The sequence below is a fragment of the Mesonia oceanica genome (genome assembly GCF_902499555.1).
Taxonomy (GTDB): Bacteria; Bacteroidota; Bacteroidia; order Flavobacteriales; family Flavobacteriaceae; genus Mesonia; species Mesonia oceanica.
This window is the reverse complement of record NZ_CABVMM010000008.1, coordinates 115,344-173,014: the sequence shown is the minus strand read 5'-3', so window position 1 is coordinate 173,014 and position 57,671 is coordinate 115,344. Positions and strand designations below refer to the sequence as shown.

Annotated in this window: 51 protein-coding genes and 1 tRNA gene (2 of these 52 cut by a window edge); 27 read left to right on the top strand and 25 right to left on the bottom strand. The window is 34.1% G+C overall.

Annotated features, from left to right (window positions below; genetic code table 11):
• From FVB9532_RS11280 to FVB9532_RS11260, 5 genes are all read left to right on the top strand, one after another.
• On the top strand, nt 1-1,520 hold the 3' portion of the coding sequence (locus tag FVB9532_RS11280; protein ID WP_150545279.1) for a SusC/RagA family TonB-linked outer membrane protein. It extends 1,411 nt beyond the left edge of the window; the window shows 1,520 of its 2,931 coding nt (coding positions 1,412-2,931); the start codon falls outside the window, past its left edge; it ends in the stop codon at nt 1,518-1,520.
• Between the two features lie 9 nt (nt 1,521-1,529).
• Nucleotides 1,530-3,152 (top strand): RagB/SusD family nutrient uptake outer membrane protein, encoded by a 1,623-nt coding sequence (locus FVB9532_RS11275; protein ID WP_150545278.1) that lies wholly within the window; start codon nt 1,530-1,532, stop codon nt 3,150-3,152.
• A gap of 11 nt (nt 3,153-3,163) precedes the next feature.
• The gene (locus FVB9532_RS11270; protein WP_150545277.1) at nt 3,164-4,231 is read left to right on the top strand and encodes a SusF/SusE family carbohydrate-binding protein; all 1,068 of its coding nucleotides are present in this window, start codon (nt 3,164-3,166) and stop codon (nt 4,229-4,231) included.
• 124 nt (nt 4,232-4,355) lie between these two features.
• On the top strand, nt 4,356-7,163 hold the full coding sequence (locus FVB9532_RS11265) for an alpha-amylase family glycosyl hydrolase (protein ID WP_150545276.1): 2,808 nt from the start codon (nt 4,356-4,358) through the stop codon (nt 7,161-7,163).
• Between the two features lie 92 nt (nt 7,164-7,255).
• On the top strand, nt 7,256-8,620 hold the full coding sequence (locus tag FVB9532_RS11260; protein ID WP_150545275.1) for an alpha-amylase: 1,365 nt from the start codon (nt 7,256-7,258) through the stop codon (nt 8,618-8,620).
• 106 nt (nt 8,621-8,726) lie between these two features.
• On the opposite strand, the gene FVB9532_RS11255 is transcribed toward FVB9532_RS11260, so the two are convergent.
• Both FVB9532_RS11255 and FVB9532_RS11250 read right to left on the bottom strand, forming a co-directional pair.
• Nucleotides 8,727-10,565, bottom strand: coding sequence for a DUF885 domain-containing protein (locus FVB9532_RS11255; protein ID WP_150545274.1), 1,839 nt, complete (start codon nt 10,563-10,565; stop codon nt 8,727-8,729).
• A 6-nt stretch (nt 10,566-10,571) separates the two neighbouring features.
• On the bottom strand, nt 10,572-12,428 hold the full coding sequence (locus tag FVB9532_RS11250; RefSeq protein WP_150545273.1) for a CocE/NonD family hydrolase: 1,857 nt from the start codon (nt 12,426-12,428) through the stop codon (nt 10,572-10,574).
• 179 nt (nt 12,429-12,607) lie between these two features.
• On the opposite strand from FVB9532_RS11250, the gene FVB9532_RS11245 reads away from it, so the two are divergent.
• Genes FVB9532_RS11245 through FVB9532_RS11235 form a run of 3 tightly spaced genes read left to right on the top strand, consistent with a single transcriptional unit; the run spans nt 12,608 to nt 15,090 of the window.
• Nucleotides 12,608-13,195 (top strand): penicillin-binding protein activator LpoB, encoded by a 588-nt coding sequence (locus FVB9532_RS11245; protein WP_150545272.1) that lies wholly within the window; start codon nt 12,608-12,610, stop codon nt 13,193-13,195.
• A 12-nt stretch (nt 13,196-13,207) separates the two neighbouring features.
• Entirely contained in the window at nt 13,208-14,695 is a 1,488-nt protein-coding gene (locus FVB9532_RS11240; protein WP_150545271.1) for a COG3014 family protein, read from the top strand.
• Between the two features lie 2 nt (nt 14,696-14,697).
• Nucleotides 14,698-15,090 (top strand): hypothetical protein, encoded by a 393-nt coding sequence (locus FVB9532_RS11235; RefSeq protein WP_150545270.1) that lies wholly within the window; start codon nt 14,698-14,700, stop codon nt 15,088-15,090.
• A gap of 2 nt (nt 15,091-15,092) precedes the next feature.
• On the opposite strand, the gene FVB9532_RS11230 is transcribed toward FVB9532_RS11235, so the two are convergent.
• From FVB9532_RS11230 to FVB9532_RS11195, 8 genes are all read right to left on the bottom strand, one after another.
• Nucleotides 15,093-17,144 (bottom strand): protein-disulfide reductase DsbD family protein, encoded by a 2,052-nt coding sequence (locus FVB9532_RS11230; RefSeq protein ID WP_150545269.1) that lies wholly within the window; start codon nt 17,142-17,144, stop codon nt 15,093-15,095.
• Complete coding sequence (gene tilS / locus FVB9532_RS11225) at nt 17,134-18,450, bottom strand: tRNA lysidine(34) synthetase TilS (protein ID WP_150545268.1); 1,317 nt, start codon at nt 18,448-18,450, stop codon at nt 17,134-17,136. Before tilS ends, FVB9532_RS11230 begins: the two co-directional genes overlap by 11 nt.
• A 56-nt stretch (nt 18,451-18,506) precedes the next feature.
• Nucleotides 18,507-18,806 (bottom strand): type II toxin-antitoxin system RelE/ParE family toxin, encoded by a 300-nt coding sequence (locus tag FVB9532_RS11220; protein WP_150545267.1) that lies wholly within the window; start codon nt 18,804-18,806, stop codon nt 18,507-18,509.
• Nucleotides 18,788-19,045 (bottom strand): hypothetical protein, encoded by a 258-nt coding sequence (locus FVB9532_RS11215; RefSeq protein ID WP_228482300.1) that lies wholly within the window; start codon nt 19,043-19,045, stop codon nt 18,788-18,790. Before FVB9532_RS11215 ends, FVB9532_RS11220 begins: the two co-directional genes overlap by 19 nt.
• 11 nt (nt 19,046-19,056) lie before the next feature.
• Nucleotides 19,057-20,358 (bottom strand): aminodeoxychorismate synthase component I, encoded by a 1,302-nt coding sequence (pabB, locus tag FVB9532_RS11210; RefSeq protein WP_150545266.1) that lies wholly within the window; start codon nt 20,356-20,358, stop codon nt 19,057-19,059.
• A gap of 148 nt (nt 20,359-20,506) precedes the next feature.
• A complete protein-coding gene (locus tag FVB9532_RS11205) occupies nt 20,507-21,049 on the bottom strand; it encodes an NADPH-dependent FMN reductase (protein WP_150545265.1) in 543 nt (180 codons plus the stop codon).
• A gap of 73 nt (nt 21,050-21,122) precedes the next feature.
• Nucleotides 21,123-22,523, bottom strand: a complete 1,401-nt coding sequence (lpdA, locus tag FVB9532_RS11200; protein ID WP_150545264.1) for a dihydrolipoyl dehydrogenase — start codon at nt 22,521-22,523, stop codon at nt 21,123-21,125.
• Nucleotides 22,524-22,613: 90 nt separating this feature from the next.
• Nucleotides 22,614-23,075, bottom strand: a complete 462-nt coding sequence (locus FVB9532_RS11195) for an Lrp/AsnC family transcriptional regulator (protein WP_150545263.1) — start codon at nt 23,073-23,075, stop codon at nt 22,614-22,616.
• A gap of 159 nt (nt 23,076-23,234) precedes the next feature.
• Here FVB9532_RS11195 and FVB9532_RS11190 point away from each other — a divergent pair, with 159 nt between their 5' ends.
• Complete coding sequence (locus FVB9532_RS11190; protein WP_150545262.1) at nt 23,235-24,434, top strand: aminotransferase class I/II-fold pyridoxal phosphate-dependent enzyme; 1,200 nt, start codon at nt 23,235-23,237, stop codon at nt 24,432-24,434.
• A gap of 35 nt (nt 24,435-24,469) precedes the next feature.
• On the opposite strand, the gene FVB9532_RS11185 is transcribed toward FVB9532_RS11190, so the two are convergent.
• On the bottom strand, nt 24,470-26,149 hold the full coding sequence (locus tag FVB9532_RS11185) for a phage tail-like protein (protein ID WP_150545261.1): 1,680 nt from the start codon (nt 26,147-26,149) through the stop codon (nt 24,470-24,472).
• 514 nt (nt 26,150-26,663) lie between these two features.
• Between FVB9532_RS11185 and FVB9532_RS11180 the strand changes: the two genes are divergently transcribed.
• From FVB9532_RS11180 to FVB9532_RS11155, 6 genes are all read left to right on the top strand, one after another.
• Nucleotides 26,664-27,218, top strand: a complete 555-nt coding sequence (locus FVB9532_RS11180) for a TetR/AcrR family transcriptional regulator (protein ID WP_150545260.1) — start codon at nt 26,664-26,666, stop codon at nt 27,216-27,218.
• 49 nt (nt 27,219-27,267) lie between these two features.
• Complete coding sequence (locus FVB9532_RS11175) at nt 27,268-28,173, top strand: NAD(P)/FAD-dependent oxidoreductase (RefSeq protein WP_150545259.1); 906 nt, start codon at nt 27,268-27,270, stop codon at nt 28,171-28,173.
• Between the two features lie 276 nt (nt 28,174-28,449).
• Nucleotides 28,450-29,214: a type I methionyl aminopeptidase gene (map, locus tag FVB9532_RS11170; RefSeq protein ID WP_150545258.1), complete on the top strand. Its 765-nt coding sequence runs from the start codon at nt 28,450-28,452 to the stop codon at nt 29,212-29,214.
• A gap of 242 nt (nt 29,215-29,456) precedes the next feature.
• Nucleotides 29,457-30,077, top strand: a complete 621-nt coding sequence (locus FVB9532_RS11165; RefSeq protein WP_150545257.1) for a porin family protein — start codon at nt 29,457-29,459, stop codon at nt 30,075-30,077.
• 142 nt (nt 30,078-30,219) lie between these two features.
• On the top strand, nt 30,220-31,449 hold the full coding sequence (locus FVB9532_RS11160) for an RNA methylase (protein WP_150545256.1): 1,230 nt from the start codon (nt 30,220-30,222) through the stop codon (nt 31,447-31,449).
• Nucleotides 31,450-31,661: 212 nt separating this feature from the next.
• Nucleotides 31,662-32,663, top strand: a complete 1,002-nt coding sequence (locus FVB9532_RS11155; protein WP_150545255.1) for an SAM-dependent methyltransferase — start codon at nt 31,662-31,664, stop codon at nt 32,661-32,663.
• A gap of 207 nt (nt 32,664-32,870) precedes the next feature.
• On the opposite strand, the gene FVB9532_RS19495 is transcribed toward FVB9532_RS11155, so the two are convergent.
• On the bottom strand, nt 32,871-33,029 hold the full coding sequence (locus FVB9532_RS19495) for a hypothetical protein (protein ID WP_194716539.1): 159 nt from the start codon (nt 33,027-33,029) through the stop codon (nt 32,871-32,873).
• 441 nt (nt 33,030-33,470) lie between these two features.
• Between FVB9532_RS19495 and FVB9532_RS11150 the strand changes: the two genes are divergently transcribed.
• A complete protein-coding gene (locus tag FVB9532_RS11150) occupies nt 33,471-33,899 on the top strand; it encodes an FKBP-type peptidyl-prolyl cis-trans isomerase (RefSeq protein WP_150545254.1) in 429 nt (142 codons plus the stop codon).
• A 163-nt stretch (nt 33,900-34,062) separates the two neighbouring features.
• Nucleotides 34,063-34,929, top strand: a complete 867-nt coding sequence (locus FVB9532_RS11145; RefSeq protein ID WP_150545253.1) for a sigma-70 family RNA polymerase sigma factor — start codon at nt 34,063-34,065, stop codon at nt 34,927-34,929.
• A 56-nt stretch (nt 34,930-34,985) separates the two neighbouring features.
• On the opposite strand, the gene FVB9532_RS11140 is transcribed toward FVB9532_RS11145, so the two are convergent.
• Both FVB9532_RS11140 and FVB9532_RS11135 read right to left on the bottom strand, forming a co-directional pair.
• Nucleotides 34,986-35,936 carry an aldo/keto reductase gene (locus FVB9532_RS11140; protein WP_150545252.1) on the bottom strand — a complete coding sequence of 317 codons (951 nt, stop codon included), beginning with the start codon at nt 35,934-35,936 and terminating at the stop codon, nt 34,986-34,988.
• Nucleotides 35,937-35,945: 9 nt separating this feature from the next.
• Nucleotides 35,946-36,671, bottom strand: a complete 726-nt coding sequence (locus FVB9532_RS11135) for an SDR family oxidoreductase (RefSeq protein WP_150545251.1) — start codon at nt 36,669-36,671, stop codon at nt 35,946-35,948.
• A 183-nt stretch (nt 36,672-36,854) separates the two neighbouring features.
• Here FVB9532_RS11135 and FVB9532_RS11130 point away from each other — a divergent pair, with 183 nt between their 5' ends.
• Nucleotides 36,855-37,625: a DUF1206 domain-containing protein gene (locus tag FVB9532_RS11130; RefSeq protein ID WP_150545250.1), complete on the top strand. Its 771-nt coding sequence runs from the start codon at nt 36,855-36,857 to the stop codon at nt 37,623-37,625.
• Between the two features lie 13 nt (nt 37,626-37,638).
• A complete protein-coding gene (locus tag FVB9532_RS11125; RefSeq protein ID WP_150545249.1) occupies nt 37,639-39,945 on the top strand; it encodes a transglycosylase domain-containing protein in 2,307 nt (768 codons plus the stop codon).
• Between the two features lie 375 nt (nt 39,946-40,320).
• Here FVB9532_RS11125 and FVB9532_RS11120 read toward each other — a convergent pair whose 3' ends face one another.
• Nucleotides 40,321-41,232 (bottom strand): YjiK family protein, encoded by a 912-nt coding sequence (locus FVB9532_RS11120; RefSeq protein ID WP_150545248.1) that lies wholly within the window; start codon nt 41,230-41,232, stop codon nt 40,321-40,323.
• A complete protein-coding gene (locus FVB9532_RS11115; RefSeq protein ID WP_150545247.1) occupies nt 41,216-43,462 on the bottom strand; it encodes an FUSC family protein in 2,247 nt (748 codons plus the stop codon). The genes FVB9532_RS11120 and FVB9532_RS11115 overlap by 17 nt, the downstream gene beginning before the upstream one ends.
• 142 nt (nt 43,463-43,604) lie before the next feature.
• Here FVB9532_RS11115 and FVB9532_RS11110 point away from each other — a divergent pair, with 142 nt between their 5' ends.
• Together FVB9532_RS11110 and FVB9532_RS11105 are read left to right on the top strand one after the other, a co-directional pair.
• Nucleotides 43,605-44,885 (top strand): mechanosensitive ion channel family protein, encoded by a 1,281-nt coding sequence (locus FVB9532_RS11110; RefSeq protein ID WP_150545246.1) that lies wholly within the window; start codon nt 43,605-43,607, stop codon nt 44,883-44,885.
• A gap of 66 nt (nt 44,886-44,951) precedes the next feature.
• Nucleotides 44,952-45,569, top strand: a complete 618-nt coding sequence (locus tag FVB9532_RS11105; protein ID WP_150545245.1) for a YqaA family protein — start codon at nt 44,952-44,954, stop codon at nt 45,567-45,569.
• A gap of 79 nt (nt 45,570-45,648) precedes the next feature.
• On the opposite strand, the gene murA is transcribed toward FVB9532_RS11105, so the two are convergent.
• From murA to FVB9532_RS11090, 3 genes are all read right to left on the bottom strand, one after another.
• A complete protein-coding gene (gene murA, locus FVB9532_RS11100; protein WP_150545244.1) occupies nt 45,649-46,959 on the bottom strand; it encodes a UDP-N-acetylglucosamine 1-carboxyvinyltransferase in 1,311 nt (436 codons plus the stop codon).
• Nucleotides 46,960-46,987: 28 nt separating this feature from the next.
• Nucleotides 46,988-47,623, bottom strand: a complete 636-nt coding sequence (locus FVB9532_RS11095) for a DUF4290 domain-containing protein (protein WP_150545243.1) — start codon at nt 47,621-47,623, stop codon at nt 46,988-46,990.
• A gap of 103 nt (nt 47,624-47,726) precedes the next feature.
• Complete coding sequence (locus FVB9532_RS11090; protein ID WP_150545242.1) at nt 47,727-48,020, bottom strand: DUF493 family protein; 294 nt, start codon at nt 48,018-48,020, stop codon at nt 47,727-47,729.
• Between the two features lie 79 nt (nt 48,021-48,099).
• Here FVB9532_RS11090 and FVB9532_RS11085 point away from each other — a divergent pair, with 79 nt between their 5' ends.
• The 5 genes from FVB9532_RS11085 (at nt 48,100) to FVB9532_RS11065 (ending at nt 52,640) form a co-directional block, all read left to right on the top strand.
• A complete protein-coding gene (locus FVB9532_RS11085; protein ID WP_150545241.1) occupies nt 48,100-48,639 on the top strand; it encodes an AAA family ATPase in 540 nt (179 codons plus the stop codon).
• Nucleotides 48,640-48,643: 4 nt separating this feature from the next.
• Nucleotides 48,644-50,539: a RecQ family ATP-dependent DNA helicase gene (locus FVB9532_RS11080; RefSeq protein WP_150545240.1), complete on the top strand. Its 1,896-nt coding sequence runs from the start codon at nt 48,644-48,646 to the stop codon at nt 50,537-50,539.
• Nucleotides 50,536-51,483: a methionyl-tRNA formyltransferase gene (fmt, locus tag FVB9532_RS11075; protein WP_150545239.1), complete on the top strand. Its 948-nt coding sequence runs from the start codon at nt 50,536-50,538 to the stop codon at nt 51,481-51,483. Before FVB9532_RS11080 ends, fmt begins: the two co-directional genes overlap by 4 nt.
• Before the next feature lie 185 nt (nt 51,484-51,668).
• Nucleotides 51,669-51,941: an HU family DNA-binding protein gene (locus FVB9532_RS11070; RefSeq protein WP_150545238.1), complete on the top strand. Its 273-nt coding sequence runs from the start codon at nt 51,669-51,671 to the stop codon at nt 51,939-51,941.
• Nucleotides 51,942-52,079: 138 nt separating this feature from the next.
• Nucleotides 52,080-52,640 (top strand): YqgE/AlgH family protein, encoded by a 561-nt coding sequence (locus FVB9532_RS11065; RefSeq protein WP_150545237.1) that lies wholly within the window; start codon nt 52,080-52,082, stop codon nt 52,638-52,640.
• Here the strand turns inward: FVB9532_RS11065 and FVB9532_RS11060 are convergent.
• Both FVB9532_RS11060 and FVB9532_RS11055 read right to left on the bottom strand, forming a co-directional pair.
• Nucleotides 52,637-53,482 (bottom strand): aminotransferase class IV, encoded by an 846-nt coding sequence (locus FVB9532_RS11060; protein ID WP_150545236.1) that lies wholly within the window; start codon nt 53,480-53,482, stop codon nt 52,637-52,639. The two genes, FVB9532_RS11065 and FVB9532_RS11060, sit on opposite strands and share 4 nt — an antisense overlap.
• 57 nt (nt 53,483-53,539) lie before the next feature.
• Nucleotides 53,540-53,935 carry an START-like domain-containing protein gene (locus FVB9532_RS11055; RefSeq protein ID WP_150545235.1) on the bottom strand — a complete coding sequence of 132 codons (396 nt, stop codon included), beginning with the start codon at nt 53,933-53,935 and terminating at the stop codon, nt 53,540-53,542.
• A 127-nt stretch (nt 53,936-54,062) separates the two neighbouring features.
• Here FVB9532_RS11055 and FVB9532_RS11050 point away from each other — a divergent pair.
• Nucleotides 54,063-54,136: transfer RNA gene (locus FVB9532_RS11050), tRNA-Met, on the top strand.
• A 632-nt stretch (nt 54,137-54,768) separates the two neighbouring features.
• Here FVB9532_RS11050 and FVB9532_RS11045 read toward each other — a convergent pair.
• The 4 genes in view from FVB9532_RS11045 to FVB9532_RS11030 are tightly spaced (at most 25 nt apart) and all read right to left on the bottom strand, a layout consistent with a single transcriptional unit that may run on beyond the window.
• A complete protein-coding gene (locus tag FVB9532_RS11045; protein WP_150545234.1) occupies nt 54,769-55,533 on the bottom strand; it encodes a LytR/AlgR family response regulator transcription factor in 765 nt (254 codons plus the stop codon).
• Entirely contained in the window at nt 55,508-56,512 is a 1,005-nt protein-coding gene (locus FVB9532_RS11040; protein WP_150545233.1) for a sensor histidine kinase, read from the bottom strand. The genes FVB9532_RS11045 and FVB9532_RS11040 overlap by 26 nt, the downstream gene beginning before the upstream one ends.
• A gap of 25 nt (nt 56,513-56,537) precedes the next feature.
• Nucleotides 56,538-57,422, bottom strand: a complete 885-nt coding sequence (locus FVB9532_RS11035) for a DUF6268 family outer membrane beta-barrel protein (RefSeq protein WP_150545232.1) — start codon at nt 57,420-57,422, stop codon at nt 56,538-56,540.
• Nucleotides 57,419-57,671, bottom strand: partial view of an ABC transporter ATP-binding protein gene (locus FVB9532_RS11030; protein WP_150545231.1) — the end only. Its footprint extends 422 nt past the window's final position; the window shows 253 of its 675 coding nt (coding positions 423-675); its start codon lies off the right edge, out of view; it ends in the stop codon at nt 57,419-57,421. The genes FVB9532_RS11035 and FVB9532_RS11030 overlap by 4 nt, the downstream gene beginning before the upstream one ends.

Sequence of the window (57,671 nt, the reverse complement as noted above, 5' to 3'; positions counted from 1 at the left end):
CCACACAATTAGATTGGGATGGTTCATATTCTAATTATCAAAACGAATCAACCAACAAATTATTTGATGCGTATTTAACTTATGATAAAGATATTAAAGATCATTCTATTACTGCTGTAATAGGCCATTCCTACCAAAGTTTCTATAATGATAATTATAGTTACGATAGTGAAGCTGAACAAGAAGGAAACGAATATGAATTTATCGATAAATATGAGCACGTATTGCTATCTTACTTTGGTAGAATCAATTATAATTTTGATGATCGTTACTTAGTCACGGCTTCTTTAAGAGCAGATGCTTCATCAAGATTAAATCCAAATGACCGATGGGGTTATTTCCCTTCTGCTGCTCTAGCGTGGAATATTAATAACGAAGATTTCTTCAAATCTAAAACCATCAACCAATTAAAGTTGAGAGTAGGTTTTGGTGAAATTGGTAATGTAAATGGATTGGATAATTATTTATTTCTAACTCGATATACGCGCAGTAGAACCAATGCTAATTATCAATTTGGATACAATAACAACAATAATCCTAATTTCATACAAACTTATCGACCAGAAGCAATAAATAAAAACTTGAGATGGGAAATTGGCCGAACTTTTAATATTGGTATGGACTATGCTCTATTTGACAGCAGAATTTCTGGGTCTGTAAATGCATATATGAATAAAACAAAGGACTTAATCTCTTTTGTAACCGTTTCTCCTTTCACAAACTTCTCAAATGGTATTAATGCGAATATTGGCGATATGGAAAACAGAGGTATCGAATTTGAAATTAATGCAACTCCTATTCAAACAGAAGATTTTACTTGGCGGATTGGTTATAATATAGCGCTTAACGACAATGAAATTACCAATCTTCCCGACGCTGTACAAACTGGAGGTATCAATGGTGGTACAGGTAATAATATTCAATTGCATAAAGAAGGGCATTCGCCTAGTACATATTGGGTTTTTAAGCAAATCTATGATGAAAATGGAAGGCCAGTCGAAGGAGCTTATGTAGATAGAAATGGAGATAACATCATTAATGACGACGATAAATATTTAGCGGAAGATCCTTACGCAAATATCACTATGGGATTAAATACCAACTTAAACTATAAAAATTGGGATTTAGCTATAGTATCCAGAGTAAGTTTAGGAAACTATAATTACAACAATATGGCTTCTGCTAAATCTTATAGAATTAGAGCCACCGAAAATGGTATTCTAACCAACCTACATGCAGACACGTATAATTCGAGATTTCAAAACTTAACCGATGGTAATTTACAAAGTGATTACTATATTCAAGACGCTTCTTTCTTTAAATTAGATAACATTACACTTGGATATACCATTCGTAATATATTTAATAAAGACAGTAATTTAAGGATTTTTGGTTCTGCACAAAATGTATTAACTGTAACCGAGTATGATGGACTAGATCCTGAAATAGGTGGAGGTATTGATAATAACTTCTACCCTAGACCACGATTATATAGTATTGGAGTTAATTTAAACTTTTAAAAAAGAATTATGAAAATAAATTTTATAAACAAGCTTTTCTTCATTGTACCGGCAATGATATTAATATCTTGCCATGACGATTTGGATGTAGATCCAACTATAGACCCAGATAGTTTTACTGAAGAAAATGTTTTTGCCAACGCAACAGAAGCTAAAAGTGCATTAGCAAAGCTTTATGCTAGTTTAGCTTTAACAGGACAAGAAGGTCCTGCAGGACAACCGGATATCTCAGGAATTGATGAAGGTACTTCTCAATATTCCAGAATGTTGTTTAGTTTAAATGAATTAACAACCGACAACGCCGTTGTAGGTTGGGGAGATCCTGGTTTACCAGATCTTCACGCAATGAGCTGGGGAGCAAGTAACGATTTTACGACCGCTATGTACAATCGTTTAGCTCAAGAGGTTTCGTTTTGTAATTCATTTATTACAAATGCGGCTAACTTAGATAGTCCAGAAGTAGATGCTTATATCGCAGAAGCTAGATTCCTTAGAGCATTCGCTTACTATAACCTAATAGATTTATATGCAGATGTTCCCTTGACTACTGTAGTTTCTACTTCTTTACCAGAACAAAGTTCAAGAGAAGAAATCTTTGCTTTTATAGAAAGTGAATTATTAGAAATTCAAGATTCCCTAAAAGAAAGTGGAGCTAATGAATATGGTCGTGTAGATCGTGTAGCGGCTTGGGCTTTATTATCTAAGTTATACTTGAATGCAGAAGTTTGGGTAGGTGAAGATCGTTATACAGATTCAGTCACTTATTCTAAATTGGCTATTAATTCAACATATTCTATTAATGACAATGATGCTAATGGTGATGGTTCTGCTTACGATGAACTTTTCAAAGCCGATAACAATACTAATGGAGCACAAAACGAATTTATTTTCGCTATCAACTTCGACGGTAACAGTTCTAGAACTTATGGAGGTACTACTTTCTTAGTTCACGCTTCTAGAGGAGGCTCTATGGATGCTGCTGCTGCGGGAATTAATGGTGGTTGGGAAGGTTTAAGAACCACCAAAGCATTAGTGAATAAGTTTGATTATGCCGTTACAAATACCGAAGACGGTGATCCTATTGAATGGGCAGATGGTAGAGCTATGTTTTATACCGATGGGCAAAGTTTAGAAATAAACACTATTGCTAACACCTTTACCGATGGTTATGCCGTTACAAAATTCACCAATGTAGATTCACAAGGGAATCCTGGTGTAGATGAAGGAGGAGATTTTGTAGATACCGATTTACCGCTAATTCGTTTAGCTGAAATTTATCTTAACTATACAGAAGCTGTCTTAAGAGGGGGAAGCGGTGGTGACCTTCAAACAGCGACAACTTATATCAACGAGTTAAGAGCAAGAGCATTTGGTAATAATAACGGAAACATTTCTAGTAGCGATCTAGATTTAGATTTCATTATTAATGAAAGAGCCCGAGAATTATACTGGGAAGGTCAACGAAGAACAGACTTAATCCGTTTTGGTGACTTTACCTCAGGAAGTTATTTATGGCCGTTTAAAGGTGGTGCGCAAGCAGGAACTTCAGTTTCTGAGTTTAGGAACTTATTTCCGTTACCAAGTAACAATATTTTAATCAATACTAATTTAACTCAAAACCCAGGATACTAAAACATATAATCATGAAAAAGTTAATAAACATATTCGCTTTATGCTTTATCGCATTAAGTTTTATCGCTTGTCAAGAAGATGATGAATTCACGTTTATCGCAAGCCCAGAGCAAACAGCAGATTTTACCTTTACAAATTCTTTAGCAGAAAACTATAGCTTAAGTCCTTTAGTTGCCAATAACCCTGCAGAACGATTTGTTTGGAATGAAGCCAACTTTGATGTACAAACCCCTATAAGTTATCAACTAGAAAGTTCTACAACAGAAAACGGCACTTTTAGTGAAGTTCCTGGTATTGGTAGTATCTCTGTAACTAATCAAGCTGTAACTATTGGTAATATGATAACCTTAGCTAACGAAGCAGGTTTAGATAACGACCCAGATACTGAAGCTCCAAATACTGGTACACTTTACTTTAGAGTTAGAGCCTATGTTGGTAGTGATGCAGCCAATGTAGTAGAACAGTTTTCTGATGTAGTAGGCTTAAATATTGAATTAATTGAAAATACTGTAGAAGAAGTAGATTTAAGTACCACTTGGGGGGTTGTTGGTGATGCTACTATATATGGTTGGGATGCTCCTGATGTACCCATGTGGAAAACAGATTTATCAGGTGTAGATGATCAAAAATATGTGGCTTACACTACCCTAACAGATGGTGAAATTAAATTCAGGGAAAATGAAGATTGGGGTAATAATTATGGTGGTTCTGATGGTAATCTCGTAGCAGGAGGAGATAATATTGCCGTTACTGCGGGAACCTATAAAATTAATATAGACTTAAATGAGCTAACCTATAGTATGGAAGAATATTCTTGGGGTATCGTCGGAGACGCGACTCCTAATGGATGGGATGGTCCCGATGTTCAACTTTATTACAATGGTGAAAATAACACTTGGATGGCTGAAAACGTTACCTTAACCGATGGCGAAATCAAATTTAGATTAAATAATGATTGGGGAACCAATTTTGGAGGTAGTGAAGGTAACTTGGCAAATGGTGGTGACAACATTGCTGTTACAGCAGGAACTTATACCATTATCGTAGATTTCGAGAATGGAACTTATACTATTGAGTAAATCTTTTTAGAATTAGTTTTTTAAGAATTATTTTCAACTAAAAATACATGTTAAGCCCTGAATACAACTCATATATCTATGGTTTAAGTATTCAGGGCTTTTTTTTAAAATAAAATTATTAAAAATGAAAAACAAAATACTTTGGCTTGCTTTGCTATTGTTCACAAGTATAGCTTTCGCTCAGCAACAAAATGCTACGTTTACACTAACCCCTGAACAGTTTAATCCAGATGATCAGGTAACCATTACCGTTTCTAATATCGATTTATCACAATGGGGTGTTTCAGATTTATACCTGTGGACTTGGTTTTACGATCTTAACGATGAAAACTCTCAAGATTCACCCACCAATGGAAGTTGGGGAAACTCTGATGAAGCCCAGAAATTTACCGATAATGGTAACGGTACTTACTCATTTACTTTTATCCCACAAGATCTTTATGGCACTTCTAATATCGGAAGTATTGGAATGTTAGCCAAAGCGAAAGATGGTAGTGGCGACAAAAAAACACAAGATCATTATGTTGAAGTTGGTGTTTTTCAATTTAATTTAAACAATCCAACAAATCAAGTAACTATTTTAGATAGTGGAAACACATTAACAATAGAAGCTTCAACAACGGTAAATGCCAATTTTGAATTATTGGCAAATGGAAATAGTGTAGATATTCAAAACAATATTCAAAATTATACCTACAACTATACTCTAAACCAAGATACTAACTTTGAATTAATCGCTACAGAGACAGCTTCTTCTAATAGTCTTTCTGCAACTTTTCAAGGAATTGTTACTCCAAATCCAACGCAAATGGCCGTTCCTGCAGGAATGGAAGATGGGATTAACTTCGATCCAAATAACCCGAACACAGCTACTTTAGTGCTTTATGCACCCAACAAAGATTTTGTTCACGTTATTGGTAATTTCAATAATTGGAACATCAACAGTGATTATTTAATGAATTACGATGCTGCTCAAGAAAAATATTGGATTACCTTAAATAATTTAGACCAAACCGGAGATGATGTTTTATTTCAATATTTAATAGATGGTGAGATTAATGTAGCAGACCCCTATTCTACTTTAATTTTATCCCCATATGACGATCCATTTATTTCGCCAGATACATTTGATAATATTCCGGCTTATCCTACAGGAATGACAACCGAAGCTATTTCATGGATTAGAAGAAATGCTCCTTCCTATACTTGGGAAAACACAGGTTTTACACCACCGGCAAAAGAAGATTTGGTGATCTACGAAATTTTAATCCGTGATTTTGATGACGTTCAAAACTTCGATGCTGTAAAAAACAGGTTAGATTATCTAGAAGGCTTAGGAGTAAACGCCATCGAACTAATGCCAGTTTCAGAATTTGATGGGAACCTAAGTTGGGGGTATAATCCTGCATTTCATATGGCTTTAGATAAATATTACGGAAGTCCTGAAATGCTTAAAGAATTTATAGATGAATGCCATGCACGTGATATTGCAGTAATTCTTGATGTGGTTTATAATCACGCAACAGGTCAAAACCCACTTTATAGAATGTATAACGATTGTAATGGTTGTACCGGAGGTATCGTTGCTGCAGATTCTCCATATTTTAATGTTTCCGCAACACATACCTATAGTGTTTTTAACGACTTTAATCATCAGTCTATCGCTACACAAAATTATGTGAATAAAACCTTAGAATATTGGATTGAAGAATTTCACATTGATGGTTACCGTTGGGATTTAACAAAAGGATTTACCCAAAACTGTAGTGGTAATGAAACTTGTACCAATAGTTATCAAGCCGATCGTGTACAAGTTTTAAAAGATTATGCCGATACCCAATGGGCAGCAGATTCAGACTTTTATATTGTTTTTGAACACTTAGGAAGTGGTTCTTCTAGAAATGAAGAAATAGAATGGGCCAATTATCGTCTAGATGAAGGAAAAGGAATTATGTTCTGGAACAAGCTGAATTATAACTATAATGAGGCAACCATGGGCTGGAACGCTAACTCAAATTTCTCTGACATTTCTTATGAAAATATCGGAATTCCAACACCTAGAAACGTAGGTTATATGGAAAGCCATGATGAAGAACGCTTGATGTTTAAAAACTTAGCTTACGGAAATTCTAGTGGTTCTTATGATGTTACCAATCTTTCTACCGCTTTAGATCGCATGGAAACTGCAGGCGCTTTTTTCTTTACCGTTCCAGGTCCTAAAATGATCTGGCAATTTGGAGAATTAGGTTACGATACCAGTATCTTCGCTTGTTCAGACGGCACCATTCCAAACGACGACAGTTGCAAACTTTCTGAAAAACCAGATGGTTGGGACTTCTTAAACGAAACCGATCGTACCGATTTATACGATGCCTATGCACAAATGATTGCCTTGAAAAAAGGAAATGAAATCTTTGCAACCGGAAGTATTGAAATGAATGTTGACAACAGTAACGGATTAAAATCCATTCACTTAGAAAATCCCAATGCCACCGGAAATGAAATAAAATATGTAACCATTATTGGTAATTTTGGAGTTACTACACAAAGTATTGATCCAGCATTTCAAGAAACAGGAACTTGGTATAATTTAATGAATAATAATACTTACCAAGTAAGCGATGTAAACGCTACTATTGCTTTAGCTCCTGGTGAATATTTTATCTACGGAAATGAAGAAGCTAATTTAAATAATGAAGTTTTTAAAACTTCTACCATTAGCCTCTACCCTAACCCAACTAGCGAAAACATCTATTTATCTGAACAAGTAGATAGCATAAAAATTTATGACCTTACCGGAAAGCAAATTCTGGTAAAAGAAAACATTCGCCCTAACCAAGCGATTAATGTTTCAAGTTTCACTAAAGGAATTTACCTTCTTCAATTAGAACAAAATGGAGATAGAATTCAGAAGAAATTAATAGTGAACTAAGTCTAAAAATATTAACCAATAAAAGGAGAAGTTACTGAAAAAGCTTCTCCTTTTAATTTACTCTCCTTTTTAATTTTTAAAACTTAATGATTATGAAAAAATTGAACAAATTTTTATTAATGGGACTACTTGCTCTTTATGCAAGTTGTACTACTGATGATTTTGATAGTTCATCAGCAGAAAAAAATAATCAAACCCAAGCAACAAGTTTATCATTAACCACAAGCACAGGTTCTAAAGTAATGATGCAAGCTTTCTATTGGGACGTTCCTGCCGGTGGTACTTGGTGGAACACTGTATCTACCAAAGTACAAGACTGGAGTAATGCCGGTATAGATGCGATTTGGTTACCACCCGTTTCAAAAGCTCAAAATGGTCCTTTTTCTATGGGATATGACCCGTTCGATTACTTTGATTTTGGAGAATATAATCAAATGGGATCTGTAGAAACAAGATTTGGATCAAGACAAGAATTGGAATCACTCATTCAAAATGCCCACAACCAAAACTTAGCTGTGATTGCCGATATTGTCATTAATCATAACAGTGGTGGTGATCAAGAAAGTAATGTTTATACAGGAACAGATACTTATACAGACTTTAATCCTGCTTCAGGAATGTTCTACAGATCGGCAACAGATTTTCATCCTAATGATACCCATTCTAACGATAGTGGAGCGTTTGGAGGTTATCCAGATTTATGCCACGACAAAAGTTATGTACAAGACTGGTTATGGAAACAATCTAATTCAGTAGCTAAATATTACAAAAATACCTTAGGAGTTGATGGCTGGCGTTTTGACTATGTAAAAGGCTATGAACCTTGGGTGGTCAATGCCTGGGTAAATGAAGTTGGAGGTTTTGCCGTTGGCGAGTATTGGGATTCGAATGTCGATCTTTTAGAAAATTGGACAAACAATGCGCAAGCATCGGCTTTTGATTTTGCTTGTTATTACCGAATGAAAGATGCTTTTGACGGGAATGACCTTACTCGTTTACAAGACGATATGTTATGGAAACGAAATCCTATGAGGGCAGTAACTTTTGTTAGTAATCACGATACCAATGAAATTTACAATGGTAAAATGTTGGCTTATGCCTATATTTTGACCCACGAGGGCTATCCTTGTATATTTTATCAAGATTACGAACAATGGCTTGATAAAAACCAGTTAAACAATTTAATCTGGATCCATAATAACAAAGCAAGTGGTACTACTAATATTCTGCATGCAGATCAAGATGAATATATTGCTCGTAGAAACGGTAATCCCGGTTTAATAGTTTACCTCAATAATAGTGATAATTGGCAAGAACGTTGGGTATCTACCAATTGGTACAATAGTCAAATTAAAGATTTTACAGGAAAATCAAACTGGGAACCTTATACACAAGCTGATGGTTGGGTAAAACTTCAAGCCCCACCACATTCTTACAGTATTTGGTCTACCAAATAAGAATTGAAAAAATTAGTGATCACCTAAATTCACTATATTATCAAACCAAAAAGGAGAAGTTAGATAGATAACTTCTCCTTTTTTCTTTATAAATGATTTGAAAATATTAAGCTGCAGAAGCTTTCTTGCTTTCAATATAGTCGTTAACCAAATCTTCCAAAACATCCAACGGCACTACACCATTGGTTAAAATTACATCGTGAAATTCACGAACATCAAAATCTTCACCTAAAGCTTTTTTTGCTTTGGCACGTAAACTTAAAATCTTGATCATTCCTATCTTATAAGAAGTAGCTTGTCCTGGCAGCACAATATGACGATCAACCATTTTAATACAATCACTTTCAGCATTTGGTGTATTATCTTTATAGTACTGAATCGCTTGTTCGCGTGTCCATTTTTTAGCGTGAATCCCGGTATCAACCACCAATCTACATGCACGCCATAATTCAGCGGTTAATCTTCCAAAATCTGAATACGGATCTTTGTAATAGCCAATCTCTTTTGGTAATAACTCGCTATATAATCCCCAACCTTCAATGTAAGCTCCGTAGAACAAATGTTTTCTAAACTCAGGTAAACTATCTAATTCCTGAGCAATGGCAATTTGCATATGATGTCCGGGAATCCCTTCATGATAAGCCAAGGCTTCCATTTGATATTTAGAAACTGCTTTCATATCATATAGGTTCACATAATAAATTCCGGGTCGTGAACCGTCTAAAGCAGGACGTTCATAAAAAGCAATTCCTGCACTTTTCTCCCGAAAAGCTTCTACGGGTTTTACTTTTAATTTAGCTTTAGGCAGCGTAAGAAAAAGTTCATCTAGCCTAGAGCGCATTTCATCAATAATCGCTTTTGCCTTTTGGAGATAGGCTGCTTTTCCTTTTTCATTCTGCTCATAGTAAAACCTTGGATCTTCTTTCATAAACTTAAAGAAATCCTGTAATGAGCCCTCAAAGCCCACCTCTTTCATAATCGATTTCATTTCTTGGTGAATCCGATCTACATCCTTCAAACCTATTTTATGAATCTCTTCTGCAGAAAGATGCGTGGTTGTATATCTATTTAATTGATTTTGATAATATTCTTTGCCTTTTGGAAACTTCCAAACGCCATTGTCTGTAGTCGCCCGTTGTGCTTCATCTTGTAGGGTTTCAATCATTTTTTGATACGCTGGCTTCACATGGTCCACTAAAGCTTTCTTGGCTTTTTTAATCAACTCTTTCTTTTGCTGCTTGGTGATTTGAAGTTGGTTTACTTTATCTGAAAAATCTTGAAGCAACACACTATTTTCTTTAGAATCACTAAAAGGCTTGCCTGTAAGAACATTTTTTGAATCTTCTATTGTTTTGACGAATACAAATTTTGGAGGCAATATTCCGTTTTTTTCACGGATTTGCATGGTCTTGATCACATCTTCAAAAACCTTTTGTATTCCTTGCAAACGTTTCACATAAGCTTCTGCATCGGCTACAGAATCAATTCGATGTTGATTGATTAAAAATGCCGGAATGGAAGTATGAATTCCACTCATTTGATTAATGGGATAGTTATAAAACCGAAATTTATAATCTTCTACTTCATTCTCAAGTTTTTTTCGCATCAAACGATAGCTTAACCTATCAGATTTTGAAAGAGCATTTACATTAATACTATCTTTTAGGTAAGCTAACCTAGCTTTTGAACGTTCTAAATCTTTTGGATATTTGGTATGTGAAAAATCATCCCATTTCCCATAATCGGTTTTTAAACCAATTTGGGTTTGCATCATTGGAGAATTGGATAAATCTTCTTGATAAGTTTTATCAAAAAAAGCTTGTAATTGCTTTGATTCATGTTCTATTTCAGAAACATCCATTTCACTCTTTTTAGTTTTTTCTTTACAAGAAACGAGCAGGCCTAAAAAGACAACGATTGCTATTGTAGGGAAATTTATTTTCATTTTTTCTTATTTTTCCAATACCATAAATTCTATGGAAGAATCACCATAAACGGTATGGGTTTGTTTTTTGTAATCGGCTTTTTCAGCTTTAAAAATATTCGGCACAAAGGTTTGCGGATTCAAATTAATTAAAGGAAACCAAGTACTTTGCACTTGCACTTGAATTTTATGTCCTTTTTTAAAAGTATGATAAATCCCTTGTAAAATAAAGTCTATATCGGTTTTTTGGTTGGGAACGCTAGCTTCGGCTTTTTCAAAGCCGTTTCTAAATCTTGCCGGCATAACTTCACTACGTACCATCATATGGTAATTAGACATTTTTAAATGATCTTGCATTTCTTCTGTTCCTTCAGCATCACTCGGATAAACATCGATCACTTTCACTATCCAATCGGCATCAGTTCCGCTAGTGGCAACCTTTAATTTTGCTTCTATTTCTCCAACCATCGTGAGGTCTTCTTTTAAAACTTCCGTTTCAAAAACCAATACATCGGGTCTTCGAGCGGCAAAGCGTTGATCGTCACTCATGTATTTTCTAGGTGTAAACACAATTTTTATATCTTCTGAATAAGGCACCGGTTTTTTAGGATCACTAATAAAGGTATTCTCAAATGACTTATTGGGAAGCGATTTTAGTTTTTGGTTTTCCCCTAAATAGTAAGCTTTTTTCTTAGTAGCTTTTGGTGGCCAAGCTTCAAATGATGTCCATTCATGACTACCGGTGTCAAACATCTTTGCTTCAGGTAATGGAGAGTTTTTAGGTTTTCCTTCTTCTTTTAAAAAGTAATTAAAGAATACGGTTTCTACATCTCTTTGATAATTTTCAGAAATATCATCACCAAAATAAATATTCCCTACAGCTTGACGCTTCGAAGTTCTTGCCCAATCGCCGTGGCTCCAAGGTCCATAAACAATGGTATTGTAATTATCGCTGTTTTCTTCAATAGCTTTATAACTTTGAAACGGACCATATAAATCTTCGGCATCAAAAAATCCTCCCACATACATCACAGCTGTTTTAATTTTTGCGTCTTTTAAATGCTGAATAAGTCCCCGATCTTGCCAAAACTTATCGTAAACCGGATTATCTCTTAACTGATTCCAGAAAAAATTATCGGGATAATATTGATCTAACTGACTAATAGGCGTATGATCTAAAAAGAATTGGTACTGATCTTCACTGGGAAGTTTTGGAAAAGTATACCAAGCCTTAGTCGTGGGGCCTTCAGTTTGATTTCCAAACAAAGCAGTTGCCATAAAATAGCTGAGTAGATAAGCTCCATTATGGTGAAAATCATCAAAAAAGAAATCGGCAATACTGGCTTGTGGCGAAGCGGCTTTCAAAGCCGGATGTCCCGATAGCAATGAGTAAGAGGTGTAAAAGCCGGGATAAGAAATTCCCCAAGTTCCTACATTACCATTGTTATTTTCAACAATGTTCACCAACCATTCAATGGTATCATAGGTATCACTCGCTTCATCAATTTCTTTTCCTTTTTTATTCGGAATATAAGGACGCATATTGTCATAATCTCCTTCGCTCATCCAGCGTCCGCGAACATCTTGATACACAATGATGTTTCCTTCTTTCATCAGAAATTCATTGGGTCCAATTTTAGAACGAAATTCGCCTTCACCATAGGGTCTAGAGCTGTATGGTGTTCGTTGCATAATAATTGGATATTCTTGAGAAAGATCTTTTGGCGAATAAATCGTGGTATGCAATTTTATACCATCGCGCATCTCAATGTCAACTTCTTTTTTCGTGTAATAATCTTCAACTTTATAATCGTTTTGGGCTATTAGTTGAAAGCTTAAAAATGTAAAAAATAGTAGGGAGAAATACTTCAAGTAGGTTTTCATTCAATTCAATTTTATAGAAATGGCATAAATATAGTACAAATTAGATTCAGAAAAAATCGCATTTATACAGCTAAATCATTTAAAATACTAGCTATCAAAAAACTAAAAAAAATAATAATCTCAATAACTTTATAATTTATTACCTATTTTAGAACGGTAAAAACTATAATTTATTTATTATGAAAAAATCTTTTTCGCTTTATGCTTTTTTAGTTCTTTTCTCTTTCGCTATTGTAAGTTGCGGGCCTAAAGTTACCCGTGTGAGTGAAGATACCGTCACCGATATTAGCGGAAGATGGAACGATACCGACTCGCGTCTCACCGCTGAAGAAATTACCAGTGAAATGATGGCTCATCCATGGTACAACACTTATACCTCACAAAACGGTGGAGAAGTTCCCGTGATTATTGTAGGAATGATTACCAACAAATCTCACGAACATATTCCTACTGAAACTTTTTCTAAAGACATTGAAAAAGCTATTATCAACAGCAGTAGAATGCGTTTGGTACAGGCCGGAGCGATGCGCGAAGAAATTAGAGCAGAACGCGCCGACCAACAAAACTACTCTTCAGCTTCTAGTATGAAGAAATTTGGTTTAGAACAAGGAGCTGATTTTATGCTACAGGGAACCATCAACTCTATTGTAGATCAGTACAAAAAAGATAAAGCAATTTATTATCAAGTAGATTTAGAGCTTACCAATTTAGAAACTAATGAAAAGGTTTGGATTGGTGACAAAAAAATTAAGAAGCTGGTCAATTAAGCGAATTTATATATGCGAATACCAACCAAATTTTGGTTTCAATTTATTTCCGTAGGAGTTCTTATTATAGCTTTGAATTCCTGCGGAATTACTTATAATGATAGGTCTTACGAGTTTCAAAATGAAGTTTACTATCGAAATTTTGATAAAGCTGCGTCTTTAATTGAAGACAATGAATTTCTTTCTAAAAAAAGAAACCGCTTACTTTACTTGATGGAAAAAGGTAAGGTTGAACATATGAGCGGTAATTATAAAAAAAGTAATCAACTTTTTGAAGAAGCTTATATTTTAATAGATGATAGAATCACTGCCAATGCAGGACAAGCCGTAGCTGCTAAACTCACCAACCCAATGGCAGCTCCCTACCGAGGAGAAGACTTTGAAAAGGTAATGATTCATTATTATATGGCGCTGAATTACTTCCAATTAGGAATGCCTAATGAAGCTTTGGTAGAAGCTAAACGAATTAATATCAAACTTCAGGAACTCAACCAAAAATACAAGAAAAACAAGAATAAATATACAGAAGATGCTTTTGCGCAAATTCTGCAAGGTCTTTTATACGAAGCCACCGGCGATATTAATAATGCTTTTATTGCCTATAGAAATGCTGAAGAATTATACGTTAACAATAACAATTCTTATTACGGGGTTCCACTTCCCTACCAACTAAAAAAAGATTTACTTAGAACTTCCAAACAATTAGGATTTACCCAAGAATACAACAAATACGCTAGTCAATTCAATATCCCTGAAAAAGAATTTGAAAAACATCCGGCAGAAGCAGTAATTTTTTGGGAAAACGGATTAGGTCCTGCAAAAGATCAAACGCAAATTACAGTTGTTGATGATGCTTTTGTAGCAGTAAATGATGCTAATAATTCTATTTTTATTCCTATTCCCCCAGGAACAGATTTAGGGATTACTTCAATTGCTATTCCTAAATACGTGCAACGAGAAAGCTATTACAAAGGAGCACGATTAAAATTTAATAATAAGGAAGAAAATTTTGAATTAGTAGAAGATTTCTTTCCTATTGCCGAACAATCGTTACACGATAGAATGTTACGAGAAGTGATAGATATTGCCTTACGGGTTGGCGCAAAAAAAGCTACTAGTGCAAGTTTAGGAGCTTTAGCCAAAGAAATTTTAGGTGAAGATGCCAAAGACCTAGTAAAAGTTGGAGCCGATATTGCCGGTGCTGCTACAGAAAAAGCCGATACCCGAAACTGGCAAACTTTACCGGCAACCATTAGTTATGCGAGAGTCCCACTAACCGAAAATGGAAATAATACATTTATCATTGAAAAGTACGGGAAATCCACCGATCGCGATACCATTAGCATTGATTATAAAAAAGGCTTACAACTGGTAAGCTATTTTGATGTAGGGAAAGCTACTACCAATTACGTAGAACCCAAGTTTAAACTAAAAAAGGATGAAGCTGAACAAAAAACTTCTATCCCAACAGATTCTACCTCAACAAGAAAAATCAACTAAGTATGAAACTAAAACTACGTGATTTCATTATTGTTGGGTCGGTTTTATTCTTAGGCTTTTTGGCTTACTCTAACTTCCAGAACCGTCCACAAAAATGGCAAGCTACTAATTGCTATAAAAACATTCAGTACCAACTTACTAAAGATGGTAAAAAAGGAAAACGTTACCGTTGGAAACTTCAATTTAAAAACAATTATAACCGATTGATTACTTTTAATTATGGAGTAACCGAAGATGAAAACGGCTATTTAACCAGTCAGCGTAAAACATTACAGGCTCACGAAACTTGTGAACCTGTAGAGATTTATACCGATAAAAAAGAATTTTATGTTTTGGTAGATCGTTTAAGTTTTCAAGTAAATGGTCAACCTACCGAACCTTGTGATGCTGAATAAAACTACTTTTTAAAATTTTCAATTCCTTTATCTAACCAAGCGGTATATTCTTCAACATCCGGAGTATATCCCACTGGTTCATTTAGAGGCTGCTCTTCGTGGTTTAAAATAATGTAATAAGGTTGTGCATTTGCGCCATATTCACGTATTTGAAAATCACTCCACTTATTACCAATAGTTCTTATACGCTTTCCGGTAGTTTCACTTGTATATTGTTCATTTTCAGGTAAACTTTCTTTTGCATCCACATACAAAGAAATTAAAACTACATCGTTTTTAAGCTTACTTAATACTTGCGGTTCACTCCAAACGCGCTCTTCCATCTTCCTACAGTTAATACAAGCATATCCGGTAAAATCTAACAAAACAGGAAGGTTTTGTTCTTTTGCATAAGCCATTCCTTCTTCATAATCTTCAAAAGTGATAATATCATGCGGTCCTAATTTAGCTTTTTCAGGAAAATCTTCACTAGTACCGGCCATACCGCCACCTCCTAATTTTGTATAACCCACACCATAAGGAGCTTCGCTATAATTCATGGGTGGAGCAAAACCACTAATCATTTTTAGAGGTGCTCCCCAAAGTCCTGGAATTAAATAAATGGTAAAAACCAGTATAATTAACCCTAAACTCAATCTTCCTACAGAAATATGTGGTAATTCTGAATCATGAGGAAGTTTAATTTTCCCAAAGAGGTAGAAAGCCAAGGTTCCAAAAATAGCAATCCAAATGGCTAAGAAAATTTCACGTTCTAAAAAATGTGCTTGCAACACTAAATCTGCATTTGATAAAAACTTAAAAGCCAAGGCTAATTCTAGAAAACCTAAAAATACTTTTACCGTATTTAGCCAACCACCTGAACGTGGTAAAGTGTTCATCCAAGCAGGAAATAAAGCAAACAATCCAAACGGAATTGCAATAGCCAACGAGAAACCTAACATTCCTATGATTGGAGCAATCCCTCCTTTAGAAGCGGCTTGTACTAATAAAGTTCCTACAATTGGTCCTGTACAACTAAACGATACAATTGCTAAAGCCAATGCCATAAAGAAAATACCTACAATACCACCTCTATCGGCTTGGCGGTCTACTTTATTAGCCCAAGAGTTAGGCAACATAATTTCAAATGCCCCTAAAAATGAAGCCGCAAAAATGATTAAAAGTATAAAGAAAATAATATTAAAAGTAACATTGGTGGAAAGGGCATTTAAAGCATCTGCACCAAAGATCCCTACAACAAGCGTTCCTAATAACACATAAATGACGACGATAAAAAAACCGTATAGTAGGGCATTTCTAATACCTTTACTTCTAGTTTTGCTTTGTTTGGTAAAGAATCCCACCGTCATCGGGATCATTGGGAATACACAAGGGGTTAATAAAGCCAAGAAACCGGAAAAGAAAGCTAAAAAGAAGATAGTTAATGTGCTTTTATCTTCATCTTCATCAAAATTGGTCTTAACTTCTTTACCTGATTGTTTTACCTGACTTGCTTCTGAGACTTCTTCTTTATTATCTGTTGAAGTAGTTTTTGGGTTTGTACCATAAGCTTGAAACTCGTCGTAATTCTGAAGAAGTTTTACATCATCTTTTTTAAGATCAAAAACCACATAATATTCTTCACTAATACAGCTTTCTTTACACACTTGGTACTTCAGCTCCATTTTAATAACCGAAAGCTTATCATCTGTAAGTTTAATGTCTTGTGTAAAACGAGCTTCTTCTTCAAAATAAATCTCATCAACACCAAATATTTCACTAAACTGCTTTTTGGTTTCACTCTCTTGAGTTTCTCCTACTAATTCATAACCATTTCCAGCATCCAAATAATTAAACCAAAGTGGTAATGGCCCGCCTTCTGGTGTTTTTTGTGAATAAATATGCCATTCTTCCTCTATTTCGCTTTCTAAAATTAATTGGTAAGAATGATCAGCAATTTTTTCAATGCTTCCACTCCATTCTACCGGTTCTATTACTTTTGAGGAATCGCCAAATTGGGCGTTGGCAGAACTTATAAATAAGGCAAGAAATATAAATAATAAACTATTTCTCATAGGTTAAATTTAATTTAAGTATAGTTGTAGTGTTAGGTTCAATTTTAAAACGCTCATCAGTACGATGACCAACCACCCAGGCAATTTTTTTATCTGAAATTAATACCCAGGTATTTTCTTTTTCAAGAGGCGAAAGCTTTTCATCTTTTAAAAAGTCGCTCAGCTTCTTCTTCCCTTTCATTCCAAATGGCTGAAAGCGATCTCCCGCTTTCCACTTTCTAAGGATCAAAGGATATTTTATTTTTTGCGCGGGAAGATAAGCAATGTTTTGGCTAAACTCTTGCATTTCTTTAACATTTTCTACTGAAATTTTTTTGTCTTCCCATTCAATAGTCGTTTGCTCTTTTTCTATTGCTATTATTTCTTCCGAATTTTTCAAAAATTCATCCAAAATTAATACTTCACGGTCTCTTACCAATCGATGTGTTTTCGAAAAGACCTGTTTACCGGTTTGTGCTTCCAACAATTGATAAACATCATTCCACTCGGTAAATCCAAATGAATTTAATAACTGAAACAAAACCGCTTTGGTATGTGGGGTTTGCTTTAAATCGTGAACATTCAAGAAATATTTCCCATTAATTTCTTCCACCAATCGGCTAAATAAAATCGTGGTATAATCTTCCAGTAAGTTAGCTGCATCTTGTAAGTTTTGCTGCGTTTGCTGAAAACTTTGCAGCAGATTGGAATTCTCTTCTGTTAACTGCGGAATAATGTGATGCCGAATCTTATTCCGAAAATATTTATCGGAAGCATTAGAGCTATCTTCCCGCCATTCTATTTCGTGCTCTTGAGCGTACTGTTGAATTTGCTCTCGACTAAACGACAGTAACGGACGTACAATTTTACCGTTCACTTCAGGAATTCCCGTAAGTCCGTTTAATCCCGTACCGCGAGTGGTGTTAATCAAATAAGTCTCTAAACTATCGTTAACGTGGTGAGCAGTCAAAATATAATCGAAAGCTTTTTCTTCTGCCAATTCATAAAACCAGCGATAGCGTAATTCTCTTGCCGCTAATTGCGTAGAAAGCTGATGATCTTTTGCGTATAATTCGGTTTGAAATGATTGTGTAAATACTTCTACCTCTAATTGTTCTGCTAATTGTTTAATGAAGACCTCATCAGCATCACTTTCTTCTCCGCGAAGATTGAAATTGCAATGAGCCAAAGAAAAATGAAGTTGAGATGATTTGCACAGATATGCCAACACAACACTGTCAATCCCACCGCTAATGGTTAACAAACATTTACCTTTCTCTAAAAAGGGAAGTTTGCATTTAATATGTTGCTGAAATTCTTGAATCATGCTGCCTTCAAAGATAGCAAGTTCTTTGCGATAATTAGGTAAGTTAAATTAACGAACTATAATTTAAGTTTTTTATTTTCATCTTGACGATTATCCCAAAATGATAAAATATAAATGATTTCATTTTGAATGGAATAAAATAAAAGAAAATGTTTTATAGGAAATACACGAACCGATTTATCTGAAGTAAGCCTACCAATAAATTCATTGTTCTCTAATGTTGAAATTAAATCTTCAACTTCTAAAAGTAATTTTTGGCTATAGATTGGGCTTTGATTTCTTTCAATATAAAACTCTAGAATCTGATAGAATTCAGTTTTCGCATTATTTGTCCAAATTATTTGCTTTGAAGCCATTTTTTCATTTCTAAAATTACTTCTTCACTTTTTTGAACATTACCTTCTTCGATTTGAATTTTACTTAAACTAATAGATTTTTTTTGATGTTCATTCAACTCATAAATATTCTCGTCTGAAGTATCGAAAATAGCTTGTATAGCCTTTAATAAATCTAAATTTTCAGATTGTTTAATTCGTTCGATTAAGCTATTCTTTATTTGAGCTGAAAGATCCATAATTCTATCGTATACTATCAAAAATAATAAATTTACTTGAATTTTTCTAACACCCGATGCATGGCGGCAGCTTTGGTTAAACATTCTTCGTATTCTTTTTCGGGATCAGATTTGGCGGTAATGGCACTTCCTACCGAAAATGAAAGGTATTTATTAGCAGAGTTATATAAAATACTCCGAATAATCACATTGAAATCGAAATCGCCTTGCGGACTAAAATAGCCCACACAGCCGCTGTACAGTCCACGTTTGGTAACTTCAAGCTCTTCGATGATTTTCATTGCTGAAATTTTGGGAGCTCCCGTCATACTTCCCATCGGAAAAGTTGTTTTAATAACTTCAACCGGAGAAATACCTTCTTTTATTTGGGAGGAAACCGTAGATATTAATTGATGTACTTGCTTAAAACTATACAATTTGCAAAGTTCTTCTACTTGAACACTCCCTTTTTTTGCGGTTTTCGACAAATCGTTTCGCACCAAATCGACAATCATCACATTTTCTGAAATTTCCTTCGGATCAGTCTTCAAACTTTCTTTTAAAACTTCATCTTCTGAAACATCCTCTAAACGCTTTGCTGTTCCTTTTATGGGTTGCGAAATAACCTTATTTCCGGTTTTCTTAAGATAACGTTCGGGACTCGCTGAAAGTAAATGAAATTCTTCCAACTTCAAAAAAGCTGCGAATGGTGGTTCTGAAATGCTATTGAGATCAAAATAGGTCTGCAAAGGTTGAAGGGGAAAATCTTCAGCATAAAATTCTTGACAAAAATTAGCTTCATAAATATCGCCTCGATGAATGTGGGATAACATCTTCCCTACTCGCTCCATATATTCAGCTTTGGTTAATCTTGATTCTATAGATGAAGTATTATTTTCTGTTTCAGCTTTACTGGTAACCGAAGTATTTAAAATAGCTTGCCAGTCTTCTTCCATTTCATCATCAACCATCCCGAGGTAATGCATTTCTACCTCTTCTGCTTTCAACAAGAATATTTTCTTAGGTTGAAAAAAATAAAGATCGGGAAACGCTAGACCGTCATCATTTTTAGAGCTTAATGCTTCAACATTATTTTTTAAATCGTAAGTTAAATAACCAAAAATCCAGTCTTTCGTCGTGTGTTGATATTCTTGTAATTTATCGAAAGCGTTTACATAATCGGTTTTTAAAGCAGTAAATGCTTCCACAGCCAAAATAGCTTCATACTCATTACTGGAAAATTCGTAATTGTTGGAATCTAGCCAAATCACTTCTTCAAATTGATTAGCCCAAGTAAGCAATTTGGTTTTGAATTGAGTCGTAAGCGAAAAAGAGATTTTTTTTGGGGTACGCATTTTTTAAGTTGGGAGTGGTTAGTCGTTAGTTCTTAGTGGTTAATGGTTAGTAAAAATCTTGCTTATTTTTAAAAGAGAAAATAGGTTGAAAATTTGATACATATTTCCCTTTGATGAGACCCTGAAATAAATTCAGGGTGACGGCTTTTTACTCTTGTAACTCTTGTTCAAAATTGGATAAAACATCGTTTAAACCAAGTAATAAAATCTCATCAGTAATCTTGTTATTTTCGGTATCAAAATTTTCATTGAATGACGGTAAACTAAAACTTTCTACCACTTCTGCTCCAAACCTAGGAAGTACATCTTTGTAATAAGCTAAAGCTGAAGCGCCTCCTCTAGCACCTGGAGATGTGCTCATTAATAATACTTTTTTACCCTCTAAAAATTTCAGCTCCATTCGAGAAAGCCAATCGGTAAGGTTTTTAAAATATGTTGAAGGTCCTCCGTTGTGTTCGTTTACTGCGATAACAAGTGCATCTGCTTCTTTAATAAGCACTTTGACCACTTGCACATCGGCCGGGAAACCTCTTTCTTTTTCATGGTCGATCCCAAACATAGGAAAATCATAATCAGTTAATTCTAAAAATTTAACTTCATGATTTTCAATTCTGCCAATCACATAATGTAAAAGCTTTTTATTAATTGAATTTTTGCTATTGGAGCCAGCAAGGGCAAGTATTTTCTTCATCGTATTTTAAAATTAAAAACCTCACGAATTTATAAAATTGTGAGGTTTTTTATAATAGTTAATTACTTTTTTATTAAGTGTGTATAGGTCTATCTTCTGTTGCAGCTAAGGCTGCTTCTTTTACCGCTTCAGAATAGGTTGGGTGTGCGTGACTCATACGAGCAATATCTTCTGCACTTGCTCTAAATTCCATCGCTGTTACCGCTTCAGCAATTAAATCTGCTGCACGGGCACCTACCATATGTACGCCAAGAACCTCATCGGTTTCTTTATCTGATAAGATCTTTACAAAGCCATCGGTATCTCCACTCGCACGAGAACGCCCTAAAGCTCTCATCGGGAATTGACCGCTTTTATATTCAACTTTATCTTCTTTTAATTGTTCTTCGGTTTTTCCTACAGAAGCAACTTCTGGCCAAGTATAAACTACACCAGGAATTAAATTATAATCAATATGTGGTTTTTGTCCGGCAATAGTTTCAGCAACAAAAACGCCTTCTTCTTCAGCTTTATGTGCTAACATTGCTCCTTTTACCACATCACCAATCGCATAAATATTATCGGCAGAAGTTTTTAAATGCTTATCTACTTCTATCTGTCCGCGATCGTTCATTTTCACACCGGCAGCTTCTGCATTTAAACCATCTGTAAATGGTCTTCTTCCTACAGAAACTAAACAGTAATCTCCTTTAAATTCTACTTCTTTATCTTTTTTATCTGTCGCTTTAACAACAACTTCATCACCTGTATTCTCTACAGAAGTTACTTTATGAGAAACGGCAAATTTTACTTTTTGCTTTTTCATCACCTTAGTAAGCTCTTTACTTTGGGCAGCATCCATGGTTGGGATAATACGGTCCATATACTCAATAACAGTAACCTCTGCTCCTAATCTTTTATAAACCTGACCAAGCTCTAAACCAATAACTCCACCACCAATAACTAGCATGTGTTTAGGTACTTCTTTTAATTTTAAAGCTTCGGTAGAAGTAATAATTCGTTCTTTATCGATATCGATAAAAGGAAGGCTTGCCGGCTTACTACCTGTGGCAATAATGATATGTTTTGCCTCGATAGTTGTGGTTTCTTCCCCTTCAATTTTAATATGGGTTTTATCTTCAAAAGAACCTATACCTTGGTAAGAATCAATTTTGTTTTTATCCATTAAAAAATCGATTCCTTTAGTGGTTTGGTCTACCACAGAAGCCTTACGCTCCATCATTTTTTCAAGGTTCAATTTTACATCACCGGTAAGTTCAATACCGTGTTCTTCAAAATGCTTTAAAGCATCTTCATAGTGGTGTGAAGAATCTAATAAAGCTTTAGATGGGATACAGCCTACATTTAAGCAAGTACCTCCTTTGGTTGAATATTTTTCTATGATTGCGGTTTTCATCCCAAGTTGCGCGCAACGAATAGCGGCTACATAACCTCCGGGACCAGAACCAATGACTGCAACGTCGTAAGTGCTCATAATTTAGTTTTGTTGATTTTTTAAAACGATAACAAAAATACGATAAGTAATTCAATCAACAAGATTTAGAAGGTAAAAAGCCGTTAGAAATTATAAAAGCGAAATGGCTGTATTATTTTTTACTTGATTAATCATAAAGGTACTTTGAGTACTCGCTATTACTTTAATGATTGTTAGTTTATTGATGAGAAAATTACGGTATGCTTTCATATTACTAACATAGATTTTTAAAATATAATCGTAATCACCGCTCACGTGAACGCACTCCAACACTTCATCTAACTTTAAAATCTCTTTTTCAAATTTTGTGATGTGTTCTTTGTTATGCTGAATGAGCTTTACGTGACAGAACACTAAAAAGTTTTTATTGATTTTTTCGGTATTCAGCAACGCTACATATTTTGAAATCACCCCTTCCTTTTCCAATCGTTTAATACGTTCGTGAATGGCAGTGTTCGACATTTCTAAACGAAAGGCGATTTCTTTCGTCGTTAGTTTTGAATTCTGCTGAAGGATATTCAGTAGTTTTTTATCGATTTCATCTAGTTTCATAACGAAAATTTTTCAGCATTAAAAACAGAAAATACAATTCAACAAAAATAAAAACTAATAAAATAAATTTTTGATGAATTATTTTCTAATAATAATTAAATCTATTGATTTTATTTCTTAATTAATCCAAATTTGAAAGAAATAATAAAATCAATTCAAATGAAATACAATCCTTCCGATAAAATTCAGGATCTTCAATATTTTGGAGAATTTGGTGGTGTAAACCCATCTATTTCAGATTCATCTACTTATACATTTCTTTCTGCTAAAACCATGTTCGATACGTTTGAAGGAAATGCCGAAGGCTGTTATTTGTATTCACGTCACTCTAGTCCAAGTAATCTTTATTTAGGGGAAGCTTTAGCCGCAATGGAAGCTACCGAAGCGGCAACCGTTACGGCTAGTGGAATGGGAGCTATTACTCCCGTGATTTTACAGTTATGCGATACGGGAGAACACATTATTTCTAGCCGAACTATTTACGGTGGAACTTATGCGTTTATGAAAAATTTTCTTCCTAAACTCAATATTTCTACCTCCTTTGTAAACATTACGAAATTAGAAGAAGTTGAAGCCGCAATTACCCCAAAAACCAAAATGATTTTTTGTGAAGCAGTGAGCAATCCACTTCTTGAAATCGCTAACCTTCGGGAACTTTCAAAATTAGCCAAAAAGCATAACATACAATTAGTTGTGGACAACACGTTTTCTCCGCTTTCCATCACTCCTCAAAAATTAGGAGCCGATATTACGATTCATTCGCTTACAAAATTTATTAACGGAAGTAGCGATACGGTTGGTGGGGTGATTTGTGGTTCTTCAGAATTTATTAATCAGCTTAGAAATGTAAATGATGGGGCTTGTATGTTGCTAGGTGCTACTATGGATAGTTTTCGATCGGCATCTATTTTAAAAAATCTACGTACGCTTCATATTCGTATGCATAAGCATAGTGAAAATGCCATGTACTTGGCTGAAAAATTTCACGAATTAGGCTTAAAAACGGTTTATCCAGGATTGCAACATCATCCCGGTCACGAAACTTTTAAAGAGATGATGAATGATGAATATGGTTTTGGTGGAATGTTAACCATTGATGTAGGTTCTTTAGAGAAAGCCAACACCTTAATGGAATTGATGCAGGAACGAAATTTAGGATATTTGGCCGTGAGTTTAGGTTTTTACAAAACCCTATTTAGTGCCCCTGGAAGTTCTACTTCTTCTGAGATTCCTGAAGAAGAACAAATTGAAATGGGATTAAGCGATGGGTTGATTCGATTTTCAATTGGCTTGGACAACCACATCCATAGAACTTTTGAACGAATGAAATCTTGTATGGAGGAAGTTGGTGTCTTATAAAAATTCTATAAAAAAGCGGCTTAGTAGCCGCTTTTTTACTCTATTAATTCTATTGAAATATTACTTGCGTTTTTGTATATCGTAACATTCGGACCATTATTTGGGGCTTCTTCCGTTTTACTTATTTGTAAATAATAAGTTTGGTTAGCTTCTAATTCAATAATTTTCGTTAAAGAAACTGTTACTCGTTCTCCATTTTTTAAAGCTCCTCTAATCGCTGTACCATTAATTTTATTGTTGTTTTTTGTTAAGTAAAATTCTATTTCTCCCGTTCCGTTAGAGGAATTTTTACTATAAGTAACAGTATAGGTCACTTTAAATACACCGGCAAAATTAGGTTGAAAACCATTATTATTTGCATTGACATTAGCACTACTTAAGCCAGGAATTCCGTTAGGAAAAGTAGTATTTGAATAACGTTGTAAAGTAACATTTACATCGTTATTGATATAAATCTCACCATATCCTACGTTTGCTGAAGAACTAGAACCTCCCCCTGAAGGTGCGTCTTGCCAAGAAGCTTTCCCATTAGCATCAGAGGTTAATACTTTACCTGCTCCTTGTGTACCATCTGTAATTTTAATTGATCCATTAACTTCTAGTTTTTCAGTAGGATTAGAAGTACCTATTCCTACTTTAGTGGCATTCCCACCAGAATTTACGTTATTACCTAAAATAATTGTATTTGGATTTGTAGCAGAGGAATTATAACCGATAGCTACTGAGTTTTGTCCACTAGCATTACTATTACTTCCTAAAGCAGTACTCTTTTGTCCGGAAGCAGAAGATTCTATTCCTAAGGCTACAGCATCATTGTTAGATGATGTGGACAAAGAACCTATAGCTACAGATCTAAAACCTGAAGTATTACTTTGAACACCTACTGCTATAGCTTCATTTGCTGATGATCTACTCAAACTCCCTAGTGAAATAGCCTGAAATGCCAAAGCTTTACTTTGAACACCTACTGCTATACCCTCATTTTCTAATGATTCACTTAAAACTCCTAATGCTAGTGATCTATAATTAGAAGCATTACTTTGAAGACCTACTGCTATAGCTTCATTTCCTGATGATTCACTTAAAGCTCCTAATGCTAGTGATCTATAAGCTGAAGCATTACTTTCTACTCCAACTGCAATAGCTTCTGTATTTGCTATGCTTTGAGCCCCATTCCCTATGGCTATACTTTTATAATTGTTTGCACTGGCATTTTTACCCATCGACAATCCACCATTTGGCTCTATATAGGCTATTCTCTCATTGTTTACTCTAAACTCTAAAGCTTTTTCGTTAGTAGTCCCCATAAAATCACCGTCAGCAGCCTCATTACCTCCTTTTTGCCAAACATCAGCTCCACTACCACCACCTGACGAAGACGATTGGATTGATTGAATCTGTGAGTCTAGCTTATCGTTAGAGATTAAACTTACCCATGCTGAACCATTCCAATAAAATAAACCTGCATTTGCTCCTTCATTAGCTAAATCGGTGTTCCAAACCACTAAACCTTCTACAGGCGAATCTATAGGTGCTGTAGCCAAATCCATTCTAGGAAATAATACTCCTTTATTAGAAGAACTTATATCTAAAATACTAGAAGAATTAGGATTTGATGTTCCAATCCCAACCTGACTAAAACCATAGTTTACGGTTAAAAAACAAACTAATAATAGTAAACTTCTTTTTATCTTAAAAAACTTTAAATTTCTCACGTCTAGTTAATTATATTTACGTGCAAATGAAGGGAAGGGATAGAAACACTGAAAATATATTCGATAACTTTCTATAAAATTCGATTAAAATACATTTTTTTAATTCTAAAGGGTATTTCATCCCTCAAAATTCGCTAAACCCCCGAAAACACTGATGTTTTTAATCTTTTTTTATTGCCTTTAATCCGATTACTAACCTCTACTTTTAAAATGAAATATTACACATTCAATTTTATTCTTGAATAACATTAATGAATTTAATCTGACATTTTATAGAGGCATGAAATTAATTTTGAGATATGGATTTACACAAATATCTTCATCAATAAAAAACCTGTTTAAAATAATTGGAAGCAAATTTTCAAGTTGAAGTTTACCAATAGCTATTTTCTCTTTTTATTAGTTTTTAAAACACACCACTTATTAATCAAGGTATCACTCAACCAAAACACTTTTACAAAATATAATTCAAAAAATGTCACACATTTGAGAAATATCTATATATTTGCTTATAATGACGGCTACCAAAAAACGAATCATAGAATCTGCTATTCAAGTTTTCAATGAAGACTTATCTGCTCCTTTACAGAAAGTAGCCGATAATGCAGCGTTGACGCGCAGAACTTTACATCGGTATTTTAAAGATCGTAATGAACTGGTAGAAATTTGCAGACAAGCAATACAAATAAGCTGTAAAAAAGCCATGATCGCGGCTATACAAAGTAGTTATGAACCAATCGTGCAGTTAGAAAGAATGCTTTACGCTGGGATTGATTGTGGTGCGAAATATTCAACATTCTATAAAATGCACCGAAGTGCAGATCATAACCATACAATGCAAAATAAAAATTGCGCCGATTATGATTACATCTACACTACATTTCAAAAGCTTGTGATCGAATTACAGAAAACCGGAATATTAAATCCAAAGATGTCACCAGAATGGATTCAGGTTTTACATTCCGGAATTATTGAAAGTACTGTTAATGCCAAGCAAATCAATCATCAAAATATAGAAGATATAAAACAGCTTGCCTGGATCTCTTATAGTAAAGCAATAAGCCCTTAAAAAAATTTATTTATATATGTCTCAAAAATGAGACATTAAAATTAAACTAATGAAACAGACAAATTTTGAAGTAATTATCATCGGTGGGAGTTATGCCGGCCTTTCGGCAGCAATGGCATTAGGAAGATCTTTAAGAAAAGTATTGATTATTGATAGTGGTTTGGCTTGTAACCGGCAAACACCTCAATCTCATAATTTTATTACGCAAGACGGAGTACCCCCTGCTAAGATTTCAGAAAAAGCAAAAAAGCAGGTGCTTCAGTACAAAAGCGTAGAATTTATGAATGACTTAGCTATTAATGCTGAAAAAACTGAAAATGGATTCTTTGTTTTCACACAATCCGGAGAAAAGTTATTGACCAAAAAAATCATTTTTGCTACGGGAATAAAGGACTTAGTCCCGGATACTCAAGGATTCAAAGAATGTTGGGGAATCTCTTTAATACATTGCCCCTACTGTCACGGTTTTGAGTTTCGAACCAAAAAAACAGGAATCCTCGCCAATGGAGAGCGCGCTTTTCATTTAGCTTCTCTGGTGAATAACCTCACGAACGACTTAACTATCCTAACTACTGGTAAAGCCGATTTTAAACCTGAGCAATTAGCTAAACTGGAAGCCCATCGTATAAACATCATGGAAACAGAAATTTCAGCACTTGAACATCAGGAAGGTCAATTAAAAAACGTCTTGTTTACTAACGGAGATCAGCAAGCATTTGATGCCTTATATGCAGGTTTTCCTTTTATACAGCATTCCTACATCCCGTTTTCCTTAGGCTGTGAACTAACAGAACACGGGCATATTAAAGTCAATGAATTTCAGCAAACTACTATTGAAGGCATTTATGCCTGCGGAGATAATTCTACCATGATGCGATCGGTAGCTGCTGCCGTAGCCAGCGGTAATCTAGCCGGTGCGATGACCAACGCAGCATTAACCAAAGAAATTTTTTAATATTAATACCATTTTGAACTTATTACCTATATAGTAAGGTAATAGTTAAAATACAATGCTCTATATATAATTCATTAAAAATAAAATTAATACATCAGATGAATAATAAAACTTGATGAACTTAAATTTTATAGTTCTCCCCTTTAACGGCATAATCCAATGCTAGAAATCAAGAATAATATTTATTTATTTTGTCTATATTTAACATCGTAATAAATGTGAGATAAATGGAATGTATTTATCTACATTCTTGTAGCCAATTCAAAAAAAAATAAAATGTCAATAACAACAGAATCCGAATTAATTGGAATGAAGGAAATTAGTGAAGTTGTAGGAACTACACTAAAGTTAATGAAAGAATACGCAAAAGTTGGAATCTCAACTAAAGAGCTTGATGAATATGGCGGAAATATACTAAAAAGTTATGGCGCTAAATCTGCTCCTTATGAAACTTATGGCTTTCCTGGATATACTTGTATAAGTATAAATAATGAAGCTGCTCACGGAATTCCTTCTGAAAACAAAATACTAAAAGAAGGTGATTTGATTAATATCGATGTTTCAGCTGAACTAAATGGTTTTTGGTCTGATAACGGAGGTTCTTTTGTTATAGGAAATGATACTTTTAATCATCAACCACTTGTAAATGCTTCAAAAAATATTTTACGTAAAGCAATAACTAATATTAAAGGAGGAGTAAAAATTGCAGATATTGGATATTTAATAGAAACTGAAGCTAAAAAGTCTGGTTTTAAAGTTATCAAGAACTTATCAGGTCACGGAGTTGGTAGAAATTTACATGAAAAGCCAGAAAATATTTTAAATTACAGAGTTAAAAGCAATCGCGAAAGATTCAAGAAAAACACTACCGTAGCTATTGAAACTTTCATTTCTACAAAATCAACACTTACTGTAGAATTAAATGATGGTTGGACACTAGTGGGAAATAGAGGCGGCTATGTAACTCAACACGAACAGACAATATTAATTACAGATAAAGAGCCTATTATTTTGACAAAATCAAACGGAATGTGGAATTAAAAACCGGCTACAACAAACAGCAGAGTAATTTCTAAACCGAAAATTTTGATTAGCTTTTTAGGAAATAAAGAGAACCAATAAATCTGTCCGTCCAGCATCGGGTACAAAAATTTTAGTTTGTTGGATAACGGGAAACAATGATTCACTTATACCCTACCTGTCTATAAACATGTTCGTTAAAATACTGAACTAAAAATAATAGTAAGAAAATCTATAACAATTAAAACCAAACTAAAATTATTATGAAAAAACAATTTCTTATTGCTGCACTTGCTTTTTTGGGCATTTTAACTTCTAATGCTCAGAATAGTGGAGATATTGAGTTGGGAATTGGATTAGGGGTAAATTTAGCAAATGTTTCAACAATAGATGGCCTAAGTAATACATCTTTTCGGACCTCATTTAACGCAGGAGTTTCTGGAGAGTATTATTTTTCTGATAGATGGGGGGTGAAAGCTAAATTAATTTATGACAATAAAGGGTGGTCTGATGGTTTTATAATCGACGAAAATTTCAATAGAGCTACAACAGATTTTAAATTAAATTATATAACACTTCCAATAATGGCAAATTGGCATTTTAGTTCAAATAGAAATTGGTACCTAAATTTTGGACCATATATTGGTTTTTTAGTTAATGTAGAAGATTCTGAATTAGGTTTAGACTTAAAAGACGAATTTAAAAGTACGGATTTTGGTTTTGCTTATGGCATTGGATATAAATTCAAAATAGATGATAATATGAAGCTATACATAGAATATGATGGACAAACAGGCTTTATCGATATTTTTGAAGAAAATTCGGGAAATTCTGTTAGAAACGGAAGAAGTAGTTTTAACATAGGGGCTCTCTTCAATTTATAATCAATAAAAGAGAAACTTTTAATGAGGTAGCAATAAGCAATTGTTTGTTGCCTGCTACTCTAAACTCCTATCTACTAATTATATTCGATACCATCAGCATGCAATTGACCAATATTAAAAACTAACCAACCACTTATAACTCATGAATTCTAGTATTTGGAAATCTCTTATAAAAGATTCTAATACGCTTAGCAAACCAGCGCAAGCAAAACAATTACTTTCAACTAAGGATGTCATAGAAATAAAGTTATTATTAATTAAAGTATTGAGGGATTTCTTTACTAAAGAAAACCTCCATATTGGTATGAAAACCTATATTAATAATGAACTTAGAAATGATTTTATTGAAAAAATGGCAGCTAATCCGCCTAATCTGGAGCATTCACTTGAAGATTGGTCTCAACAGATTTTTGATGACCAAAAATTCGGGATGATTCTCATAGGTTTAGAAGAATACAGTAATTCCTTTTCTGAAAAAGCGGCCACTATTGTACGTCCCTTATTGGAAAATGCAGGATTGCCACTTGATGGTTTATCTTTCCTTTTTTTTATGGGAAACTACGGTTTCACTCCATTTGGTATTCATAAAGAATCTACTGGAGAAGACGGAATTTTATTTCATTTAGGGCCGGAAATGAAGGAATTCTATACCTGGGATGATCCTAAATACAATTCAATCGAACATAATGCTAAAGTTTTCCATAATATTTCTGAAATGCTTCCAGAAGCTAAGGCTTATCAATTAGAACCTGGTGATGCCATGGTTATTCCGCATTCTGTCTATCATATTGGTAACACTCCAAAATTTTCTTTAAGCCTTGTATTGGATTATGTAAACCCTCCGAAAGATCGATTCGAAAATGCTTTATTGAAGAAAACCGCAGAAGAAGCCTTAGTAAATCAAGTTGAATATGAAAAACCCATAAAATTGGATTCTCCTCAATCTATTTTGAATGAGGTAATCGATTTAAATTCCATTCAGAAAAAAATGGAAATTACATTAGCTAGAAAAATATTAGGCTTAAAAAGTAACGGAGGGATTCGAAGAATATCAAATAAAATAAGTGCTAGAATACCTCAAAAGGAAAATTTTTCAATTAAAGGAAAAGAAATATTTCCAATTTATTTAGACGCAAAAGACTCCAAACAAACTATGATCTTCGCACGAGGTCATCGTATAGTTTTAAAAAAACATCCACTGTTACCACAATTGATTGATCAATTGAATGATGGCGAATATGTCACATTAGCCTCTATAAAACAATTCATGGAGCCAATATGGGATTTAGTTGAAGTTTATAATTTTATCCAGCAACTATTAATCGTAGAAGCAATCATAACAGCTGACATCAACAATAAAAAACTTGCCTAATCCGGATTTATAAATGGTAAAGAGATGTTTTAAAAGCTTATTCATAATCAAAATAGGTGTCTTGCCTTTTAAGCAATTATCAATTAGAGTAAAAAATCTTAGAGTCTTGAACATTCAGCGAGAGCAAACGTGTTGGGACTGTTAAATTTAGGAAACAGCTTTATAGACTTATCATTAGATCAAATTTTAAAAGAATAATTACATTTTAATCAATGGAACTACAAAAAGAAATAATTCGAATTACTTCAGAATATTTTAATGATCATCTTGATTACCAAAAACTATCTATAGCATCAAAAGAATATAAAAACCTTTTGAATGGGGTTTGTGGACAAAACATGGATGTTGAAAATGGAAGAAATGATATTGATCTTGATAATGGCAAGGCATTAGGCACTTTTTGGGCAGCTCTTTGTATAGATGATATGATTAGGACCAGACAATTTATTAGAGGGATAAATAAAGCCATTCAAGAAAAAATCAATCAACAAAAACCTCTTCATGTTCTATATGCGGGAACTGGTCCATTTGCTACTCTAATTCTCCCCTTTATTCTTAGGTATCCGAAAGAAGATATAAAGTATACATTATTAGAAATAAATCCATTGAGTTTTGAAATTCTTCAAGATGTAATTTTAAAATTAGGCCTAAAAGATTATAACATAAAATTGGTGAAAGAGGATGCTACTAAATATAACATAGACTCTGAAAATAAACCTGATATACTTATAAGCGAAACTATGCAAAACGCTTTAGCAAAAGAACAACAGGTTCCTATCTTTTTAAATTTGATGAATCAGGTAAATTACGATTCAGTATTTATTCCACAGAAAATAGAATTATCTATCGGACTCAAAAAAGAAGGAATTCCATTAGAGGAAAATCATCCTAAACCTTATGAAAAAGTAAGAAAAATATTTGATGTAAGTAAGGAAGAAATGTTCCCTTTAAGTACTGCAGAGAAAAAGACAAATGGAGAAATTTTATTCGATAAAAAAGAAACCATTATAGAAGGAAAAAAACTAAAAGGTTTTTCTCAATTAGTACTGATGACTGAAATACAAATATATGAAGATGAAAAAATTGGGATTGATGAAAGCGGATTAACTACTCCAATAATAATTAAAGATATTAGTGACTTAAAAGATTCGCTAAGCATTCATACACAATATAAAATTTCTTCTCATCCAGAACTTGAATATAAAATAACATAAACATAAGAAAGGGAATTTATCTTTTCCAAAAAACTTACATTGTAAATTTCTAAGGGGCAAGACTTGGCAGCGTTATAAGAAAATACGTTTTCACAATTTAAAACCTAGTGAGACAAGCCTCCGGAGATGTACTAAAACAATAAAAACGAGCTTCAAAGATAACCTTTGAAGCTCGTCTGCTAAGTAGTTAGATAGGTTAGTGAGTTTTTAAAACTCCCACCATTCCATATAAAAACCGGAAGCTACTACCACAATAGCCAATAAGATGAGAACAATAATTATAAAGGTAGCCCCAAATTTTGTTTTCTTATTGTCTTTTAAAATGTAATCTTCATGTTCCTGATTTTTTTTCGGATCTGTTGCCATATATTGATTTTGGTTGGTTACTTTAATATACAATTTACAAAAAAATTCTAAAAATTTATGCAGGCATCCAATATATAACTGCCAAAGTAATCATTACTACAATTGCCGTTACTACACTTGAAGTAATTTTTGACGTTTTTTCATTAACTTTTTTCTCTTCAGAAGTGTAAGTATTGTTGCTAATCATCCATTTTTTTTCCGAATTTAGAGATTAAATACTAAGTGTTTATTAATAAGTTCTTAAATCCTTAAATTTTAATATTACCTTAAGACTCCAACAGAAGCCCTTTAAACATCTAAAAATTGTTAAGTTTTTCTTAACAGGCTAGATTAATCCGGATTTTCTGTGGCTATTCCTATAGTTCTATGTAGTTTCGCAGCTTAATTGTGAATTAACTTATGTAGTTAATTTTCAGATTTTTAAAATTGAAAAACTAAGTTATGAGTCAAGTAAAAAACAATGACACTGTAAAAATTCATTATACTGGAAAACTGGAAGATGGTCAGGTTTTCGATAGTTCTATAGAAAGAGAGCCTATCGAGTTCACCATTGGCGGCGGTCAAATTATCCCAGGTCTTGAAAAAGGTTTGATTGATATGGAAGTAAATGAAAAGAAAACCATTCAAATACCACAAACCGAAGCTTATGGTGATATACAAAAAGAATTGTTTCAGGAAATCCCTAAAGATCAACTTCCTCAAGAAATTACTCCAGAAGTAGGTATGGGCTTAGTAGCTAAGAATCCTGATGGTTCTGAACGTCAACTTAGAGTTGCTGAAGTAAAAGAAGAATCAATCATCATCGATGCCAATCATCCACTTGCTGGAAAAGATTTAATTTTTGATGTAGAAGTAGTTGAGATAAAGTAATATTTTTTAATATTTCTCGTTTAATCACAGGTGGTTTTTTACTGCCTGTGATTTTTTTATTTATAGTGATATCAATTTTATCTATGTTTAAATTTGGAAAATCCAATTAAATATGTTATAATGAATTTAGATATCACTTACAAACAATAATTAGATAAATAATATGAGACAACTTAAAATTACCAAGCAGGTTACCAACAGAGAATCTAAGTCTTTAGATAAATACCTTCAAGACATTAGCAAGGTAGATTTAATTACTGCAGACGAGGAAGTTGAGTTGGCACAGCGCATTAGGGAAGGTGATCAACGCGCGTTAGAAAAACTAACTAATGCTAACCTTAGGTTTGTTGTTTCGGTAGCTAAACAATACCAAAATCAAGGTTTAAAATTACCTGATTTAATTAATGAAGGAAATGTAGGTTTGGTAAAAGCGGCTAAACGTTTTGATGAAACCCGTGGTTTTAAGTTTATTTCTTATGCAGTTTGGTGGATTAGACAATCTATTTTACAAGCCTTAGCAGAGCAATCCCGTGTAGTGAGATTACCGTTAAACAAGATTGGAGTAATCAATAAAATAAACAAAGCCTACTCTCAATTAGAGCAATCGCTAGAGCGACCTCCATCTGCTAATGAGGTGGCTAAAGAATTAGATATGCCTACCGCACAAGTAAAGACGGCGATGAAAAATTCTGGAAGACATCTTTCTATGGATGCTCCATTTAAAGAAGGCGAAAACGATTCTAATCTATATGATGTTTTAAGTTCTGGTGAATCTCCCAATCCTGATGACAATTTAATACAAGATTCATTAAGTATTGAGATTAATAGAGCTTTAGACACTCTATCTACCCGAGAAGCAGATGTAATTCGATTAAATTATGGTATTGGTAACCAACCGGCAATGACGCTTCAAGAAATTGGAGATACTTTTGATTTAAGTAGAGAGCGTGTAAGACAAATTAGGGAAAAAGGAATTAGACGTTTAAAGCATCAGTCTAAAAATAAGATCCTAAAAAAATATTTAGGTTAAAATTAAAAAGCGTGGAAAATTTTCCACGCTTTTTTTATGCATTAATTTATAAGAAATTACTTTTTGCTCACTTCTGTTAACCTGTTCATTTCTTGTTCCGATAAATTTACAGAAACAGCCTCATCAAAAGCTTTTAGATGGGATGATTTTGTTGCACTGGCAATAGGTGCCGTAACACCGGGACGGTTCATAATCCAAGCCAAAGCAACTCCTGCATTAGAAATTTGATGCGCCTCAGAAATTTCATCTAAAACACCTAAAACTTCCAAGCCTCTCCTATTCAAATATTTTTGTACAAAGCTTTTTCTTTTCTTCCCTTCAAAATCATCTTCTTTTCTATACTTTCCGGTAAGAAAACCACTCGCCAATGAAAAATAAGTAGTCACTCCAACATTATTTGCAGTACAAATAGTTTTAATTTCTCCCTCAAAATCATCGCGTTCCATTAAATTATATTGTTGCTGAAATACTTGATACTTCGGTAAATCTTTGGCTTTAGCAGCATCTAAAGAATCTTGCAAACGTTCAGCAGATAAATTAGAAGCTCCAATGTACCTTACTTTACCTTGATCTATTAATTTCTGGTAAGCTTCTAACGTTTCTTCCACTGGAGTTTTATCGTCATCCCAATGGGTATAATATAAATCGATATAATCGGTTTGAAGCCTTTTTAAAGAATCTTCAACGGCCGATAAAATATAAGATTTTGAAATATCTTTATGTCCTTGCCCCATATCAGACCCTACTTTGGTATGTAGGCTAATTCGATCTCTCACTCCTCTTTCTTTCATCCATTTTCCTAAAATAGTTTCAGATTCCCCTCCACTATTTCCCTCTGCCCAACGGGAGTAAACATCGGCAGTATCAATGGTATCGTAGCCTTTATCTAACAGCTCATCGAGCATCTTAAAAGATTCTTTTTCATCTAGGGTCCAACCAAAAACATTGCCTCCAAAAATAATAGGAGCGGTTTCTAGTTCTGTATTTCCTAATTTTTTCTTTTTCATCTTTATAGATTATTTTTGAGGTGGTTGTGCCGGTCTAATTTCAATTTTACTTGGTAAAGCGCGTTTATTCATTTTAAATAAATCGACCACTAATTCCCCTAAATCTTCAATTTGGATTTTCCAAGCTTGCTCATCTTTCTTCGCTTCAGGATCATTTCCATTAAAATGAGTTGAAACAGAACCAGGCATAATGGTAGAAACATTAATGCCATCTTGACGTAAATCTAACATGACCGATTGGGTAAAACCAGTTAATCCAAATTTACTAGCATTATAAGCTGCTCCTCCGGCGAAAAAGTTAGTTCCGGCCAAACTAGAAATGGTAATGAAATAACCTTTCGATTTTTTAAGTTCTTCCAAAGAAGATTTAATGGTATAAAATACTCCGGTTAAATTGGTATCTATAGTTTCCCTCCATTCTCTATCGGTAAGCTCTCCTATACTTCCAAAATGGCCTAAACCGGCATTTGCAATTACAAAATCTACTTGCCCAAATTCTTCTACGGTTCTTCTGATGGCTTCCTCTTGATCGATTAAATTTCTTACATCTGCTTTTAAACCTAAAGCTTTTGCGCTATCGGTTGTTAACTCATTAGCAGCATCTTCTGCCGATTGTAAAGAACGACTGGTAATAGCAACATTTACTCCTTCTTTTATTAAAGCTTCTGCAATTCCGTAGCCAATACCTTTGCTACCTCCGGTGATAAAGGCAGTTTTATTTTTAAGATTACTCATAGTTATTAGTTTTTATATTGAATGATTAAAGATATTATAGATTATACTTTTCATCGAGAATCTTGAAGGCTTTTGGAAGAATTTAACGTTCGTGAAATATGCTGTTAAACTTAATCAAATTAATTCTTCTTATTGCAAAATCTCTTGTACATTGAAATCTCAAAACCAACTAACTGCCTGAAAATGAAAAGTTCTACAAAAAAAATTGCAAAATTTGGCTTAGCTGCCAAAGGGGTCATCTATTTAATTTCCGGAATATTAACCTTACTAGCTGCCTTAAACATGGGAGGAGCCATGTCAGGAAAATTTCAAGTATTGGATTTCTTACAAAAACAACCGTTAGGAAATGTGATCTTAATTGTTTTAGCCTTAGGCCTTATCTCCTATTCTATTTGGCGATTTATTCAAAGTTTTAGCGACCCTGAAAATAACGGAAGTGATACCAAAGGAATAGTGAAGCGTATAGGTTTTGCGGTAAGTGCTATAATTTACTTGGTCGTCGCAGGAATTGCCGTTAAAAAAGTAATTTCCGGTTCTAGTAGTTCAGGTGGAAAAAATTATGTGGATATGTTTGGCCCAACAGTAGTTACTATTGCTTTTATAATAATTGGTTTAGCTTTGGCCGGAAAAGCTATTTTTCACTTTAAAAAAGCAGTTGATAAAAGATTTCTAAAAGAATTTTCTATAGACGGACTTAAATTTCATAAACTCGCCAAATACGCAGGTTATTTCGGGTATTATGCTAGGGCTATTGTGGTAGGAATTATTGCCTTTTTCTTTTTAAAAGCAGGCTTATATTCCGGACAAAATGAAATTAAAGGAACCAAAGAAGCATTTTCTTTCCTACAAGATTCTAGTTATGGCACAATTTTAATGGCTTTGGTTTCGGCAGGATTGGCAAGTTATGGTATTTTTGTCCTTTTATTGTCCAAATACAAAAAGTTTGACGACTAACTAATTAAGATATATGCTGAAAAAGTTTTTCAAAAACAAATGGGTGAAACGCCTACTCTATTTGTTTTTAATTTTAATAGTTGCTTTTGCAGGTTTCTACGGAAGTATTTACTTTGGGTTTTGGGGTAAAGTTCCCACCAAAAAAGAATTAAGTGAACTCAAACAAAGTCAAGCTACACAAGTTTTAGATAAAGATGGAAAACTCATCGGGAAGTATTATATTTTCGATAGACAATCGGTTTCCTATCAAGATTTCCCAAAACATTTAATCGATGCCTTGGTGGCTACCGAAGATGTTCGTTTTTATGAGCACGATGGGGTAGATAACCAAAGTTTGCTACGTGTATTTTTTAAAACCATTTTAATGTCTGATGAATCTTCCGGTGGCGGAAGTACCATCACTCTACAGCTGGCTAAAAATCTTTTCGGCAGAAAGAATTATGGTTCTTTGGGAATTGTGGTCAACAAAATTAGGGAAAGTATTGTTGCCAAACGCATGGAAGAAATCTATTCTAAAAAAGAAATCCTTAGACTTTACTTTAATACCGTTCCTTTTAGTGATAATACTTACGGAATTGAAAGCGCTTCGGTTAAGTTTTTCAATAAACATACGCGGGAACTAAGCTTGCCGGAAGCAGCAACCTTAGTTGGTTCTTTAAAAGCAAACCATAGTTACAATCCAAGATTATTCCCAGAAAGAAGTCAATTACGTCGGGATGTGGTTTTACAGCAAATGGTTAAATACAATTTTATTTCTGAAGCAAAAGCAAGTAAAGCCATGCAACAAAAGATTGCTTTAGACTATCAATATTATGCACCCAATCAAGGAGTAGCTCCTTATTTTCGAGCGCTTATTCAAAAAAAATTACAGCATTTAATCGATGAAAAAGATTTAAAAAAACCGGATGGTTCTGCTTATAATATTTATCGGGATGGTTTAAAAGTTCATACTACCTTAGATTTAATGATGCAAAAATATGCTGAAGAAGCAATGCGTTCACATATGGAGAAACTTCAGCAGCAATTTGAAAAAGCCTACGGAAAGAATGCTCCTTGGCTTACCAACAAGAAAATCATAGAAAGCAATAAGAAGAAGCTAAAACGCTACCAGCAATTAAAGAGTCAAGGTCTATCGGACCAACAAATTGAAGATAGTTTGACTCAAAAACGGGAAATGGAATTTTTTGAGTGGGATGAAAACAGCGTGGTTCAAGCTTCTACCCTAGATAGTTTACAACACTATTTAAAATTTTTAAATAGCGGGATGGTTTCTTTAGAACCTGCCACAGGAGCGGTAAGAACTTACATTGGCGGAATTGATTATCGCTATTTTAAATACGATCACGTAAGCCAAAGTAAACGACAAGTGGGTTCTACATTTAAACCTTTTGTTTATACCGCAGCCATTGAAAATGGTATGGCTCCCTGTACTTACTTTCCGGTAAAAGCAGTTACTTACACCGACGTTGATAATTGGACACCCAAGAACGCCGATGGCCTCAATGACCCTGATTTAAATTACTCGTTAGAAAAAGCCCTTAGTAATTCGGTAAATACCATTGCGGTAAAAGTATTAAATGAAGTAGGAATCGAAAAAGTGATTCAATTGGCTCATGATATGGGCATTAAAAGCGAGATTGAAGAAGTACCTTCCATAGCTTTAGGAACGGCAAATTTAGGTTTATTGGAATTAGCGAAGGCTTATACTTCTTTTGTAAATGAAAGTAAACCTTCTACTCCGTTTTTTATTACCAAAATAGAGGACAAAAATGGAAATCTAATTGCGGAATTTGAACCTGAAAATAAAGAGGAAAAACCTGTCTATAGTGATTATACGCGTCAAGTGATGTTGGAATTTATGAAAGCTACCATTAACGAAGGAACCGCTACGAGATTAAGAAACACCTATGGTTTAAGAAATGATATCGCTGGAAAAACAGGAACCACCCAAGATAATAAAGATGGTTGGTTTGTAGGGATTACGCCCCAATTGGTAACCGTAACTTGGGTAGGTAATGACGATCAGCGTATAGGGTTCAGCAGTACCGGAATCGGTCAAGGAGCTAACTCTGCCTTACCTATTTTTGGTGGTTTTATGCAAAAACTAAATACAGATGATGAGTTTAACAAAATCACTAATGCCCACTTTGAAAAACCCGACAGTAAGGTGATAAGCGATCTAGATTGTGAACGAACCAAAGAAGACGGTTTCTTTAAAAAATTATTTGGTGGTAATAAAGATGAAAAAGAATTTAAGAAAGAGAAAAAGAAAAAAGGCGGTATTTTCTCTTTCTTAAAAGGAAAAAAAGATAAAGAGTAGTAGCCTATAATAGCTAAATTCAAGTAACTATTATAAGCCAATTCTATCTTTAAAAAGTATTGGCGAGCCGAAGTTTACATTTTGGATTCGTTTCGGTACAAATTTTCGTGAAAATCTTCTATGAAGAATAGAGTTTTGAGAATGGGACCTATCTCCTATTCTCGATACATCTGTATTTCTAAAATCAGAAAATTAATATCTATTATCAGTTAAAACATCCATAACTGCCAAGTGGGATTGATTCAACAGTATCTAATCACAAAATAAAAAGGTTAATGTTCTGCATCAAACCTGCTCGTTCAACGGGCAGGCTCAGAAATGACGCTGATTACAAATTATTTATTCAAGACATTGAATAGAAAATCTCCTACATATTTATCGAAGTGAATCTTTAGCAGTTTGAGTGCTATCATTAGATTTCTCACTAATCACTACTTCTAAAATATTGGCTGGTTTCCATTCCCCTTCATTAGAAATAAAGGTTTTTCCATCGGGATCAAAAGTGATGCCTTCAGGTTGTGGGAAATCTGAAGGGTTAAAAATATAAAGACTTTTAGGCTGCCAATTACTTGATAAAATTAACAGCTTCCCTATTACTCCATCCAACATATAAATATCTCCTGTTTTAGGGTGAATATGAATCTCTGAAGTCCTAAAAATTTTTGGTGTCCCTGCACTTTCCAATCCCTCAAAAATAGGATCATCATAAAACAATTGGTAAATAGGCACATCGGTAAGTTGCTTAGAGCCTAGTTTAAATTCAAAAACAGGTTTAAATTTATCATCATCATCAGGTCCATTACTCTTAGCAGCCAGTAAGAGTCGATCTTTCTTTTTATCATAACAAAGTCCTTCAAAATCGTATTTAAAAGACATTTGGGTATCATATTTTTCAATTACAGGATTTTCTACCCGAATATCATCAATGCTAAATATTTTTCCGTCACTTCGCATGATATATGCTTTATTTCCTACCATGGCGACTCCTTCAAAATCATCATTTTCAGCAAATTTTATTCGCTTTTCAATTTGTTTGCTCACCAAATTGTAAATAAATAATTCACCTACTTCGTCTTGAATACAAGCTATCCGTTCTTTATCTATATAGTCAATCCCGGAAACTTCTTCCAGCACTCGGGGTAATTCCCATTTATTCGCAATTTTAATCTGTGCTGCATTGGTATATTCTATATAAAATTTATCGCGTGTAAACCAATAGATAATCCCTACAAACAGTAAGATTCCAACGGTAATGTAAAATGGCGGACTTTTAAAATAATCTTTCATAAGTGGCTGTACTATTTATATTTTTCAAATTTAAAGAAACTTGGTGAAGCCATTTTAATTGTTCTGAAATTAATTGTACTTCTTGCATCTTATTTCGTAAAGGCATGCTTATTTCATCTTGACCTTCTTCAAGTTCTTTTTCACGAATGGTATTTAGTTTTTCGTTTTCTTGATGTAAAAAGTTATCGGCATCTTTCAAGGTCATTTCTTCTTTAACTTCTAATTTCACTTTTTGGTTCAACTTCTGCATGGCCAGCTTTAAATTATTCAGAATATAACTTACATAAGTTTCAAAATAAATGGATGCTTCAGTAGTTTTATGGGTTCTTATAAAAGTTCCTAAACTGGCTAGAGAAGTTAAAAATGTATAATTAAGCACGGTATATCTGTATAGATAAGAGTACTGGCGTTGGTTGGATTTAGGTTCCTGTGAAGTGCGTTGAAAAGCTGCACTTAAATTACCCATAGCTAAAAAAGCTTCCTTCCTTGCCAATTTATAGGAATTAGATAACTTTTCTTTGTTATGGTAATAGGTGTCTATTTCTTTTAGGTAAGCTATATTTTTTTCAATAACGTTGGCAATGGTATTTTCTATTTCTAGGTGTTCCCAAGACGGAAATATAAACTTATTACCTAAAATTGCTAAAATCGCCCCGATAACCGTATCTACTACCCTAAATTGAATAACATGAATAGTGTTGGGTTGAATTAACGCGTACACAAAAACTACCATTAGGGTAATAAATATAGCAGCTCCTACATAGTTTTTTTGAAGCATTGAAAAAGCTAAAATTAAACTCAACACGGCACAAACAATATACACCCAAGGATTTTTAACAAGCAATACAATGCCAAGTGCTAATAAACCTCCTACAATGGTCCCTATAATTCTCTGCTTAGAGCGTTCTTTGGTAAGTCCGTAATTAGGTCGCATAATCACGACAATGGTCAATAAAATCCAATAAGAATTTTGAACATGAAAGAAATGACCAATTAAAATACCTACCATCATTAAAATAGCTAGGCGTAAACTGTGCCTAAAAATAGTTGACGACAAACTAAAATTCTCCTTTAAGATCCTAAAAGAATAATCGGTTGGGGTGATAAACTGTTCTATTTTCTTATACCCTAATTTAACGGTATTCTTTTCATTTATGGTTTCTAAAATCCTTTCTATCGATTGAATTTTTTCGTGCTGTTTTTTTTCATAATCCAGTAAATTTCGCATCAACAAAAGCATGGGACGGGACTCTGGATATGGTTCTGTTTTTTTATAGGTATCGATTAAGGCTTCAATCTCAGCTATTAAGTTCTTTGTGTTTTTGTTGAATTGAAGCTTTTTTCCATCTATAAATACTTCAGAAATATGCATAAGCCGATTACTCATTTCATTGATGAGATTTTTAAAAGCTTCTATAACTTCGGGAAATTCTTTCTGTAAATCATCTATCTTATTAAAATTAACAGGATGCGAAATACTTAGTTCCAGTATATCCACTAAGTCAATAAAAATTAAAATCTTTCGTCGGGAAGAGTTAGACCTACCCGAGCGTTTTCTATTTCCTATTAATCCTTCCCGTAAACTTTCATGCAAATCATTAATGGAGATTTGTAAATTAAACTGTTCTTTCAGTAAATCTTCCCGTTGATTTTTATCAGTAAGTTTCGCTCTAATGGCTAGAAATTTACTGGTTAGTTCAGCTGTTTCGCCCAGTAATAATTCGTCATGTTTTTCGGGCCTTAACCACCAATAAACGGTGGTAATAAAGATATACCAAAGTCCACCCAGCCCTATTAAAAGTGAATGCAATAGCATATTATCTCCTCCTAATTTTGCAAATCCCAGTACACAAGCAATTAATCCTGTAAAGGTGACCAAGGAAGCCCTAAAGCCATACACAGACAGGTAGGCGATACCAAAAATCACTACAAAATAAATAGGAAGTTCAATCCAAATACTAAAGTTTAAGAACCCTCCAAGTAATGTCACGCTCACTCCCAAAAACACGGCGGTAAGCATTCCTAAAAGGCGATGTTTTAGATTTCCCGGCACATCACTGGGAGCCACTAAAAAAGCACCCATCGCCAAACTTATTCCTAAGGGTAAAACATCAAAATAATAAGCTACCGAAATTTTAAGAACCATATCCAGCGCCAATACCATTCCTTTAGAAAAGTCGGTACCTAAGATATACCTAGAAAAATTAGTTTTAAGTTGTTGTATATTCATTAATGATCCTTGCCGGTTTTAGGCAAAGTTATTTAAACCTATTTATTTTAAAGTTCCTTTAAGAATAGTTTATAAGGTATATTCAATTGTTCTTGGCGATACAAAATTTCAAATGTACTTTTGCAAAAATTTATTTGCTTACATGGACGTTAATTCTATTACACATTATTTCTATAAAGTTTTTGTTGAGCTAGGTTGGGATAAAAGTACTGCTAAGCTTATCAATGTAATTTTCAATACCACGATTATATTGATAGCTACTTATATTTTCAATAGAATTTTGCGAAATATATTTAAGCGTATTCTCGGGGTTATTGCTAGGAAAACCATTAGTCAATTTGATGACCATTTATACCATAATAAAGTATTTCTAAACTTTTGCCACTTACTTTCTGTATTTATTTTAAAATGGGTTATCCCTTTTATATTTAGGGATTATCCGGATACAAAAGATGAAATAGATACTTTTTTAGATATTGTCACTGTCTTTTTAGTTATTTGGTTTATCAGAAGTATTCTCCTCACGCTAAAAGATTTTTTAAACACGTTGGAAAACTTTAAAGATAAACCTATAGAAAGTTACCTTCAGGTATTTTTAATTTTCTCTTGGGCCATTGGTTTTATTATTGTTTTCACCATTCTCACGGGTAAATCTATTGTTGAATTTTTAACGGCTTTAGGAGCGGTTTCTGCCATTATTTTATTAATTTTTAAAGATACCCTCTTAGGCTTTGTAGCTAGTATTCAAGTGACGGTAAACGATACGGTTAGAATTGGAGATTGGATTACCATGGAAAAATATGGTGCCGATGGTGATGTGATCGAAATTAATTTAGCTTCGGTAAAAGTGAGAAACTTCGATAATACCATTACTACTATTCCTACCTATTATTTAATTTCTGATTCTTTTAAAAACTGGCGTGGCATGAGTGTTTCGGGAGGAAGAAGGATTAAAAGAGCCTTGCTGATACAAGCTACCAGCATTCATTATGTAAATGATGAAGAATTAGAAAAATTTAAGAAATACCAATTAATTACCGATTATATAGAAAAACGTCAAGCCGATATAAACGACTATAATAAGCAACACGAAATCAATAAAGAAATTTTAATGAATGGTAGAAATATGACCAACTTCGGAATTTTCAGAAAATACGTAGATGCTTATCTCAATCAACATTCGGCCATCAATAAAGATATGATGACTATGACCCGGCAGCTAGAACCAACTTCGCAAGGAATTCCGTTAGAAATCTACGCCTTTAGTAAAGATAAGGTTTGGAAAAACTATGAACATATTATCGCCGATATTTTTGATCATTTATTAGCGGCGACACCTTATTTCAACTTAGAATTGTATGAGTTACCTACCGGATACGATTTTAGGGAGTTAAACAAAATAAACCCTACTTATAAAAATTAACTTATTAACTAATTCTTACCACTTATTTATTGGTAAGAGCCACAGATACCCTTATTTTAGCCACCAATGAAAAACAAACGCCCCGGAAATAGAAAACCTAGGTGGAAACTGCTTCACCAGTATTATTCTTATACTGGCTTTTATACTTTTGTAGGTAAAAGCCTTGTAAAAGCGGCTATTCCTATTTTACTGTTTATAGTAGCGCTTTTATGTATCCATTTTTTTGTGATTGATATTAATGATGTATTGATTTATATCACCGATAATTTTCCGCCGCTTGGTGTGTTTTCGGTTTTCTTTGCTTCAGAATCAATTTTAGGATTAATACCTCCAGAAATATTTATTGCATGGTCCGGTAAATCGGCTCACCCCAATCTATTTTTATTTTTATTAGCAACTTTATCGTATTGCGGTGGAATCATTTCTTATTTCCTAGGAAGAGGGATTGCTAGTATCCCCTCGGTATTTGTCTATTTGGAAGTGAAAATGGCGAAACACATTAAAAATATGCGTAAATGGGGAGGCTTTTTAATTGTAGTAGGAGCATTATTACCGGTTCCTTTTGCAGTATCCAGTATCGCTGCGGGAATCATTAAATTCCCTTTTGGTAGTTATTTATTATTTGGATTATTACGTTTTTTACGTTTCTTTCTATATGGTATTGCCATATTTGGAGTTCTTTAATTATTTACAGAAAATTTACCACATAAAAAAATCCTCTCAACTTGAGAGGATTTTTCATATTTAATAGTATTTATTTCTTTTAAAGCCTTGTAATCTTTGCTCCAATAGCTTTTAATCTTCCATCTATATTTTCATAACCACGATCTATCTGCTCGATGTTATGAATGGTTGAAGTCCCTTTTGCAGAAAGTGCAGCAATTAATAGAGAAATACCGGCACGAATATCAGGACTCGTCATTGTCGTGGCTTTTAATTGAGACTCGAAATTATGACCGATTACCGTAGCTCGGTGAGGATCACAAAGTATAATCTTTGCTCCCATATCTATTAACTTATCGACAAAGAACAACCTACTTTCAAACATTTTTTGATGAATAAGTACACTTCCTTTAGCTTGTGTTGCTACTACCAACATAATACTTAGCAAATCTGGAGTGAAACCAGGCCAAGGAGCATCACTAATATTCATAATAGAACCATCGATAAAGCTCTGTACTTCATAACCGTCTTTATGAGCAGGAATATAGATATCATCTCCTTTCTTTTCAATGGTAATCCCAAGCTTTCTAAAAGTAGTAGGAATTAAGCCTAAATTATCCCAGCTTACATTTTTAATGGTTAATTCACTTTTGGTCATAGCTGCCAATCCAATCCAAGATCCAATCTCCACCATATCTGGTAAAACAGTATGCGTACAACCATTTAATTTTTCAACACCGGTAATCTTCAACAAATTAGAACCAATCCCTTGTATATTAGCTCCCATAGAAACTAACATTTTACATAATTGCTGTAAATAAGGTTCACAAGCAGCATTATAGATAGTGGTTTCACCTTTAGCAAGTACAGCAGCCATCACAATATTGGCAGTTCCGGTAACCGATGCTTCTTCTAAAAGCATATAAGTTCCTTTTAAACCATTTGGTGCTTCCACGCCATAAAAACGTTCTTCCTTATTGTACCTGAATTTAGCTCCTAATTTTATAAAACCGTCAAAATGCGTGTCTAATCTTCTTCTTCCTATTTTATCACCCCCGGGACGTGGAATGTAGCCTTTACCAAAGCGTCCTAAAAGTGGTCCAACAATCATAATCGAACCTCTTAAACCGCTTCCTTCTTCCTTAAACTGTTCGCTTTCTAGGTATTCCAGGTTAAGCTCATCACTTTTAAAACTGTAACTCCCTTTACCCAGCTTTTGAATTTTCACTCCCAAATTGCTCAAGATATCAATCAGTTTATTCACATCTCTGATATCTGGAATATTATTAATCTTTACCGTTTCATCGGTTAGCAAAACCGCACAAAGAATTTGAAGAGCTTCATTTTTTGCGCCTTGTGGTTGGATTTCTCCTTGTAAAGGCTGCCCTCCTTCAATTTTAAATGTTGCCATAAATAGTGTAGGTTCTAAAAAAGGTTACTTAGTATCTTTTACGATGTTTCTTTTTAGACTTATTGTTGTTATTATTGCTGCTGTGTCGCTTTTTTGAACGTAGCAAATTAGAAGCTTCGGTAAGGTCTTCGTCTTTTTTATTAAGATTAATTTTACCGTCACTTAATTCATATAAATGATCAAAAATTGCGGTATCTTCTACCGTATCTTTGTTCCAATTAAGGTAACATTTTTTCATATGATTGGCGATGGTAAATATTAATCCCTCTTTTAAATCACCATCTTCCATTTTTATAGCTTCATCTATCATTCGCTTAATATTATTTCCGTAGAAACGATATTTGGGATGATTTTGAGGATAAGCCATCGGCTCTGGGGATTCTTGTAATTTCTCTCTAGAAGGTTTTGGGAAAGGTGATTCTACATCTAATTTAAAATCACTTATAATAAAAAGCTGATCCCATAGTTTATGCTGAAAATCGGGCACATCTCTAAGATGAGGATTTAAATTTCCCATTACGGCGATAACCGAATTAGCTACCTCATTGCGTTCTTTATCATCTTCAATAGAAACAGCATATTCTACCATTTTCTGTATATGACGCCCGTATTCAGGTATAATTAGTTTACTTCTTTCGGAGTTGTATTCTAAATTGTATATCAAAATTGAAATTATTTATCTTAGTTAATTGGAAATAATTAACCTTTGGTTGCAAAATAATAAATATTATTGAAGCTTTTTAAAATTTTTACTGATTAAATTTAGGTTAAAGCGAAATTACCCCTTCTACCTTCTCTCCTACTTCTTTATACTTTTCTATTACTTGATCGGGATCTTTCATTTTCACGTTAACCGAAATACTCGTGTAAGTTCCTTTAGAAGAGGCTTTGGTATTGATAACCGCTCCCATATTATCAAAAATATTTTCTACTTCAGCTATTTTCTGGCTAGAAGAAGGAACAATAAATTTATATAAATATTCACTGGGCCAAAGCGAAGTATCTTCTAATTTTTCACGCAATTTTTTATAAAACTCTTCTGGATTCTGTTTTTCTGACATAAATTATTTTCTTTTTCAGTTACAAAGATACGCTTATTACACTATTTTTTTAAATTGCCTTTCCATTAAAAGTTATTGAATGCAAAAACATGCAAAAATTGTTATTTTAGGTGGACCCGGAACCGGGAAAACAAGTGTTTTAAATGAACTAGCTAAAAGAGGCTATCACTGTTTGCCGGAAGTTTCGCGAGAAATTATTCAACAAGCACAAAAAGAAGGGATTGAACAATTATTTTTAACCCAACCTTTATTGTTTAGTGAAAAATTACTGGAAGGAAGAATCAGACAATTTCACGAGGCAGAAGAAATTAGCGCTCCGGTTTTTATAGATCGAGGTATTCCCGATGTCACTGCTTATATGGATTTTAAAAAAGAAAAATACCCGGATTCGTTTATAGAAGCCAATAAAAATTATAAATACGATCAAGCTTTTATCTTACCCATTTGGGATGAAATTTATGAGTCAGATACCGAGCGTTATGAAAATCTTCAGCAAGCAAAAGACATTGAGAAACATTTAATGAACACCTATGAAGATTTAGGATACCAATTAATTGAAGTCCCTAAACTAAGTATCGCACAACGAGCAGATTTTATTATTGATAACTTAAACCAATAAATCCATAACACAAGCCCAAGAAATATTACAAAAATATTGGGGTTTTCCTCAATTTAGAACTGCCCAGGCAGAAGTAATTCAAGAAATTCTTGACCATCAAGATGTAATTGCTCTCTTACCTACCGGCGGCGGAAAATCTATTTGCTTTCAAGTTCCCGCTTTGATGCAAGAAGGAATTTGCGTGGTTATTTCACCACTCATTGCCTTAATGCAAGACCAAGTAAATAACCTTCAAGAAAAAGGGATTCCTGCACTCATGTTAAAAGGAGGAATTTCTTATACCGAATTAGACCAAACTCTAGATAACTGCATCTTCGGAAAATATAAGTTCTTATACCTATCCCCCGAACGTCTCAACCAAGAATTGGTACAAGAGCGTATGAAACAAATGAACGTAAGTTTTTTAGTGGTAGACGAAGCGCATTGTATTTCTGAATGGGGACACGATTTTAGACCGGCCTATCAAAAAATTAGCGATTTTAAAAATTTAAAACCGAAAGTAAAAACCATTGCATTAACAGCTACTGCTACTCAAAAAGTGGTTAAAGATATTCAGAAGTTTTTAGAAATTCCGGAAGCTAAAATTATCAAGCAAAGTTTTAATCGGGAAAATATTTCCCTGTTAACCGAAAAGTTTGAAGACAAAAATTATAAGTTACTTCAGTTTTTTCAGCAAAATTCAGGTTCTACCATTATCTATGTAAGAAATAGAAGTGCCACCGAAGAACTGAGTAATTTTTTACAATCTCACAATATTCAAGCAGCAGCGTTCCATGGAGGACTCAATAACCAGGTGAAAGAACAATTGCTGAAAAATTGGCTTTCAGAAAAAATACAGGTAATGATTGCTACTACGGCTTTTGGGATGGGAATCGATAAAGCAAATGTGCGGAATATTATCCATTACCATTTACCGGAAAGTTTAGAGAGCTTTTACCAAGAAGCCGGTCGTGCAGGAAGAGACGGCCATGAAGCTAAAGCTTTGCTCTTGTACCAAGAAGCCGATGTGTTGCGCTTAAAAAATCAGTTTTTAAAAATTCTACCTACGGTAGAAGATGTGCGATGGATCTACAAAAAAATAAATTCCTATTTTTCCATTGCTTTTGGTGAAGGGTCAGAACAATTGTATAATTTTAATTTTATTGAATTTTGTAAGACCTATGAACTGCATCCCGGTAAAACCTATCAAGTATTACAATTACTGGATCGCGCAGGAATTTTTAATTTTAAAAAAGAATACCATCAACGTTTAGAAGTAACTTTTAAAGTGAGTCCCAAACAAGTCGATTATTTTTCAGCAGAAAACCAAAAGTACTTTCCATTGTTACAGGTGCTCACTAGAAATTATTCCGGCATTTTTGAAAACTTCGTTCACATCAACAAAAAAGATTTACAGTATAAAAGTGCTTTAAGTTCAAAAGAAACTCAGGTATATCTTCAGCAATTAAAAGATCAAGAAATTATAGACTTGCGCACCGTTAATCAAGATACTTCTTTATTTATGTTGAAACCCAGGGAAGATTTTGCGACCATAAATCCGTTAATCCCTTATATTCAGCAACAATACAAAAACAAAGCAGCCAAAGTAAATAGCGTCATCAATTATATTGAAAATAATGAGGTTTGTAAAATGGTGCAACTCCTCTCCTATTTTGGTGAAACGGAAATAAAGCCCTGCGGAAAATGTAGCGTTTGCCTAACTAGAAAAACTTCAGAAAAAATCAATAAAAAAGAAATTGCAACGCACATCTTAAGTTTAATCAAAAACAATGCGCTTACTTCCAGAGAATTGTTATCGAAAACGAATTACAGAGAAAGCCTTGTTCTTGAAATTTTACAGTTATTGGAACAAAAAAATATCATCTATTTAAGCCCTAAAAAAACATATTTTATAAAATGAGAGACCTACGCATACTATTTATGGGAACGCCAGATTTTGCCGTGACCATTCTAGAGAAAATGATCAGCGAAAACTATCAAGTAGTGGGTGTAGTCACTGCTCCCGATAAACCAGCCGGAAGAGGGCAAAAATTGCGTGAATCGGCGGTTAAAACAGCTGCACTTGCTCATGAATTAGAAGTGTTGCAACCTACTAATTTAAAATCTGATGAGTTTCAATCAGATTTAGAAAGGCTCAACCCTAATTTAATTATAGTAGTTGCCTTTAGAATGTTGCCCAAGAAAGTTTGGGATTTCCCGGAATTAGGTACATTTAATTTACACGCTTCCCTTTTACCGCAATATCGCGGAGCGGCCCCAATTAATTGGGCTATAATCAACGGTGAAGAAAAAACGGGGGTGACTACTTTTTTTATCGATGATAAAATTGATACCGGCGAAATTATTTTAAGTCGGGAATTACCTATCCAGGAAAATGAAAATGCAGGGGCGTTACACGACAAGCTCATGCATTTGGGAGCAGATACCGTGGTGGAAACACTAGCCTTAATTAAAGCTGAAACTATTTCTACCCAAAAACAAACTACCGAAGGAGATCTAAAGACAGCTTATAAATTAAACAATGAAAACACCAAAATAGACTGGAGCAAACCCACCAAAGAAATCTACAACCTCATAAGAGGTTTGAGTCCGTATCCTGTTGCTTGGACCTATATGGATAATGGTGATAAAGAATTAAGGTGCAAAGTATATGCTGCGCAATATACCATCGAAGAACATTTGGAAAGTATTGGTTATATAAAAGAGGAAAACAAATCTTTAAAAGTTGCCACGAATGATGGTTTTATTTTAATTGAAGAAATTCAGCTTCCCGGAAAACGGAAAATGAAAACCAACGAACTTTTGAATGGTTTTCAATTAAAAGCGAATGCAAAAATGTTATAAACCCTTATCAATACTGATAATAAGCAAAAATTAAATAAAACAAACAACTTTTATCAACAATTCACCAAAGTTATCAACAAATATATGCATTTCCCTTGCTATTGCTTGCATAGATAAGAATTCCGTATAAATTTGTAGATGAATACAATAAATGTTTAACCAACAATTAGTTTAAATTGAAAATTATGAACAAAACGAATTTAATTGATGCAATGGCAGAAGACGCAGGAATCTCTAAAGCTGCCGCTAAAAAAGCATTAGAATCTTTTTTAGGAAATGTAGAAGGATCTCTTAAAAAAGGTGACAGAGTTTCTCTAGTAGGATTCGGATCTTGGGCTGTATCTAAAAGAGCTGCTCGTGAAGGTAGAAACCCACAAACTGGAAAAACTATCAAAATCGCTGCTAAAAATGTAGTAAAGTTTAAAGCTGGATCTGACTTACAAAAAGCAGTTAATTAAACTTCTATGAATTAACTGTTTAATTCATAAAGACATTAAAAGCCTTTCCTATCTGAAAGGCTTTTTTTTTACTTTTTTTTTTAAAATATTGCATTTATTAAAATTTTAAGTTAGTTTTAAAATAAAACAGGTTAAAATTTGATATCACTACAACCAAATAAGGGCAGATTATTAGTAGCAGAGCCTTCCATTATTGGAGATCTTTCTTTTAATAGATCGGTGGTTTTATTGGCCGATCATAATCAAGAAGGTTCCATTGGTTTTATACTTAATAAAAAACTGGATTTTACACTTTCAGACTTAATTCCGGAGGTGAAAAAAGATTTTCAAATTTATAATGGTGGCCCAGTAGAACAGGACAACCTTTATTTTATCCATAAAGTTCCTAATCTAATTCCAGATAGTATTGAAATTAAAAATGGAATTTTTTGGGGTGGAAATTTCGAAGCGGTTAAAAGCTTAATTGACAACAACTTAATACTCGAAGACGATATTAAGTTCTTTTTAGGCTATTCCGGTTGGGATCCCGATCAATTAAATTCTGAATTACAGTCTAACGCTTGGATCGTGATTGAAGATCAAGATCATAAAACCATACTTCAACCTAACAATGCCGATTTCTGGAAAAACAAAATGAAAGAATTAGGAGGTGAATACCTCATCTGGTCCAATGCGCCGGAAAACCCCAGTTACAATTAAGCTAACCTAGCACTAGCATTTAGTTTGGCCAGTAATTGTTTGGCTACTTTATTTTCAAATGTCTTCTTTCTATACTTGGTAATGGGTTGAATTCCGGTAATTACATTAGTGAGGAACAACTCATCTGCTTTTTGAAGTTCAAAAGGGGAAACTGCTGCTTCTTCCAGCGTGAAATCGTCTAATTTACCAATAACTTCAATTAATTTTTTTCGGGTAATTCCGTTTAAGCAGCCTTCTTCCAAGGGAGCGGTTTTTATGGTATTGCCTTTTACCACAAACAGGTTCCCATTAATGCCTTCCACTACACTTTTCTTTTCGTTTACCAATAAACAATTTTGGTAATCGTTTTCTTCGGCATAAATACTGGCAAGCACATTTATTATTTTATTGGTAGATTTTAGCGTAGAAAGTAATCCGCTAGTGAGGTAATGGTCTTTAAATAATTCTACTTCATAATCCTCCTCATTAATGGTATAAAAAGGATTTTCCAATTCAAAAGTTCTTATAAAATAGCTTACTTCCCGAGTGGTGGGCCTATACAAACCACCTTCTTTTCTAAAAACGTTTATTTTTACTTTAGTGGGCGTGTTAGAAAGTCCGTTTTTTTCAATGAGCTGAAGGATTTGCTCTTCCAGAAATTCCGGGGAAAACTCCATCGGGATATTCATTCGTAAAATACGCATGGAAGACATTAACCTAAAATAATGATCTTCCCAAAACATTACTTTACCGTTAATTACCCGAATGGTTTCAAAAATTCCATCGGCATAATTAAAGCTCCGGTTGTTTAAGCTAATGTTTGCTTCTTGTTCTTCTATAATATTACCTTCAAAATTGACCATAAAAAACCCCGATTTTTCAATAAAAACGGGGCAAATATACAAAATTGAAAATGTCTTTTAGGCAGAACCTAACACATGTTTTAAGTCAGAAATCATATTTTCCCAAAGCATTTTTCCTTCATTCACTTCTTCTTCATCTTCGGCAAAATCGGTAATCATTAAAGAAACATCTTTGGTAATTTCATCTACCTGAATACGCAATTCGAAAAAATAGGAATTTCCCTCTTCCTCATCTTCCAACCAACGCATTTTAATACGTTCGTCACTTTTTTTACTTAGCAGTTTAGCTTGCTCTTCGCTACCTTCCCAAATAAAGGTGAAAATCTCACCTCTAGAATTCACATTGTCTGCATACCACTCACTTAGACCTGAAGGAGTCGATAGATATTGATATAATAGTGATGGAGACGCTTGGATAGGGAACTCCATTTCATATTTGATTTTATTGCTCATACGTCAAAAATTAGTTGAAAGGCAATATATATATTCTTGAGTAAGATTAAAAGAAAAATTAATGATTTTATTTTTTAAAAAGTTATTTGCTACAGAACAAAATAATTTTATATTTGCACCCGCAAACGGCGAGGTAGCTCAGTTGGTTAGAGCGTCGGATTCATAACCCGGAGGTCCCGAGTTCAAATCTCGGTCTCGCTACAGTAATAACAAGGCTTTCGAGAAATCGAAAGCCTTTTGTTTTTTAATGGGTACAGAATAGGTACAGAATTTTACTTATTTCAAATAAATTAAAATGAGTGACTTAGAATGATCTCATTTGATAGCAATTGGAACCAAATTCTAAGTTTTTTTTCCGAAAATTTAATTGAGAAAATAACTCTTACTTCATTTTCTAAGTTTAATATTTAACTTCGTTTTTAATTATTTCACCAATAAGTGGTGGCAGATTTTTTGAATTTCTGGCAAATTCTAAAGTCTAACTTTACTTGGATGGGACTATATTTATAATCGCATAAATAGAAAAAGAAGACCTATTCGTTATTTAATTTTTCAACCAGTTATAATCAGATGAAGACATCACCAGTTTTCACAAAAAGATCATAAACGTAAATTGGAGATAATGGCTTGTTGTTATCAACTCTTTGAGTGAGCATAAGGATGTAACAAGCGATATACTTTTTTCTTCTTTATTTTATTACTAATCCAAAAAAAATTAATAATTCTATAGGACGCACAATCAACTTTAACTAAAATCTGACATTGTAAAAAGCAAATCGGTGCCTATGATTTACCATCGTTCAGTATTGGTGTTGTTACCTTTCATCTAATTCTTAATCAAGAGCTGTGCCCTGCAACCAAACTTTAAACTCCGTCACTTTTAACCGGCTCACCACAGGGCGTTCCGGACCTTCAATAATAATCTGAAGTGCTATTTTACGGTTGAAGTAAGGCTCGATAGCTATCACAGCGCTTTTAGCCACAATCATTTGCCTATTGATACGATAAAAATCGGCAGAATTCACCGCTTGCTCAACATATTCCAAAGTTTTGTAGATTGGCATTTTTTCATTTTTGAAAGTGTATAGGTATGTGGTTTCATATTCCAGTGAAAACATCGCAATATCTTCAATCGCCACCACCATAGATTTTTCTTTCTTTTGACCTAGAAAGATTTTTTGGTAATTAGCTGTTTTTTCATCCTGAGAAGTGAAATGGATCATCCATTTTTTCCGTAACCGTTCCGTAGATTTTCGATATTTTTCTAACGATTGATGTACACGTGCATCTTCAAAAGGTTTGAGGATGTAGTCTATACCATTGTTTTGAATGGCATCTATCCCATATTGGTCAAAAGAGGTACAAAAAATGACGGGCACTTCAATATCGATTTGTTTAAAAATTTCAAAACTGTGGCCATCGCTGAGTTGTATGTCCATAAAAATCAAATCGATCTTAGGTTGGTACTTCACCAGATAGTCAACAGTTCCAATCACTGAACTTTCAATTGCTACAACCAAGGTGTCAGGGTTTTGCTCAATGATTTCTTTCAGCAAGGCTGCGGTGTGTTGCTCATCTTCTACGATTAATATATTCATCTTCCAGTAATTGTAATGTCACTTTAAATTGAGTCTCCGTTTTATCTATGGTCATACCTTCCTTTACGCGGAGCAGCTCATAGACCTTTTCTATATTTTGCAACCCATAACCTGATTTTTCTATGACCGATATCTTGGGTTGCAACGTATTGGTGCAAACCAGTTTTCCTTTTTTGCTTACGAATAGATTGATATCCAAAGGCTCGCTGGAGGAAATGCGATTATGTTTAAGGCAGTTTTCTATCAAGATTTGTAAGCTCATTGTAGGCAGGTGATAATTAAACCAATTATCATCAATGTTTTTGTTGAAATACATATTGCCCGGCATACGTTGGTTCATCAAAAAAAGATAGGCATCCATAGTTACCAATTCTTCTTGCAACGTTGTGGTGACACTTGTTCGCGAGCGCAGTGTCAAACGGTAAAACTGGGATAGGTTCATCACAAAATTTTCGGCATTCGGGTCTTTCTTGCGCACCAAAACCCTTAAGGTGTTCAGCGTATTGTATAAAAAATGTGGATCTACACGCGTACGCAATGCCATAAGCCGAGACTTGTAAGATTCTGTAATGGCCTGCTCTTTTTCCAGCGCAAGTTTCCCCACTTTTTGGGTACTGGATAAGGCATACTGAATTAAAAACAAGAGCAGCGAAGCAGCCAGGATTTTAAATACCAAATCATTCCTAAACCATACTTCTCCGAAAGTATTAGGGAGAAAAGGATGTACCAGCGAGGCTACAATAATCGCAAAAACAGCCATCGAAATGATAGTCAACATTATTTTATAAGGAAATCGAACTTTTAAAATCCAAAACAGAAAATACCAATCGGCCCAAAGTATGACTGTCGAAATAAACCAGCGATCCAATCCCTCTTCACCAGAAAAAGTCCAATCTTGCTGGTGGGACAATACATTGATGGGTGGCAACAAAACTGCAACGCCAATGGGTAGAATATGTTCTAGTTTTAACTTCTTCAAAAGGATAATATAATACCTGAATTTATTAAAATAACAAAGAATACCCAAAATTAATGGTCGTTCCCCCCAGTTTTATGCGATCAGTAGGTTCATCGCGTTTGCTCAGATCGAAAGTAATAATTTTCCAGTTATTGCTGCTTGCATCTGCATACCGATTGATGGTTTGCTGCATAATGCCAAGACCAAAATGAATTTGATGTTTTTTAGCAAATACGTATTTGATTTTGCTAAGGCCTTCCCAGGTTGTCGTCTGTATGAAGGCGTTGTCATCATCCTTTTCAGAAAGGCGGTAACTTTCTACATTGCCGTTGATTTGCAGCACCCAGATCCATCTTTCGGATATCACATAACTTAATTGTGGCCTCATCGGAAGTGCACCACTAAAGGTCCAGCGATCACTGATTTTATAATTGACAGAAATGAAGGGAATAATTTGATGTCCAAAAAATTGTCGGGCATAGCCCAGACCTAATCCGGTTTTAAGTTTTTCGGTCTTTTGGGTAATATACGTTGCGCCAAATAAGTACCGAAAATTATTTCCACTAATGTCTTTCAAATCAGAATACAGACCAGCCTGGGCAAAAATGTGTAATTGTTTGCCTGGTGCAAATGTTCTTCGCCAATACAAATTTGCAGAAATACCGTAAAGATAAGCGTTCATCATATCGTCTACATTTGTGATGTTTTGGCTGTTGTATGCGATTCGGGTCCCTATCAACCTTTTTTCATTGTGTAGCAATGGAATTTGGATAAAAGCATTCATCTGTTGGGTATTGGCATTTACTGAATCGTTTTTCAGTCGGTTAGTAGTGTAATCAATTGTCGTAAAGGGTATTTTATTAACCGTTTGTGCTTTCAGAACACCTGGGATAACCATAAGGAATAGCCCAAAGATTACTATCTTTTTCATTCGTTGATAATTTTCCCGTCTTTTAATTCGATAATACGATCGCTCTTTTGTGCAAATTCATCATCGTGCGTTACGGCAATAATGGTCTGTCCCTTATTATGTGCCAATTCTTTGAAGATGTCAAACACAATGGCGGTATTACGACTGTCAAGGTTGCCTGTAGGCTCATCGCCCATAATCACGGCAGGATCATTGATCAAAGCGCGGGCTATCGCTACCCGTTGTGCCTGACCGCCTGATATGGCCGCG

What these genes read in the sequence shown, in the direction of transcription:
- FVB9532_RS11120 (WP_150545248.1), bottom strand. Translation starts at nt 41,232, where the DNA reads ATGAAAGATTATTTTAAAAGTCCGCCATTTTACATTACCGTTGGAATC.
- murA (WP_150545244.1), bottom strand. Translation starts at nt 46,959, where the DNA reads ATGGCAACATTTAAAATTGAAGGAGGGCAGCCTTTACAAGGAGAAATC.
- FVB9532_RS11105 (WP_150545245.1), top strand. Translation starts at nt 44,952, where the DNA reads ATGAAAAACAAACGCCCCGGAAATAGAAAACCTAGGTGGAAACTGCTT.
- FVB9532_RS11165 (WP_150545257.1), top strand. Translation starts at nt 29,457, where the DNA reads ATGAAAAAACAATTTCTTATTGCTGCACTTGCTTTTTTGGGCATTTTA.
- FVB9532_RS11245 (WP_150545272.1), top strand. Translation starts at nt 12,608, where the DNA reads ATGAAAAAATCTTTTTCGCTTTATGCTTTTTTAGTTCTTTTCTCTTTC.
- FVB9532_RS11180 (WP_150545260.1), top strand. Translation starts at nt 26,664, where the DNA reads ATGACGGCTACCAAAAAACGAATCATAGAATCTGCTATTCAAGTTTTC.
- FVB9532_RS11115 (WP_150545247.1), bottom strand. Translation starts at nt 43,462, where the DNA reads ATGAATATACAACAACTTAAAACTAATTTTTCTAGGTATATCTTAGGT.
- FVB9532_RS11130 (WP_150545250.1), top strand. Translation starts at nt 36,855, where the DNA reads ATGAAAAGTTCTACAAAAAAAATTGCAAAATTTGGCTTAGCTGCCAAA.
- FVB9532_RS11190 (WP_150545262.1), top strand. Translation starts at nt 23,235, where the DNA reads ATGAAATACAATCCTTCCGATAAAATTCAGGATCTTCAATATTTTGGA.
- FVB9532_RS11260 (WP_150545275.1), top strand. Translation starts at nt 7,256, where the DNA reads ATGAAAAAATTGAACAAATTTTTATTAATGGGACTACTTGCTCTTTAT.
- FVB9532_RS11160 (WP_150545256.1), top strand. Translation starts at nt 30,220, where the DNA reads ATGAATTCTAGTATTTGGAAATCTCTTATAAAAGATTCTAATACGCTT.
- FVB9532_RS11135 (WP_150545251.1), bottom strand. Translation starts at nt 36,671, where the DNA reads ATGAGTAATCTTAAAAATAAAACTGCCTTTATCACCGGAGGTAGCAAA.
- FVB9532_RS11070 (WP_150545238.1), top strand. Translation starts at nt 51,669, where the DNA reads ATGAACAAAACGAATTTAATTGATGCAATGGCAGAAGACGCAGGAATC.
- FVB9532_RS11140 (WP_150545252.1), bottom strand. Translation starts at nt 35,936, where the DNA reads ATGAAAAAGAAAAAATTAGGAAATACAGAACTAGAAACCGCTCCTATT.
- FVB9532_RS11175 (WP_150545259.1), top strand. Translation starts at nt 27,268, where the DNA reads ATGAAACAGACAAATTTTGAAGTAATTATCATCGGTGGGAGTTATGCC.
- FVB9532_RS11125 (WP_150545249.1), top strand. Translation starts at nt 37,639, where the DNA reads ATGCTGAAAAAGTTTTTCAAAAACAAATGGGTGAAACGCCTACTCTAT.
- FVB9532_RS11255 (WP_150545274.1), bottom strand. Translation starts at nt 10,565, where the DNA reads ATGAAAATAAATTTCCCTACAATAGCAATCGTTGTCTTTTTAGGCCTG.
- FVB9532_RS11055 (WP_150545235.1), bottom strand. Translation starts at nt 53,935, where the DNA reads ATGAGCAATAAAATCAAATATGAAATGGAGTTCCCTATCCAAGCGTCT.
- FVB9532_RS11035 (WP_150545232.1), bottom strand. Translation starts at nt 57,422, where the DNA reads ATGAAAAAGATAGTAATCTTTGGGCTATTCCTTATGGTTATCCCAGGT.
- FVB9532_RS11060 (WP_150545236.1), bottom strand. Translation starts at nt 53,482, where the DNA reads ATGGTCAATTTTGAAGGTAATATTATAGAAGAACAAGAAGCAAACATT.
- FVB9532_RS11150 (WP_150545254.1), top strand. Translation starts at nt 33,471, where the DNA reads ATGAGTCAAGTAAAAAACAATGACACTGTAAAAATTCATTATACTGGA.
- FVB9532_RS11230 (WP_150545269.1), bottom strand. Translation starts at nt 17,144, where the DNA reads ATGAGAAATAGTTTATTATTTATATTTCTTGCCTTATTTATAAGTTCT.
- FVB9532_RS11045 (WP_150545234.1), bottom strand. Translation starts at nt 55,533, where the DNA reads ATGAATATATTAATCGTAGAAGATGAGCAACACACCGCAGCCTTGCTG.
- FVB9532_RS11275 (WP_150545278.1), top strand. Translation starts at nt 1,530, where the DNA reads ATGAAAATAAATTTTATAAACAAGCTTTTCTTCATTGTACCGGCAATG.
- fmt (WP_150545239.1), top strand. Translation starts at nt 50,536, where the DNA reads ATGAGAGACCTACGCATACTATTTATGGGAACGCCAGATTTTGCCGTG.
- FVB9532_RS11220 (WP_150545267.1), bottom strand. Translation starts at nt 18,806, where the DNA reads ATGGCTTCAAAGCAAATAATTTGGACAAATAATGCGAAAACTGAATTC.
- FVB9532_RS11145 (WP_150545253.1), top strand. Translation starts at nt 34,063, where the DNA reads ATGAGACAACTTAAAATTACCAAGCAGGTTACCAACAGAGAATCTAAG.
- FVB9532_RS11235 (WP_150545270.1), top strand. Translation starts at nt 14,698, where the DNA reads ATGAAACTAAAACTACGTGATTTCATTATTGTTGGGTCGGTTTTATTC.
- FVB9532_RS11090 (WP_150545242.1), bottom strand. Translation starts at nt 48,020, where the DNA reads ATGTCAGAAAAACAGAATCCAGAAGAGTTTTATAAAAAATTGCGTGAA.
- pabB (WP_150545266.1), bottom strand. Translation starts at nt 20,358, where the DNA reads ATGCGTACCCCAAAAAAAATCTCTTTTTCGCTTACGACTCAATTCAAA.
- FVB9532_RS11265 (WP_150545276.1), top strand. Translation starts at nt 4,356, where the DNA reads ATGAAAAACAAAATACTTTGGCTTGCTTTGCTATTGTTCACAAGTATA.
- FVB9532_RS11205 (WP_150545265.1), bottom strand. Translation starts at nt 21,049, where the DNA reads ATGAAGAAAATACTTGCCCTTGCTGGCTCCAATAGCAAAAATTCAATT.
- FVB9532_RS11240 (WP_150545271.1), top strand. Translation starts at nt 13,208, where the DNA reads ATGCGAATACCAACCAAATTTTGGTTTCAATTTATTTCCGTAGGAGTT.
- FVB9532_RS11110 (WP_150545246.1), top strand. Translation starts at nt 43,605, where the DNA reads ATGGACGTTAATTCTATTACACATTATTTCTATAAAGTTTTTGTTGAG.
- map (WP_150545258.1), top strand. Translation starts at nt 28,450, where the DNA reads ATGTCAATAACAACAGAATCCGAATTAATTGGAATGAAGGAAATTAGT.
- FVB9532_RS11250 (WP_150545273.1), bottom strand. Translation starts at nt 12,428, where the DNA reads ATGAAAACCTACTTGAAGTATTTCTCCCTACTATTTTTTACATTTTTA.
- tilS (WP_150545268.1), bottom strand. Translation starts at nt 18,450, where the DNA reads ATGATTCAAGAATTTCAGCAACATATTAAATGCAAACTTCCCTTTTTA.
- FVB9532_RS11270 (WP_150545277.1), top strand. Translation starts at nt 3,164, where the DNA reads ATGAAAAAGTTAATAAACATATTCGCTTTATGCTTTATCGCATTAAGT.
- FVB9532_RS19495 (WP_194716539.1), bottom strand. Translation starts at nt 33,029, where the DNA reads ATGGCAACAGATCCGAAAAAAAATCAGGAACATGAAGATTACATTTTA.
- FVB9532_RS11195 (WP_150545263.1), bottom strand. Translation starts at nt 23,075, where the DNA reads ATGAAACTAGATGAAATCGATAAAAAACTACTGAATATCCTTCAGCAG.
- FVB9532_RS11085 (WP_150545241.1), top strand. Translation starts at nt 48,100, where the DNA reads ATGCAAAAACATGCAAAAATTGTTATTTTAGGTGGACCCGGAACCGGG.
- lpdA (WP_150545264.1), bottom strand. Translation starts at nt 22,523, where the DNA reads ATGAGCACTTACGACGTTGCAGTCATTGGTTCTGGTCCCGGAGGTTAT.
- FVB9532_RS11155 (WP_150545255.1), top strand. Translation starts at nt 31,662, where the DNA reads ATGGAACTACAAAAAGAAATAATTCGAATTACTTCAGAATATTTTAAT.